Source organism: Flavobacterium sp. KMS, from assembly GCF_000813005.1.
Taxonomy (GTDB): domain Bacteria; phylum Bacteroidota; class Bacteroidia; order Flavobacteriales; family Flavobacteriaceae; genus Flavobacterium.
Map to the genome: position 1 here is coordinate 115,344 of NZ_JSYP01000015.1, position 57,671 is coordinate 173,014.

Genomic DNA, 57,671 nt, shown 5'->3' on the forward strand with positions numbered 1-57,671 from the left:
CTTTTCAGAAGAAGTTTGCTAGAAAACGGACGTATTTCGTTTGGAACAGAGTTTGATTCGGAAAATTTCTATCTGAATCTAAAAACCCCGCAGTTAAACGGAATCTACGAAGTAAACTCTCTTGAATTAAAATCTGGCGTAACCTACGAATATCATATTGACAGAAAAATTATAGGCACATTTAAAGCCGGAATAAACAATGTTTTAAGCACTCGTGTTACCGAAAGAGGCGAACGAACCGACAAATATATTTATGACAACAAACAAGATTCTCAAGGCTATTTTAGATTTGGTATATCTTACAATCCATTTTAAAAAAGAGAAATCATGATTGAAATTTTTAAAACAAACGTTCAAAACGAAACTGAAACAACTGTAATTATAAAAAGTATTCAAGACTATTTTCAGGACCATAAAATTAATTTTGACTTAGAAGATTGCGATAAAATACTACGAATTGAAGCCAATGAAATAGAATCAAATAAAATTATAGAACTACTTAATATCCTTAGCTATGATTGTGTTAAACTAGATTGATTTTTTTTAAGGTTCTGAGAGGCTAAGGTTCTAAGGCACTGAGACTAGATACTTTTTGCCACAGATTAAAAAGATTAAAAGGATTCTATCCCAAAGCTTTGCGAACTTTGCGTATCCCGACGCTTCGGGATTGCGTCCTCTGCGGTTAAATACATATAAAACTTTGCGACCTTTGCGTAGAACTTAGCGTTCTCTGCGGTTAAACACACATAGAACTTTACGGTTAAATACACCCAAAACTTTACGTACTTTGCGGTAAAACATCTTCTAAATACGATAAAAAATGAAGTTACGATTATTACTTTTTTTGTGTGCTGTTACTTTTAATGGCTTTTCTCAGAACAACGTATTGGTTTTTCAATCTGATTTTGGGTTAAAAGACGGTGCTGTATCTGCTATGAAAGGAGTTGCAATGGGCGTTTCTACCGATTTGAAAATATTCGATTTAACACACGAAATCCCAGCTTACAATATATGGGAAGCTGCCTATCGCCTATCCCAAACAGCACAATATTATCCCACAGGAACAGTATTTGTTTCTGTTTGTGATCCCGGAGTAGGAACAGCAAGACATTCGGTTGTATTGCTTACTAAAACAGGACATTATTTTGTAACTCCAGATAACGGAACTTTAACTTTGATAGCGGAACAATTAGGAATTCAGGAAATTCGCGAGATTGACGAAGTCAAAAATCGTCGTCAGGACTCAAATGAATCATATACTTTTCATGGTCGTGATGTGTATGCATATACAGGCGCGCGTTTGGCATCCAAAACAATTACTTTTGACCAAGTCGGACCAAAATTACCTAATGAAGTAGTAAAAATAGAATACCAAAAACCTGTTTTCGAGAAAGGAATTATCAAAGGAGGAATTCCGATTTTAGATATTCAATATGGAAATGTCTGGACAAACATCGACAAAAAAACATTTGCTAATTTAGACTTGAAAGCGGGAGATTTAGTGAAAATTCAAATCTTCGATGGAACTAAAAAAGTATATGACGGCAAACTAAAACTAGTACATACTTTTGGAGAGGTAAAAATCGGAACCGATGTTTGCTACTTTAATAGTCTCTTAAACTTTTCATTGGCAGTAAACCAAGGTAGTTTCTCCGAAAAATATAAAGTTTATAGCGGAGCAAATTGGAATATAGTAATCAGCAAATAGCTTAATTATTAAATAAAAAAAGGTGTTCATCATTACAATGAACACCTTTTTTAGTTTTTAGAATTCTCTAGTTTTTAAGAGAAGCCATGTCTATTACAAAACGGTATTTTATATCACCTTTTAATAATCTTTCGTAAGCATTATTTACATCATTTACGCCAATAATTTCTATATCTGCGGTGATGTTATGTTTCGCGCAAAAATCAAGCATTTCCTGAGTTTCGGCAATTCCACCAATAAGAGAACCAGAGAAACTTCTTCTTCCTAATATAAGACTAAATGAAGTTACAGGAAGTGGATCCATCGGAGCACCAACTAATGTAAGCGTTCCATCTACTCTAAGTAAATTTAAATACGCATCGATATCATGTTGAGCCGATACACAATCTAAAATAAAATGAAGGCTTTTAGCGTGTTTAGCCATTTGTTCGGCATCGCTAGATAATACTACTTCGTCTGCTCCCAAACGTTTAGCATCTTCAGTTTTAGATAATGAAGTAGTAAAAACTACAACATGAGCGCCCATTGCTTTTGCAATTTTAATTCCCATGTGTCCTAAACCACCAATACCTACAATACCTACTTTTTGTCCAGGACCAACTTTCCAGTGTTTTAAAGGAGAATAAGTTGTAATACCAGCACAAAGTAAAGGTGCAACACCAGCAAGATCTAATTTATCGGATATATGAAGAACAAAATTTTCATCTACAACAACACTCTCAGAGTATCCACCAAACGTTTGTCCACCTAAATGTTTATCCGGAGAATCAAATGTAAGTGTACTTCCTGAATCGCAAAACTGCTCTAAATCTTCTTTGCAATGTTCACACTCTCTACAAGAATCGACCATGCATCCTACTCCAGCTAAATCTCCTACTTTAAAGTTTTTTACATGATCTCCTACTTTGGTTACTCTACCTACAATTTCATGTCCCGGAACTATTGGGTATGTCGTACCGTGCCACTCGTTTCTAGCTGAGTGAAGATCAGAATGACAAATTCCGCAATACAAAATATCAATTTCTACATCATGAGCCGTTACCGCTCTACGTTTAATGTCTAATGTTTTTAATGGTGCTTCAGCAGCTTCAGTACCAAATGCTTTTATGTTTTTTGTTTCCATAGTTTTATAGTTATATTTAATTCTTGTTTACAAACAAATTTAAACTCAGTTTTTAAATAGATTCATTGCTAAAATTATTTAGAAAAACTGTTGTATTCTTCATCAGTAACTTGTTCCATCCAAGTTCCTATGCCTTTATCAATCTCGGTAATAATTGCTATATGCGAGAATCGACTATTTGGTGTTGCGCCATACCAATGTACTACCCCTGGCAAAATGGTAAGAACTTCTCCTTTATGAACCAATCGTATTGGTGTACCTCTTTCCTGAAAATATCCAACACCTTCAGTCGCAACAAGCAATTGCAAAGCCGAGTTAGTATGCCAATTATTTCTAGAACCTGCCTCAAAAGCAACTTCTTTTATAGTAGTATTACGTGGCTGAATATCGCTAGTACGTTTTTTATAAGAAACCTCACCAGTAGTATATTTATTAGGGACTATTCCTTCTTCGATAACTGTTGTATAATGTGTTGACATAAATTAGTTATTTGTTGTAGTTTAATTTATTATTTAATGCTAACCCAATAAAAATGCAACCAATTTAAAAACAGTAAATTACAAAAATATTCTCTTATAATAATGTAGAGAACAAAAATTTAAGAATTACTTTTTTTAAGCTTGTTTTTAAATTAATATTGGATGAAACAACACACCTATACCTTAAAATTATTTAAAGCTATTGTATTGTTCGTCAGTTACTCTTTCCAGCCAATCTACAATACCATTTTGAGTATTAGTACTTATTGCTATATGAGTAAATTCACTCTCTGGAGATGCACCATGCCAATGTTTAACATCTGGTAAAATAGAAACAACATCACCTACATTAAGTAACTGGATTGCTTTTCCTTCTTCCTGATAGTACCCTACTCCATGAGTAACTATAAGAACTTGACCTCCGGGATGAGTATGCCAATTGTTTCTTGCGCCAGGCTCAAAAACTACATTTCCCATAACAACATTTAGTGCGCGATTATCAGGAACAAGAGTTTTTATCCAAGCATTACCAGTAAAATAATCTGCTGGTGCAGGATCTCCTTTGGGGAAAATTGTAGTATCGATTTGATCTGCTTGATTTTTCATAATTTTTCTGGTTTTATACATCAGATAGAAACTAAATCTAGAAGTAGTGGTCAATAATAACTTCGACCATATCATTTAGCTAAACAATCTAATATTGGTTAATACTAATTATTTCAATGCAAATTTACTTTGGCAAAGACATACAGATATAACGATTATCAAACAAAAAATTAAGAATTTCAAACAATCTACACTCTTAAAGTTTTAGGTATTGTTCCTGTAAGTCTTTTAAAGTAATTATTAAAGTAGCTAGGATACTCAAATCCTAACGAATATCCGATATCAGCAATACTCCAATCCGTATGTTGCAAAAGTGCTTTTGCTTCACTAATTATTCTTTCAGTAATATGTGCTGTGGTCGATTTTCCAGTAATTTCTCTCACCGAACGATTCAGGTGATTTACATGCACAGCAAGATTTTGAGCATAATCCTGTGGTGTTTTTAACTTAAGCGGTTGGTTCTTGGTTTCTATAGGAAATTGTCTTTCTAAGAGTTCAAGAAAAAGAGTTGTTATTCTCGAAGATGCATTTTTATGCTTAAAGAAATTTTCCGAAGGTTGCATCTTAAGTGCCTCATGTATAATAAGGTTGATATAATTACGAATTAAATCATCTTTAAATATATAGTCAGTATTTTGTTCCGAGAGCATTTTCTTAAACATTGTAGCAATAAAACTCTCCTGTTCAGCAGTTAAAGAAAAAATAGGTGTCCCTCCTATTTTAAATAATGGAGATTCGTTAAGACTCTGAGAACGATCTTGCTTCTTTATAAAATCTTCTGTAAAAACGCAGGCATATCCATTATAAGATGGCGATATAATTTCCCAAGAGTAAGGAATATGAGGATTACCAAAAAACAATATAGTACCATCAGTCTCAATACCTCTGTCGGCATAATGAATAAAACTTTTGCTAGTATTAATGCATATCTTATAAAAATCTCTACGATTATAAGTAGGAATAGCATTAACACCACTTTTTACTTCATACACCTTAAAGCCCTTTAACTTTAAGTCATTAGTAGTAAAATCCGAAGCCTGAGTAACAATTTGATTATCCATGCAGCAAAGTTAAGAAAATCAAATATAACTTGATTTAAAATTATTGCAATCAGTTTGTTATTATTTACCACAAAATTAAAGTATTAAAAACAAAAAATCCGTGTCATCCGTGTTTTCGCTTTAGCGAATCCTTATCATCCGCGTACCATTTTCGCAAAGAATTAGCCACAGATTTATAAAACAAAAAATCCGTATCATCCGTGTTTTCGCTTTAGCGAATCCGTTTAATCCGCGTTCCATTTTCGCAAAGAGTTAGCCACCGATTTATAAAACAAAAAAACAAAAAATCCGTGTCATCCGCGTTTTCGCTTTAGCGAATCCGTTTCATCCGCGTACCATTTTCGCAAAAAGTTAGCCACAGATTTATAAAACAAAAAATAGAAAATCCGTGTCATCCGTGTTTTCGCTTTAGCGAATCCGCATCATCCGCGTACCCTTTTCGCGAAGAGTTAGCCACAGATTCAAAGGATTAAAATAATTCTAATACATACTGGGATTTAAAAACATTGCGAACATTGCGTATCACTTTGCGCCCTTTGCGGTTAAATACCACACAACAAAAAACTAATAAAAATTGGCTATTAATGTAAGTTGTTTAAGATCTAGTAATTGTATTTTCCGACCTTCCATCCAGATAAGATTATCTTCTTTAAATTCATGAAGTACTCTTGCCAGTGTTTCATTTGCAGTACCTGCCATGTTTGCCAAATCGGCTCTGGAAAGCATTATAAAAACCTTTTTTTCGATATCACTTATTTTATATTTATCATGCAATATCAGTAAACTAAGAGCGACTCTTTCCCTTACAGTTCGTTGAGATAATACAGCCATTAAGTTTGCCATAACACTAAATTCATGACTTAAACTTTTTAATAATAATCTGGAAAAAACTACCGAAGTGTTCAGAATATGAATAAAATCGTCTTTAGAAATAAATGAAATGATGGCATTTTCTATAGCAACAGTAGTATCTCCATACGATTCCTCGCTTAAAATGGCCGAATAGCCAAAAAATTCTCCAGGATTGTAGATGTAAATTATCTGTTCCCTGCCGTCGTTATCAACTTTGTATTTCTTTATTTTACCAACCTTAACATAAAAAATACCTGTAGGCAAAGTTCCTTCAGTAAATATAGCTTCATGTTTGCGATATTTTTTATTATGCATAACCTCTTCGAGCATATCCTTATCATCTTCAGGAAGCTCATTTAAAAGATATTGGTTATTAAAAATAAATTTTGATATCATAATAAACTCAAAGTTAAGCTATTTTCTTTCCTACTTTGTAAATATTGATTTAAATCAAATTTAAGCATCATTTTAGTCGTTATATTCTATTTTCAAGCTACTTACCTTTGTTTTATTCAAAAATTAAGTCACATTATACATTTTATAATAAAATGATATAATATAAAAACAAAAATTATGTTTATTCCTAGAAGTCTTTATTACACTAAAGACCATTTGTGGTTACGAAAAATTGGATCATGCGATTTCTATATCGGTATTACAGATTATGCTCAAAAAGAAATTGGAAAAATTGATTCAGTTGAACTAAAACTAGAAAGCAATACTATTAAAAAAGGCGAAACATGGGGAACTATTTATGGTACAAATAAAACTTTTACCCTTATCTCCCCTTTAGATTGTGAAATCACAGTAACTAATTGTATCTTAGAAAAAAATGCATCGCATATTAATACCGATTCTTATTATAATTGGCTCTTAAGAGTAGTTATCACAATAGATAACAGTACTTTTTTGACCAATGAAGAGTACATACAGCTAACAAAATGATTTTTAAAAACCTAAGACAAAATATTGATATCGAAGATAGTACATTTAATCAATTGTACCCAACTCGTATTCAAAGACTTTCTGAACGACATTGGACACCAGTAGAAATAGCCAAAGTTGCAGCCGATTACCTAGTCGACAAACCTTATAAAAAGGTATTAGACATTGGTGCCGGAGCAGGAAAATTTTGCTTAGTGGGAGCTGCATCTACAAGAGGCTTTTTTTATGGAGTAGAACAAAGAGAATCACTCATAAAAGTATCTAAGAAAATAGCCGAAAAACACGATATAAAAAATGTAGAATTTATTCATTCAAATATCGATCAAATCTCATTTTCAGATTACGATGCGTTTTATTTCTATAACTCCTTTTACGAGAATATAGATATTACCTGTCCGATAGATAAAATCATACTTCCAGAAAAAGAATTGTTTCACACCTATTCTAATTATGTGAGAGAACAACTCGGCAAAACTCCCAAAGGCACAAGGCTCGTAACCTATTGGAGTACTTGGGAAGAAATTCCAGAAAGTTTTGACCTCGAAGAATCTGCCTGCGATGGAATATTGAACTTCTGGAAGAAAAAATCCTGATTCTTTATTGCAATTTATACAAAAAAACCTGCCCGAAAATGATTTTCCGGGCAGGTTTTCTGCTTTAATAATAAAAGCAATAACTATACTGCTTTATTTAAAACTGCAACAACTTCTTTCCAATTGTTAACCCTTAAATGATGAGTTTGGTTTATATTATGAAACGCCGTAAACATAATAGGTTTTCCTATACAATAATCCAGATTCTTAGCATGATCATCAATCATATAATCTGTATTAATAATTCTTTTGCTTCCGCATAAAATAATATTTTCCCATTTTATAAAAGGAAAATGCTCCTCAAGCCAGAATACTTTTTCAGAAAGAGACATCGGAAACTCCATGGCTGCAGAAACTATAAAAAGCTCATAGTTTTCTTGTAATTCAAGTAAACTCTCCACAGCATTAGGCATTACAGGTAATGTTCTAAAAAAATTCTCCGAATTTAAAATCCTACGCAAAATAGCTCTCTCCTTAAAAGCTTCCTCTTCAGTTAGCCCCTGAATACTATCTTTTGTAATCGCAGTTCCAAATTCATTATTATAATACGTGATTAAATGCGCCTCAATATCCGCAAGTACGCCATCCATATCGATAGCAATTGTTTTCTTATTCATGATAAATTATTTTGCGACAAATTTATGCAAAAATTGCAATATATTGCAATTTTAACTTATTTTTGCAATATAAATCCGCAACACATGAAAAAGGAAGAACGTCAGAACGTAATTTTAGAATACCTTTCCAAAGAGCACAGAGTAACGCTAATAGAGCTTAGCGAATACTTAAACGTATCCGAAGATACCGTAAGACGCGATGTAAAAGAACTTTCTGATCAGGGATTACTCAAAGCAGTACGAGGCGGTGCAGTAGCTCCATCGCCAATACCGCTACATTATAGAAATAGAGAAAAACATGACCTCGAAAACAAAAAAATTATTGCCGAAAAAGCAATATCATTCCTAAAAGATGGTCAGGTAGTATTTATCGATGGCGGAACAACCTCAGTAGCATTAGTGGCAAGTTTTCCTTACGATTTAAAAATAACAATCATTACAAATAGCTTTCCAGTTGCGGCATTAGTAGAAGATTTGCCTAATATCGAACTAATTTTTGCAGGCGGAAAAATGTGCAAAACATCATTTGCAACCTCCAGTATCGAAACAATAGATTTCTTCAGAAACTTTAGAGCCGATGTCTGTATCTTGGGAGTTTGCAGCATACATCATGAACGCGGAATTACAGGCATTATGTACGATGATTCGCAAATTAAAAAGAACATGATACAAAATTCAAATTTTGTTATCGCATTAAGTTCTATCGAAAAAGTAGGAACTGCCGAAGCTTATTTTGTTTGCCCAATCAAAGACATTAATGTTCTCGTAACAAATAATGATCCCGAAGACAAACTATTAAAACCTTATAAAGACGCAGGCGTAACAATAGTCTAATACTATTTATAAGGAGCTAATCCAGCCATACACTGTATCTTTGCTTGCCTAAAGAAGGCAAACAAAGGATGCCGTTACTGTCTGGGCTAGGACTCCCGTTTTCCTAACAAATATAAGTTTAGACAAATCTTTACTACCTAAAAATCCTTTCAAAATCAAGATTCTGAAAGGATTTTACCCTTGTAAAAGTTTAAAACTTTGACTAAGGTTGTAATGGAGAATTTAATAGTGAATCAAATTGCAGAATCAGTTTCAAAATACAACATAACATACAAAATAAAGTCTCCCAGAACTCAACCTAAAATATCGTTTAATGAAAAGTAAACTTCTCTTGTTGCTTTAAAATTCCAATACTAATTTTTCCATTTTTTTTTAAATATGGACTTAAAATAATATATTTCTCTCCGGGATAAATTATACTATAACTAAATGTGGTGTCTATTAATTTTATTTCTAAGTGATGTATTCCTTCTTCATTTATAAAAACTTTAATCGTTTCATGTGTAGGAACAACATTGGTAGATTTTAAATATATTTCCTTAACTTTCTTCCTGTCTAAATTTATTTCAACTTTCAAGTCATCGAGCTGGCTATTTTTTGGCTGTTCAATCGAGATTATAAACTCTTTATTAGTACAACTTATCAAAAAAAACATCATTATAATTACTATTGTAAACTTTCGCATTATTGATTAATTTTTTAGAAGTTTTTAAAAATAAATTTAACCTTATAAAAGTACTAATTTACTCAACAACAACTTTCATTTTAAAAAACTTCATTTCCATTAAATACACAAAAAAACCTCTTGAAATTTTACTTTCAAGAGGTTTTGTAATCTAAAACAAAATTGCTTTTCTATTTCCAACCACCACCTAAGTCTTTATAAATATAAACTGCAGCATTAAGTTGTTCTTTTTTAGTATCTATTAATTCCAGTTTAGCTTCCAGAGCATCACGCTGCGTCATTAAAACTTCAAAATAATCAATTCTGGCAGATTTAAATAAATCATTAGAAATATCAATCGATTTGTTTAACGCATCTACTTGTTGCGATTTTAAATCATAACCTTTTTGAAGGTTATCTATTTTAGAAAGCTGATTAGAAACTTCTAAATAAGCGTTCAGAACCGTACGATCATAATTATACAAAGCCTGAAGTTGTCTTGCATTTGCACTTGCAAACTCCGCTTTAATCGCATTACGATTAATTAATGGCGCAGCTAAATCTCCTGCTAAAGAATAAAGCAATGACTCTGGCATAGTAAACAAATATGATGGTTTAAATGCTTGTACACCTATTGCAGCCGAAATATCTAGTGACGGATAAAATTCGGCACGAGCTACTTTTACATCCAGTTTTGCAGCCACTAACTCTAACTCTGCTTGTTTAACATCTGGACGATTCGCTAACAACTGCGACGGAATCCCAGAACTAACCGATGAAGGCAACAAAGCCAAGAAGTTACTATTATCTCTTTTAATCTCTTGAGGATAACGTGCTAACAAAAAGTTGATTTTATTCTCTGCTTCTTTTATCTTCTGAAGAATCTCGAATTCCATACTTTTTGAGGTTAAAACTTCAGCCTGAAATTTCTGAACACCCAATTCTGTTGCTCTTGCTGCTTCCTTCTGAACTTTTACAATTTCCAAAGCATTCGTTTGCAATTTTATCGTCTGCTTTACGATTTCTAGTTGGCTATCAAGAGCTAATAATTCATAATAAGAATCAGCAACTTCTGCAATAAGATTTGTAATTACAAAGTTTTTCCCTTCTACAGTCGCTAAATATCTGCTTACTGCTGCTTTTTTAGAATTGCGCAATTTTTTCCAGATATCAACTTCCCAATTTGCATAAGCCGAAATAGTAAAATCACCCAGTGGATCTGGCGTTTCTCTACCAGGAGTTATTTCAGTAGAAGCATCACCAGCACCCTGGCTAGTATATCTTCCTACTTTCTCTACTCCTGCACCAGCACGTACGCCAACAGTTGGCAACAATAATCCTTTTTTAACACGAATATCATTTTTGGCAATTTCTATTTCTTGCAAAGTGATATTTAACTCCTGATTGTTTTTTAGAGCAACATCTATTAAATCTACAAGGTTCTGATCTTTAAAGTAATTATTCCACTTAATAGCCGACATATTTATCGTGTCTTTCTTGTCTCCAAAAGACTCAGGAACTGGAGTCTTTGGAGTTTCTGCTACTGTTTCTGGGGTCTTGCAACTTACTACAGCAAGACAAAGCCCTAAAGCAATAGCATATTGATGTAATTTGAATTTATACATGATTGTTATCAATTTCTTCTGTTAATGGGTTTTCTTCTTCATGTTTTACCAGCTTGTGTTTTTCGGCAATTCTACCAAATATGTAATACAATCCCGGAATAACAAATACACCACAAATTGTACCTATAAGCATACCTCCGGCAGCGGCAGTACCAATGGTTCTGTTACCAATTTTACCTGGTCCCGTAGCAAAAGCAAGCGGCAATAATCCAGCGATAAAAGCAAATGAAGTCATCAAGATAGGACGGAACCTCGCTTTCGCTCCCTCCATTGCGGCTTCAAGAACTGATTTGCCAGCGGCATGCCTTTGTATAGCAAACTCTACAATCAATACGGCATTTTTACCCAATAAACCAATAAGCATTACCATGGCAACCTGAGCATAAATGTTGTTTTCTAATCCTGTTATTTTTAACAGAAGGAAAGCTCCAAAAATACCTGCCGGCAATGAAAGAATTACAGATAATGGCAAAATAAAACTCTCATATTGGGCAGCTAAAACCAAATACACAAATCCCAAACAAATCAAGAATACCCAAATTGCCTGATTACCCTGTGCAACTTCATCGGCAGAAATACCTGCCCAATCAATATCATATCCTCTAGGTAGCTTTTTGGCAGCAACATCCTGAATTACTTTAATAGCTGTACCAGAACTGTATCCCGGAGCTGCACCACCACTAATTTCTGTAGAATTGTACATATTATGTCTTGTAATTTCTGAAAGACCGTATACTTTTTCTAATTTCATAAATGCCGAAAATGGCACCATTTCATCATGGTTGTTTTTCACATAAAGTTTTAAGATATCATCAGGTTGTGCACGATATTCTGGAGCAGCCTGTACGATTACCTTATAGTTAATTCCGTATTTAATGAAACTAATTTCATAGTTACTTCCCACAAGAGTAGATAACGTATTCATCGCATTTTCGATAGAAACTCCTTTTTGTTGTGCCAAATCATTGTCTACCTTCATCATGTACTGAGGAAAACTCGCACTAAAGAAACTAAACACATTAGATAACTCAGGTTGTTTGTTTAATTCTTCAACAAACTCTTTATTAACAGCTTCCATTTTTTTGAAATCTCCCGAACCTGTTTTATCAAGCAAACGAAGTTCAAATCCTCCTGCAGCTCCATATCCTGGTACCGCTGGTGGTTGGAAAAACTCAATATTTGCACCTGGAATATCTTTCGATTTTTCTTCCAGTTCTGCCATAATCTCCACTACAGATTGTTTACGATCGTTCCAATCTTCTAAGTTAATCAAACAAGTTCCTGCATTAGATCCTGTACCTTCTGTCAGGATTTCATAACCTGCAAGGGCAGATACTGATTTTACACCCTCTACATCTTCAGATATTTTTTGCAGTTTTAATGCAATATCATTTGTTCTTTCTAATGATGAACCTGGAGGTGTTTGTATAATAGCATAAAACATACCCTGATCCTCATTTGGTATAAACCCAGAAGGAACTGTGCTACTAATAAGCCATGTTCCTGCACAAAATCCTAGAAGTGCAATAATAGTAACAGCTCTTCTATTTACAATTTTGGCCAATACATTTTGATATTTGCCTTGAGCAAGATTAAACTTGTTATTAAAACCATCTATAAATCTGTTTACAGGCGTTTTCTTTTTAGGTTTACCATGATTATTTTTTAACATCATTGCACAAAGTGCTGGAGTTAAAGTCAAGGCAACAATACCCGAAAGTATAATTGCTGTAGCCATCGTGATAGAGAATTGTCTGTAAAAAACTCCAACAGGACCAGACATAAATGCTACAGGAATAAATACCGCAGCCATCAGGAAAGTAATTGCAACAATAGCACCCGCAATCTCATGCATTGCTTTTTTAGTTGCTTTAAAGGCTGAAAGATGTTCTTCTTCCATCTTGGCATGGACGGCTTCGATTACCACAATCGCATCATCGACGACGACTCCAATCGCCAGAACCAACGCAAATAATGTGATTAAGTTCAATGAAATATCAAAGAATGTCATAAAAATAAAAGTTCCAATTAAGGAAACTGGTACTGCAATCGCAGGAATAACCGTAGAACGCCAATCGCCCAAGAAAAGAAATACAACAAGTCCTACCAGAATAAAAGCTTCGATTAAAGTATGAATTACTTTTTCTATAGAAGCATCTAAGAATTTAGAAACGTCGTAAGAGATTTCATAATTCATTCCTTTTGGAAACTTTTGCTTAATTTTTTCAAGTTTAGCTTTTACATCTTCAATAACCTGATTTGCATTACTTCCAAAAGATTGTTTTAATACAATCGCTGCAGATGGCTTTCCATTTAAATTAGAATAAATATCATACATCGAACTACCAAATTCAACTTTGGCAATATCTTTTAAACGCAAAAGCTCTCCGCTACTATTAGATCTAACTACTATATTCTCATATTGCTCTTTTGTTGTAAAACGACCAGAATATTTTAATACATACTCAAATGCCTGAGAACGTTTACCCGAACTTTCTCCTGTTTTACCAGGCGAAGCTTCTAAACTCTGGCTTGATAATGCCTCCATTACTTCATCGGCAGAAATTTTATAAGCCAACATACGATCAGGTTTTAACCAAATACGCATTGCATATTCACGAGTACCTAAGATATCTCCTGATCCTACTCCATTTACCCTTTTTAATTCTGATAGTACATTGATATCTGCATAGTTGTACAAGAACTTCATGTCGGTATTTTTATCCGTACTATAAAGATTCACATACATCAACATACTAGGAACTTCACGCGTGATCTTTACACCTTCACGAACTACCAATGGAGGTAATTTATTCGTAACCGAAGCTACTCTGTTCTGAACATTAATGGCTGCTTGGTTAGGATCTGTTCCTAAATTAAAAACCACTTGAATACTTGCTTCACCGTCATTTCCTGCATCAGAAGTCATGTATTTCATTCCCGGAACTCCGTTTAAAGCTCTTTCTAAAGGAATAACAACCGATTTAATCATCAATTCGCCATTAGAACCAGGATAATCTGCTGTAACATTTACCATCGGTGGAGAGATGGAAGGGAATTGTGTAATAGGTAAATTCATCACCGACAATATCCCTAAAAAGACAATTATTAGCGATATTACTATCGACAGTACAGGTCTTTGTATAAATTTATTAAACATTTATTTGTATTTTTTTAATGATTAAACCACATTATGAAATGTAGGCTTGTGAAATGTGAGTTGTGAAATGTAAACTGAACACTGTCACCGTAAACTGTTACTGAACACTGAACACTTCCCCCTACTCCGCTTTTAATCGTAAATTATTAATCACTTTTTGAGGAGCGATATAGCTAAATTTAATCTTATCATTATCTTTTACTTTCTGAACTCCTTCAAGTAAAATTTTATCATTTTCAGTAAGTCCGCTGCTTATTACATACAGATCTGGGATTTCGCCAGTAATACTGATTTCTCTAGAACTCACTTTATTATTTTTATCTACAATAAAAACATATTTTTTATCCTGAATTTCGTAAGTCGCTTTTTGTGGAATCACAATAGCATTTTTAAGCGGAACAAGCATTTGTACTTGTCCTGTTTCTCCGTTTCTAAGTAATTTAGCCGAATTAGGGAATCTTGCTCTAAAAGCGATATTTCCTGTTTCATTGTTAAATTCACTTTCGATAACTTCTACGTTTCCTTTATCTTTAAAAAGTTGACCATTTGCTAAAACCAAATTCACTTTAGTTTCTGCACGATCTTTCACATCCGTTTGGTACTGAAGATATTCTGGCTCAGAAACATTGAAATAAGCAAACATCTGACTGTTGTCTGAAAGACTTGTCAATAATTCGCCTTCATCAATAAGACTTCCAAGTTTTAACGGAATACGGTCAATTGTTCCGTCAAACGGAGCTCTGATTTCGGTAAATGACAAATGTAGTTTTGCCAATGCAACCTCAGCTTTTGCAGCCTGAAGTTTTGATAATGCTACCGCTTGTTCGTTTTTAGAAACGATATTTTTGTCTGCCAACATTTTAGTATTCTGCAATTCAATTTCAGCAGCTTTTTGTTCTGCCTGAGCTTTAAGTAACTCAGCTTCATACATTTTTGGCTGAATTTTAAACAACAATTGTCCAGCCTTTACAAACTGTCCTTCATCAACATAAATATTTTGTAAAAACCCTTTTTCCTGGGCGCGGAGTTCGATGTTACGTACAGATTTAATCTGCGAAACATACTCTTTAGTAAACGAAGTGTCTATTTTTACAGGGTTTGTTACTGTAAATTTTTCAGCTTCTTCTTTTTCTTCTTTTTTAGTTGTACAACTAGTTAGGCACACAAGGGCTATTAAGCCTGTGAACAAGATAATTCTCTTCATGGTATAAAATGGAAATTAAGCGATTGAATGCTTGGAATGCAATGATTCCTTTGGATGTTAAAAAGACATCAGTAGCCATAGTTATGCACGAACAGTCATACAAGAAGAAGTACTAAATATACAACAACAAGATATGCATCATAATCACACTTTAGGTAACCGATGTATCTTGTTTATCAGATTCTTAATACTCGTTGAGTAATATAAATAGGATTGGATTGGCCACAAAATGGCGTGAAGATTTTAAAACTATTTTGATGATGGTCTAAAATAGATTGACAAGAGAGTGTCAAATACCAATTATCTAATAAGCTATAATTTCCTGTAAAAAGTTTGTCAGAAATTCCATCTTTGATATCTCCTCCAAGGTGTTCCTCGTCGATATCTAAGTCGGCATCTTCAATTAAAGAACTGCCTGAATCCTGATTAGTAAATTTTACTCGGTGTTTTTTCTCTAAACTATGAGAAGAAGAATTTTGATGTGTACCGGCATTAAGATATTGACCTCCGCCTAGCAGAAGCAAACTTAAATACACAAATATCACAACGATTTTTTTCATTTGGGGTCAAAAGTAAACAAAGTATTGAAACAAAAAAAGAATTTTCACTAGGCTTTAACAAGTAAAAGCCAACGAAAACGTTTTCTTCTGGTTATTAAATTGTTATGAGCAATAAGTCTTGTAACAATTTCTTAAATTAATGGCATAAATCTCATTTTTTTTAGAAATATCTTATCCAATTAGAAATTATATAATTTCAAAAGTCTCCAAAGAAGAAATCTATGCTTAAATTCATTTTGCAATAGAATTTGATAAAACAATTATCACAATTAATTTAACTTAAGTTATTATTAAGAATTAAAATAATTAATAAATTAGCAAGTAACAAAACCACAACCAACTGAATATGAACCTGTAAAGAGAAGAAAATCCGTTTTAGTAATATAAACTAGTTATAGATGAAACTATATAAAGGCAATTCAAAATCGAATATTGGTCAATTACTTATCAAAGTAGAAAAATTCAGAAAAAAATGTAGTTGGAACTACAAATATGCTTTAGGTAAGTGGGATTTTATGAAAGAGGAAAAGACCAGATATGAAAAAATTATTGAATTCATCAAAGCGTCTCCTGTTAAAAAACCAAAAATACTAGACTTAGGCTGCGGATATGGAGCCCTAAATTTTTATTTAAAAGAAACTGATTATTCTACTATAACAGGTGTAGACTTATCTTCTGTAGCAATTAGTAAAGCTAAAAAACAAAATTTCATAAACTCTACTTTTATAACTTCTGATATTAATAAATTTAATACCAATGAGCATTATGAGATTGTCATTTTTAACGAAGTTCTTAGCTATCTGGAAAATCAAGAAAATATAATTTCAAGATTTGTTAAGAATACCGATACCGATTATTTGATAATTTCTCTGTTTAAAAATTCAGATACTATTATAGAAGTAATACCTAGCGAATATACATTATTAAAAAGAGAACTCGTAAAACAATCCAATGAAATCTTCTGGCATATTTATCTTTATAAAATTAAACCTAGAGTATTGAGTCTAATTCTATTCTTTTATGCAGATGTCACTGACTTAGCGCAATTCTTTTAGACTTACTTCGGTTTTACTTTTAAAAGTAGAAATTAATATTCTTCTTGTCTATTTTGCTTAATATGACATGAATCATATTTTGTAAAAAAAACAGACCATAACTTTGTGTTTTCAAGAAATCAATGAAAACCCTTGCCTATATATTTTTAATAACTATGATTTTAAGACCTGTCTTTCCTGTCTTAGACTACATCATTAATTATGATTATATAGCGACTGAACTTTGCGAAAACAAAAATCAACCAGAATTAGATTGTAAAGGGAAATGTCATTTAAAAAAGGAATTAGGAAAAGCAACCGAAGATGATTCTTCATCTTCATCAGAAAAAAAGAGCTTTCCTACTGGATTAGACCTATTATTCCTGGAAAAAATCAACTCATTTAATTTTAAACTCATTTTCAAATCCATTTTGAAGAATGATATTTTGCCTATAAATCTATATTCTCATTTCAATATCGATTTAATATTTCATCCACCTACTCTTCAGTATTAATTTTCGGAATTTATATTAATTGTCTTATCGGTAATACAAACCGACAAGCTGCTTATTATCCATTTTTAAATTTAATACTTATGAAAAATTTTAAATATTTATCTATTCTTTTTGTTGCAGTCACTCTTTTTTCTTGTTCTTCTGATAGTGATTCTACACCCGAAAAACCTATTGATGAAATATCAGGACTTACAAAAATTCAAGAATTATCTAATGATAATCATATCATCGAACTTTATTCTGAAACTGGAAAATTAACCCAAGGTTACAACCAGATTTCATTAAGAATAAAAGACAAAAACACCAATACATACATTACCAACGCTTCCTTAAATTGGATGCCAATAATGAATATGGCAACCATGCAACATTCTTGTCCTAAGTCTCTAATCGAAAAGGTTTCTGATAAACAAACGTTATACGATGGTACTATTATTTTTCAGATGGCTCAGAATGACAAAGATTTTTGGGAATTAAAAATTAACTATACTATTAATGCTGTAAATTATACTGCAACAGCACCTATAAGCGTGTTTGCATCTGAAAAACGTACTGTAAACTCTTTTACAGGAACTGATGGTGTAAGATATATTTTAGCTTACATTGCTCCTAAAAGTCCAAAAATTGGGTTGAATAATATGACCGTAGGGCTATATAAAATGCAAGACATGATGACGTTTTCTGTGGTTGATAATTTTAAAGTAAAAATTGACCCAAGAATGCCAAGTATGGGAAATCATAGTTCTCCAAACAATACCGATTTAACACAATCGATAGCGCAAGGATTTTATAACGGAAATCTTTCCCTGACTATGACTGGTTATTGGAAAATTAACCTCCAACTCTTAAATGCTTCTGGCGAAATATTGAAAGGAGAAGAATTTACTCCTGAAAATACCTCAAGCAGTCTCTTCTTTGAGATTGAATTTTAATCATTTTATTAATAACAAGATTAAGGACTAAGCAGCAACGCTTAGTCCATCCCTATTTGTGATATTATGAAAATTATAGCAACAATTCTGTTAGCAGCATTTTCAACTATTTGCTTTGCACAGAAAAAAGAAAAAGATAGTATTTCGCCCATTAATCTTAATGAAATTATTGTTATTGGAAAAAAAACGCCAGTATCTCAAAAACAACCTAAATCTCTTGCGACTGTCGAAGAATATTTACAGCAATCATCTAAAGTAAATATGGTACGAAGAGGCGGATATGCACTCGAACCAATTATCAATAGTATGGCTACCGAACGAACTGTTATCACTATTGATGGCATGCGAATTTTTGGAGCTTGTACCGATAAAATGGATCCTGTAACTTCTTATGTCGAAATATCAAACTTGTCTGAGGCCAATATTGCTTCTGGTCAGCAAGGAAGTTGTCATGGCCCTACAATTGGCGGTGGAATTGATTTAAAACGAACCAATCTTACTCAAAGAGAATTAGGATGGAATGGGAATTTAAGAACGGGATATGAAACCAATAATCAACATAAAATCATGGGAACATCTATAGGCTACAACAATAGTTCTTTTTATATCAATACTGATTTTATGTATCGTGATGCAGAAAATTACAAAGCGGGAAACGATGAAGAAATAAACTTTTCGCAGTTTACAAAATACAACCTATCGGCAACAGCGGGTTATTATTTAAACAAAAAGAGTTTAATAGAAGGTTCGATAATTTATGATAAAGCTACAGATGTAGGTTATCCTGCGCTACCAATGGACGTTTCTTTGGCGAAAGCCACAATAACTTCGTTGCGTTATAGCTATACTCCTGCTTCTGAATATTTTACCAATTGGGAAACCAAAGTATACTTTAACACCATTACTCACAGAATGGATGATACAAAAAGACCAAGCGTCCCTATTCATATGGATATGCCGGGTTGGTCAGACACCTACGGATACTACTCTAAACTAAAGGGGAAATTTAAAAACCATCATTTCATGGCAAACCTGAATAGTTTTTATAACAAATCGATTGCCGAGATGACAATGTATCCAAACAATCCCAAAGAAAATGCAATGTTTATGTACACTTGGCCCGATGTGCGAACACTTTATAACGGATTATATCTAGAAGATGCAATACAAATTTCCTCAAATACTGATATTAAACTTTCTGCAAACATCGGAATGCATTCTAATAAAGTGGCTGATGAATTTGGTTTACAAAGTCTACAGATTTTTTATCCTGATATGGATGCATCCAAAAATAGAATTCTGAAAAGCCTTTCTGGGAATTACCTCGTGCATCACGATAAATTAGAATATGGTTTTGGTTTAGCCTACGGCGAAAGAGCACCTTCAGTTTCAGAGGGATATGGATACTATTTGTACAACAGTAATGATTTTTATGATTATATAGGAAATCCAAATCTGAGAAACGAAAAATCATTTGAAGCTAATCTCTCATTTGGATTTAAAACCGAAAAATTTACTTCAAGACTAACTTCTTCCTTTTTCCATATTCAGGATTATATCGTCGGAAAAATTGATGCTAACATACAACCTATGACTATTGGAGCCTCGGGAGTAAAAGTATATAATGCATTAAATTATGCATCAATTTTTAATACCGATTTAAATCTGGAATATAAAATAGCCGAAAACTGGAACTTCAAAACCATGTTCGTTTATAGCTACGGAAAAGATGATGATAACAATAATCTGCCATTTATAAGTCCGTTGCGTTATTCGGGAAGCATTCAATACAAAAAAGAGAACTTTAATTTAGGATTTGGCGCATCTGGAAATCTGGCGCAAACAAAATTCGCTTCGGTATATGGAGAAAACAAAACACCTGATTATGTAATTTTTAATTTCAATTCTGGATATACATTTCCATGGAACGATAACAAGTTAAATATTCAGGCTGGAATCGAAAATATTCTTGATAAATATTACACCACATTCTCCGATTGGAATAAAATTCCGAGACAAGGAAGAAACTTTTTTATTAATGTTTCTTATGTTTTGTTTTAAGTAATGAAAATTAGGATTCTGATTATTTCTTAATTCAGAAATGATTAATTTTGATATCAATGGTAAATAAAAATCTTGTTTACTAAAAATTACCTCTGTCATTAATCGTAAGAAAGAACAAAATTATGTGGCATAAAACCAAATTAACCAAAATTCTGAAAATTAAATATCCTATTCTTCAAGGTCCATTGGGTGCAGGTTTTTCTACTGTAGATTTACTTACTTCAGTTTCAGATGCGGGAGGTTTGGGTAGTTTTGGAGCTTATACGCTTACACCACAAGAAATTCTGGAAGCTGGCAATAAAATAAATGCAGCAACAGACAAACCATATAATATTAATTTGTGGGTATCGGATGTCGATGAACGATTGAAAAATTATTCACCCGAAAGTTTAGCAAGAATAACAACCTTATTTAAACTTTATTTCGATCAATTAAACATTCCGATTCCTGATCTAAATATTGACATTCCATCAAAATTTGAACAACAAGTTGAAGTTCTTTTTCAGATAAAACCTGCCGTTTTCAGCTTTGCATTTGGAGTTCCATCAGAAGATATATTAAAGAATTTGTTTAAGATTTTTTGAAATTTTTGTAAAAAAAACTTGTTTTTAACTGGAGTTATTATCTATATTTGCACCACAGTAATGCGAAAGTAGCTCAGTTGGTAGAGCTCCAGCCTTCCAAGCTGGTTGTCGCGAGTTCGAGCCTCGTCTTTCGCTCTAAAGAAACCGAAATTGCAAATGTTTCGGTTTCTTTTAAAAAGAAAAAATTTTTGATTTTTATTTTTTAGAATGATTTAATTTTTTTATATTTGCACCCTGTTAATGCGAAAGTAGCTCAGTTGGTAGAGCTCCAGCCTTCCAAGCTGGTTGTCGCGAGTTCGAGCCTCGTCTTTCGCTCTTTAAAAAGCCGAAACTTAATAGTTTCGGCTTTTTTATTGCACATAACTCAAATCTGTTTGAGGTTCTAATTCTTCAGGCTCTTGATTTTGTCTAAAAAGACGAGCAGATAAATCCCCTTTCAAAATAATTTGATCTCCTTTTACGTCTAACCAGCTTCCTTCACGCAATCCTAAAACAGGAAGTGTATTAAAAGCATGGAATTCTTTTATTCTTGTTTCGCGAGTTTCGCCCATATGTTTAGACTGAGAATCTGGATCTAAATAATGAGGGTTTAAGTTAAACGGAATTAATCCTAAAGTCTGGAAACTTGGCGGGTAGATAATTGGCATATCATTAGTAGTTTGCATTGATAGTCCGCAAATGTTGCTTCCTGCGCTGGTTCCTAAATAAGGAGTTCCGTTTTTAACAGCTTCAGCAAGAACCGTCATAATGTTATTTTTGTATAGTTGTGTTACTAACAAAAAAGTATTCCCGCCACCAGTAAAAATTCCTTCGGCATTGTTAATCGCTGTTGTAGCATCTTCAAATTCGTGAATTCCTTTTACTTTAATGTTTATTTTTTCAAAAGCTTGAGAAACAGTATTAGTGTATTGTTCATGCGAAATTCCTCCGGGTCTTGCAAAAGGGATAAAAAGAAGTGTTTTGCAGTTCTTAAAATGCACTTGCAATTCGGGTAATAAATAATCTAAATAGCTGCCACCGTGAAGAGTAGAGGTGCTGGCAATAATGATATTTTTCATAGATTTTGTAATGTTTTTTGTTAAGTTAAAGATATTAAATAGTGCGTTTTAAAGCCGTAAAATAAAGGTTTAATTAACATATTTTTACCAAGTCGTTAATATTAAATTTAGATGACATTAAGATACTTTTACAGCTTATCCTTATAATGTTTTGATGAACAAGGTAGTATGTGTGTTTTTTGTTTTCCTAGCTAATAATCTTTTGGCTCAAGTTGCTGTTTCTCCTGTTTTAAAAGGAAAAATAGATGCTAATACAATGGATTTGGAGGGGATTTATGTGGTTAATTTAAGGACTGAAGCTTCTGTAGTTACAGATAAGGAAGGTTCTTTTTCGATACCAGTCCAAACAGGCGATACGCTTATTTTTTCGTCGGTACAGCTTAAAGAACGTCGAATTGTTTTGACAGACGAAGATTTGGCGTCGGTAAAGTTTGTGGTAAAATTGGAAACACTAGTGAATCAGTTGCGAGAAGTTATTATAAAAAGATACGATAATATTAATGCAGTTGCCTTAGGGATAATTCCTGCGGGGCAACGTTCTTACACAACTGCAGAGCGTAGGTTAAAAGGAGGAACTGATCTGGATGCTTCAGTAGGATTAGGAGGTTCAGTTGGTCTGGATCCTATAATAAATATGTTTTCAGGCAGGTCAAAAATGCTTAAAAAAGAACTTGCTGTAGAGAAAAAAGAAATCTTCATGAAGCTTTTGGAAAATATGTTTGATACAGATCACTTTGTACGAAAGCTTAGTATTCCTTTGGATTATGTAAAGGGATTTGAATATTTTGCAGTAGAAAATGAAAGTTTTACAAAGATTTTAAGCTCTAAAAACAAAACGACTACCGAATTCTTGCTAGGAGAACTAGCAGAGAAGTACAAAGAAATAATAGCACGTGAAAATAATTAATACCTTACTTTTATTTATTGTATCTTTATTCTTTCAAATTAGTTTTGGGCAAACTGTTGTTACAAAAGAAATTTCAGGAAGAATTACCGCCGACTCAAGTTCGGTCGAAGCTATAACAATAGTCAATAATACCACTCAGGAAACTACTATTTCGGATAATAAAGGACAGTTTTCTATCGTTATCAAAGAAGGAGATGTGTTGGTTTTTTCGGCAGTAAATCTAGAACCACTCCGAAAAAGAATTACAGCTAATGATTTGAAATTAGACTTGTTACTGGTAAAAATGGTTCCTAAAAACATAGAATTAAAAGAGGTTGTTATAAATGAATTTTCAAACATAAATGCCGAAAATTTAGGAATCATACCTTATGGACAAAAGAAATACACACCGGCAGAACGAAAATTATACACGGCCAAGTCTACTATGACAGATGCACTCTTAAATAAGATATCTGGTCGGACCGCTATGCTGAAAAAAGAAGTAGCAGTAGAGAAAAAAGAGATGTTGTATTCAAAAATTGAATATCTTTTCGAAGAGAATTATTATACTGATAGATTAAAGATTCCGCTAGAGCATATAAAAGGGTTCCAGTTGTATTGCATAGATGATCCAGAGTTTGTAACTTCGTTGAATGCCAAAAACAAAACAATGAGTATGTTTTTAATAACAGGTTTGGCGCAAAAATATTTAACAATTATCGAAAATGAGAAATAAAATTGGAATATTGATCTTGAGTTTATTTTGTCAGTTGTGTATCGCGCAAACTGGAACAAGAATGTCTTTACATGGAAGAGTAGTGAATGACTCGGTTGCCCTGGAAAGTGGTTATGTTTTGAATGTTAATACAAAAACAAGGACCTTTATTTCTTCAAACGGATTGTTTGATATATTGGCGAAACCAAAAGATACTTTGTTGTTTTCGAGTTTGGCTTTTCAAACAAGAAAAATGGTGCTGACAGAAAAGGAGTTTGCTGAACGCCTTTTAGTAGTGCGATTGGGGCTTAAAAATAATCAGTTAAAAGAAGTGGTTATTCCAAAAGGATTAAAAGTAAAATCACTGGATAAGAATACCCAGAAATATGTTGATATGCAATTTGAGGATGATAAACAGTCAACCCCAGAAAACAGTGTTTCTTATTCAGATCAAACCATAAAATACGGTACAGATTTCGTGAGGATATTTAAAGATGTTAAAAAGCTCTTGAATAAATCAGGCGAAAAAGAAGTTCCTGTAGACGATGTAGCTTTTACGCAATATGTAAGAGCAAATTTCAGTCCGTCATTCTTTGCTAAAACTTTAGAATTACAAGATGATGAGATTGATTTGTTCCTGATGTATTCTTCTAATGATCCTGTTTCAAAACAATATCTAAAACCAGAAGATAGATTTCAGTTAATGGATTTTTTAATTAATAAAAGTAAAGAATTCAAAAAAGTGAATGATATTAAAAAATGAGAAAAATTGTAGCTTACTCTTTAATAGGGTTATTGTTCCTATCATTATCATCATTTGCTTTTCATAAATTTTATGTTGGGGTATATCAAATAAATTATGCTCCCGAAAAAAAAATGCTTCAAATTACATCTCGAATTTTTATCGATGATCTGAATAATGGAGTAGAAAAAAAATATAAAATCAAGTCCAACATCGGCACAGAGAAAGAAACTGAAGCCGATGTTGCCCTTTTGAAAAAATATCTTGCTGAAAATTTTACTATTAAAGTAAATGGTCAGTCACGACCAATCACGTTTTTATCGAAAGAAGTTGAATCAAATGATGTTTTGGTTTGTTATTCCAGAATAAAAGATGTTGATAAAATTAAAAGCTTAGAAATTTCGAATACAATTTTAGTAGACTGGAATACCGAGCAACAAAATATTACACATGTTTCGGTATTAGGGAGCAAAAAGAGTGTGCTTTTTACAGAATCTTCAAGGAAAGAATTGTTAAAGTATGAATAAATGGAGATGAATATTTTTTTAATTGTTATTTTCACACCCTGACAAAAACTCCAAAAAACCAGTTTATGAGAAGAATATCATTTTTATTGTTTTTTCCTGCAATCATGTTTGCGCAGGAAAAAAATACCACACCAATAAAGCAACAAGGGAAGTACGATACTAACAAATTTAGTCAAATGTATGACTTATTGGCTACTCCCAATATGTTTCGTACAGCATCTGGAGCGCCAGGGCCAGCATATTATCAGCAACAAGCCGATTATAAAATTGATGTTGAGTTAGATGATAAAAACGCAAAATTAAGCGGGTCAGAAACAATTACATATTCTAATAATTCTCCAGATAATCTAGAGTATTTATGGTTGCAACTAGATCAAAATCAAGCTAAAAAAAATACACAAACTACATTAGCCGAGAGCGATAAAATTAATCAAGTTTTAGCAGTTGAAGGTTTTTCGAACAAATACTTAAAAGACGGACTTGAGCGAGGTTTTAATATTGAGTCTGTAAAAGATGCAAAGGGAAATCCGATGTCTTATACAATTAATGAAACCATGATGAGAATTAATTTACCTGCGCCTTTAAAAGCTGGTGAAAAAATTTCATTTTCTATTAAATGGTGGTATAACATTAATAATTATAGAAAAGACGGAGGACGTTCAGGATATGAATTTTTTGAAAAAGACAAAAATAGATTATACGTAATTGCGCAATTCTATCCAAGAATGGCAGTTTATAATGATGTAGAAGGATGGCAGAATATGCAGTTTTGGGGAGGTGGAGAATTTGCTTTACCATTCGGAAATTTTGATGTTAATATTACCGTTCCTGCAGATCACGTAATGGAAGCTACAGGAGAATTAACAAACAGAAGTGAAGTGTTTACTCCAGAACAAGTAAAAAGATACGAGCTTGCTCAAAAATCATATGATAAGCCAGTTGTTATTGTTACACAGGCAGAAGCAGAGGCAACTGAGAAAGGATTTTCTGAAAAGAAAAAAATATGGAAATTTAGTGCTAAAAACGTACGTGATTTCGGGATTGCAACATCAAGAAAATTCATTTATGATGCAATGGCAGTAAAGCTCGGAGGTAAAACAGTTATGGCAGCTTCAGTATATCCAAAAGAAGCAAATCCACTTTGGGGAGAAACGTCAACAATAACAGTTGCACATACATTAAAAAGTTATTCATCACACACATTTGATTATCCTTACCCAAAAGCAGTTTCAGTTTCGGCAGAAGATCAAGGAATGGAATACCCAATGATTTGTTGGAATTTTGGTCGTCCTGATGAAAACGGAGTAACGAGCAAAGAAATAAAAAACGGAATGATTGGTGTCGTAATACACGAAGTAGGGCATAACTTTTTCCCTATGATTGTAAATTCCGACGAGCGCCAATGGAGCTGGATGGATGAAGGGTTGAACTCATTTTTAGAGTACTTGGCAGAGCAGGAGTTAGATCCTAATTTCCCATCAAGACGTGGTCCTGCAAAAAACATTGTTCCTTATATGAGTGGAGATCAAAAGTTTTTAGAGCCAATTATGTCAAACTCAGAGACGATTCACCAATTTGGTAATAATGCTTACGGAAAACCAGCTACAGGTCTTAATATTTTAAGAGAAGTAGTTATGGGAAGAGAATTGTTTGACTATGCTTTTAAAACATATGCAAACAGATGGAAATTTAAACACCCAACACCAGAAGATTTCTTTAGAACGATGGAAGATGCTTCGGCAGTCGATCTAGATTGGTTTTTTAGAGGATGGTTTTACTCAACAGATTTTGTAGATATCGGAATTAAAGATGTAAAACAATATTATGTTAGCGAAACTGCTACAGCAGAGCTAAAAGATACTAAGATTAGAAAAGGACGTTTTGGTTTCGAAAAAGGACCTTTTGTATATTTAATTGCAAGCGATAACAAAGAATTAAAAGGATCTGATAAAAAAGCTTTAAAGGTTGATGATGTAAAATTATTATCAGATTATGTTGCGCAAACATTTAATGCAGAAGAAAAGGCAAATTTAAAATCACCTAAATATTTTTACGAAGTAGAGTTTGAAAAGCCGGGAGGAATGATCATGCCTATTCTTGTAGAGATTACTTATGAGGACGGAAGTAAAGAAGAATTTAAATATCCGGCACAAATCTGGAGAAAAAATAATGATACAGCCAAAAAAGTATATGCAACAGAGAAAGCAATAAAAAGCATTCAAATTGACCCAAAATTACTTACTGCAGATATTGACGTAACTAATAATGCATGGCCAAAAGTAGAGGTAAAATCAAAATTTGATTAAGCATAAAAAGATAAGAGACTCGCAAGGGTCTCTTTTTTTAAGTAAATTTTAAAACAGTAGGCTACAAAATTTAATATCTTTGTGGCACATAAAATAAAAAAGATATGTTTGGTATAGGAGGAGGAGAATTAGTTTTTATACTATTTGTAGTACTTATGCTTTTTGGTTCAGATAAAGTGCCAGAAATTGCTCGTACTATGGGGAAAGCAATGGCGCAACTTAAAAATGCGACCAATGACATTAAAAGCGAAATTCAAAAAGGCGCAGAAGCTAACGGTTTTGATGCGAAATCATTAGACAACATAACAGGCAATATTAATTCTGAAATAGAAAAAGCCAAAACTAATTTGTTAGGAGATGCTACAACGCAATTCGAAAAAACAAAAGAAGACATTGATACAATTACAGGCCCAATAAAACGTCAGATATAATGCTTGAAAAATTACAAGAACTCGATACTAATTTATTTGTTTATCTTAACGGTTTAGGTTCCGAAACTTACGACAAACTTTGGCTCGTAATTACGGATCAGGTAAATTGGATTCCACTTTTTTTGTTATTATTTTATTTCATTTATAAAAAATTAGGAACAAAACAAACCTTGTATCTATTACTTTTTATAGCAATTTTAATAACCTGTACAGACCAATTAACAAATTTGGTTAAAAATAATGTACAGCGTTTAAGACCTTGTAATAACCCCGATATTAATTCGTTTATTCGAATTGTACAAGTTCGCTCATCATTCAGCTTTTTCTCAGGACATGCTGCTAATACAATGGCAGTAGCTACATTTTTATACTTGTTGCTTAATAAACATTTTAAATATTTTGGACTCCTGTTTTTATGGCCATTAGTTTTTGCTTATAGCCGTATTTATTTAGGATTGCACTATCCGTTGGATATTCTTTGCGGATATTTAGCAGGAGCAACAATGGGATTCTTGCTGTTTAAAATATACCAAAAAGTAAGAGCAAGGTACTTTCCAGTTTAAATTTTAGGAGCTTTTTCCAGCTGTACACTCTATCTTTTCCTGGCTAAAGGAGCCAGAAAAAGGATGCCGTTTCCATCTGGGCTAGAATTGTGTTTAAAAATTTAAAAGCTTTGATTAATTAAGCTTTGTTTTTTCGCTCCATTCCAATCCATTTGGTAATTCCAGATTGCTAAATTCGATATGAATAACGCGTCTTCTCTCGTTATTAGTAGTCTTGTTAGAAGCATGAAAAAGCAATGGTTTCATAATCATTATACCGCCTTTTTCGATTTCGCAAATTGTTTCCGTTTCATTCTTCAAGTCCATGTTTTCGACTCTCAAAATTCCTTTAGAATGAGAATTGTTAATCACTTTTAAAGCACCATTGTCTTTAGTAGTTTTGTCGATATGGATTCTTATTGTAAAATTATTTTCGAGAACTTCTTTGGGAGGTTGTACTGCAAACTGATTTTGTTTGGTGGTCCAATTTTCGAAATTTTCTATATCTAATTTCTTATCTACCGAAATAGTTAAATCTTGATGGTAAGCAACAAACCAATTTGATTTTTCGGGTTTGTCAAAATATATTGATTTCGTTATAAAATAATTCTCCCCAAAGTTAGATTTGATAATATCCTTTAAGTTCTGATTAAAGATATAATCTAATGTCTCAGGAATTTCTTTGTGGAATTGTCTAATAGCAAATAAATCTTCAGATTTCCTAAAGGTTGTTTTATCCGTTTTGTTCTCAGTAACGTTTTCAATTATCGAAATCAATTTTTTAATTTCGTTTTCATCATAAACATTATCAATAATTGCAAAACCTTCCGAGTTTATTTCATTGCTGTAATTCATTATTGCTGTTTTTTTTCTGAATTACCTCTAGCTAAAGTAGAAGGTAATTGAGTCTTTGTTTAATAAAAAAACTTAGAATCTTAGTGCCTCAATAACTTAGTAACTTTCTTAAAGTTAAAGTACTCGACTCACAGTTAGACCATCACGAATAGGTAATAAAACAGTTTCTACCCTTGGATCGTTCTTTAAAAGTAAGTTGTATTCTAAGAGAATTTTTGTGCTAATATCGTTTGGTTGTAATGGCTCTAAAACTTTACCACTCCATAAAACATTATCAGATAAAATGATACCTCCTTTATTCATTTTAGGAACAATCATTTCGTAATAATTAAGATAGTTTTCTTTATCAGCATCGATAAAAACCAAATCAAATTTTACATCAATTGTAGGGATAATAGTTGTTGCTTCGCCCAAATGTTGGAAAATTTGTTTTCCCCAAGGTGATTGGTCAAAATATTTTCGTTGAAAATCGATTAATTCTTCTTTAATATCGATGGTGTGTAATTGCCCGTTTTCTTGCATGCCTTCGCATAAACATAAAGCTGCATAGCCAGTATAAGTACCAATTTCGAGGATATTTACAGGACGTATTAACTTAGATAGCATACTTAAAACACGCCCCTGAAAATGCCCGCTTAACATACGTGGTAATAATATTTTTTGGTAAGTTTCTTTGTTTAAACGTGCTAGTAATTCAGGTTCTCTTTCTGAGTGTTGTTCGATATAATCCTCTAAGTCTTGTGATATAAAATGCATGATGAGTAAAGTCTAAATTTTTGAAACACAAAAATACAAAAATATCTACTACACTTTTTAGCATAAAAAAACCATTCGTCGTGACGAATGGTTTTAATTTTCATGACAATGAAAATTATTTTTTTAAAGCATCATTAACTTCTTTAGCTGTTTTTACAGTTCCGTCTTTTGCAGCTTTTGCAGCATTTTCTACTTTTTTAGCTCCTTTTTCTGTAGCGTCTTTTACATCTTCAGCAGCTTTTTTAGTAGCATCTTTTACATCTTTGGCAGCATCCTCAACTTTAGTTACGGCTGTATCTTTTACTTCTTTAATGTCAGTAGTTAATGAGTCTACTTTGTTTCCAAGCGTTAATTCATCTTCTGTAGGTTTTGGCTCTTCTTTTTTACATGACTGAACAGCTAAACTTAATAAGGCAACTAATGCTAAACTTAAAATTTGTTTTTTCATAATGAATTAATTTTTTTAGGTTGATGAAATTTAACTTTTATAGAGCTGAAAAATAAAGATACACATTTTAAAATGATTGCGCGCTTTGTAATATTATTTTCCCTTTGAGAGAAAAACAATTCTCGTGCCAAGTTTTATATTTGGAAAGATTTAGGAGAAAGTTTTTTAAAATCAAAAAGGTACCCATTTAGAGTACCTTCAAAAAAACATGATAATATTTTGAAAAGAAATGATGAGTTTTTCCACTCACTAGTTTTTGTACAGACTAAAATTAATAACAATATCATCTTTTACTTTAATTAAACCAGCCATCTTTACGGGAGGCGCTAATTCAATATCTGAGAACTTTAAATTAAGAGATCCTTCGATTTTTTTATCAGTGGTATATAATATGAAATCTTTGTATTTCAGGGTTTTATTAGTGATGTAAAAAGCCAGTGTACATTTGTAATTTTTGCCACTAGGTTTTATGTCTGTAATATACACAATACTGTTAGGGAAGGTTTTTATCTTTACAGTTCCTTGTAAATCTTTAGTCATTATTTTGTTTCCGCAATCAAAATTTGACATCTTGATTTCAGTATTAAATGCATTTTTTTTTGTTGAATTTAAATAAATGGTATCTTTTTTAGGGAAGATATTGGAGCAATTGTAATTGCCGACAGTTGATACTCCTGTAATTTCTATTTTTATTTTATTTATTATTAAAACAGTATCATCTGTTAAAAAAGTGGGTTTAGCACTTCCTAAGGAAAGAAAAATGACTAAACCCAAAATTAAAATTAGAAATCTATTTTTCATTTTATTTAGAATGAAATTGTTGCTTCAAACATTAGTCCTTCAAATTTTCCTCCGTAAAAGTCATTTGGCATTGAAACTCCGCCTACATTTCCAAATTGTTGGTAGTTTTTGTAGTTCTGTTGCACGTATGAAAGTTTTGCTAAAATGTTTTTAGTCATAAACCAACCTGCAGCAGCTTCAAATCTATTTACTTGTACAGCATCAGCATCAGAGTTACGTAGTTTTCCGTCGACTAAATTGTATTTAGCACCAACATATAGATTTTCATGATTTCCAAAACGATAAACTAAATCTCCAACATATTGATTGACATTACGAGTATCATCTGTTCCTTTATAGTCACCTCCTGAAGCAAATTCTAAAGTACCGAAGAATTCAAATCCTTTATATTTTATAAACGGGTTAATCATGTAAGAAGTAGCCCAGTTTCCAAATCCAGGATTAAATCTACCAGTGTCTTTATTACTCTCTGAATCTAAAATATTTGAACTTGGGTAACCTATCGTTCCGGCGTGCGTCATTACGCTATAAAAACGACTTCCTGCTCTATCAGAACTATATAAGTTTCCGCTAGAATTTGCTGTATGATAGTAAGATCCGGTAAGTCTGATTCTTAAATCACTGTCAATTTGTTTGTCCCAACCTAATTTGGCTAAGATTGTAGGGCTAATAGTTGTATTTTGATCCGGAGCAAGTTCTGTAGCTGTTCCTGGAATAACTTCTTGTACGTTTTGATTTAATTTAGAGTTTGTTACTCCAATCATACTTACAAAACCGCTTCTGTTATAATATATTTCAGCTCCCATTTCGGTAGTAAAAGCATCCATGATATTGTTTCCAATAAAAGGGTTTGTAATCGTATAAGCATTGTTACTTCTTCTAAAATGCGCATCACCATAGTTGTTTTCCATTTGACCTATTTTGATGGTGGTATATTTCATAACATCTTCAAGAAGCCCTTTTTTAATGAAATCTAATTTGTCAATTTGCAAGTATCCACCTTGTACCCAGGTTTCATGGTGGTGTCTGGAAGCAAGATATATGTCTAAGTTTACACGTACCCCATCTGCTAATTGTGCACCTATTGTCATATTAGCATTTGGTAAATTAAAGTCGTTAGTTAGATTGTTTAATCTGTATTCGGCATTCGCTCCGGTTAAGTTTCTTTGGTCATTGAACGAATTCAAGGCTTGAAATTGTAAGGCAAATGCACCGCCCAGATCAACACTAATGCCTTTGTAAGCGGCGGTATCTTTTTTGACATCAAATACATTGATGGCTCTCTGGTCACGAGGAATTTGATTTTGCATATGTCCAAAACTTAGCTGTGCATTTGCAGCAATTGTGCTTGCTAATGCTATAAATAGTAGATAGATTTTTTTCATGATTATTATAAATTAAAGTTTAAATTGAATTTTATGGTTAAGTTTTCTCCAGTTTTAATCGTTCCTAATAATGCAGTTGGAGATTTCATTCCAAATTCAGTAAAAGTGATTTTGTTGCTGCCTTGTAAGGATACCGCATCTTTGGTAACTGTAGTTTTTACTTGTGTTTTTATTACTTTGCTTACTCCGGCTATGGTATAAGTTCCAGTAAGTTCCCATGTAGTTTCATTAATCTTTTCGGCAGATTTTAAAACATATTTAATATTTTTGAATTTGTCTGTTTTTAAAGTTTTGTACGCTACCTTATCCATACTAGTTTTCTCGCTTTTAATGCTCTCTGCAGGCAGGGTAATATCAATACTGTTGATACTAACTAATTTTGAATCTGCGATAGTGAAATTAGCTGTTCCTGTTTTTGAGTCAGATTTCATTTCCCAATCATGCATTGTAGATGTTCCAGAAACAGAGTAACTAGTTTTTGCGTCTAGTGTGTAGTTTTTTTGAGCATTTGATGACAATACGATTCCGAAGAAAAGTACTGTTGAAAGGAATAATTTGTTTTTTGGTAATTTCATTTTTCTGTGTATTAAATTGTTATCGAAAAATTTGATTTGTAGCTTTTAAATTATATTTATGAGCAACTAATCGTGGTATTTGTTTGAGTCAAATTTAACACACATAAAGAGCTCTTGAGATGATATAAATCATTGTTAAAATTTTATTAAAGCCCTATCTATAGCTACAACGATGTAGTATAATTGATGTTTTTTAGGGTAAGAAATTACATGGTTTTTTACGGATATAATTGCCTTTATTTTAGATTCTATTATCGGTTTTAGATTATATCTTATAGTCGATTAAAAATGAGCAAATACTTTAGTAACTTTGCAGCATGCAAATGGAGAAAAAAGACATACGAGCCTTATCAAAAGAGGAATTGCGCGATTTTTTTGTCGCTAATAATGACAAAGCTTTTCGCGGAAATCAAGTTTACGAGTGGTTATGGAGTAAAGGAGCACATAGTTTTGATGATATGACCAATGTTGCTAAGGCAACACGTTCTATGCTCGAAGATAATTTTGTTATCAATCATATTAAGGTTGATACAATGCAACGCAGTAGCGATGGTACAGTAAAGAATGCTGTTCGATTACATGATGGGTTGGTAGTAGAGTCAGTTTTAATTCCTACCCAAACAAGAACTACGGCTTGTGTATCTAGTCAGGTAGGTTGTAGCTTAGATTGTAATTTTTGCGCAACAGCGAGATTAAAAAGAATGCGAAATCTAGAACCTGCAGAGATTTATGATCAGGTAATAGCTATAGATAAAGAAAGTCGTTTGTATTATAATCATCCGCTATCGAATATTGTTTTTATGGGAATGGGAGAACCGCTCATGAATTATAACAATGTTATGAAAGCAATTGATATGATTACCTCTACAGAAGGATTAGGGATGTCACCAAAACGTATTATGGTATCGACATCGGGAATTCCTAAGATGATTAAAAAAATGGCCGATGATGATGTTAAATTCAAATTGGCGGTTTCATTACACTCGGCAATCGATGAAATCCGTTCTCGAATCATGCCTTTTAGTAAAAACTTTCCTTTGGCAGATTTACGAGAATCATTAGAATACTGGTACAGAAAGACCAAATGCAAAGTTTCATACGAATATGTAGTTTGGAAAGGAATTAACGACGATAAAGCATCGATTGATGCCTTGGTAAAGTTTTGTAAATACATACCATGTAAAGTCAACCTTATCGAATATAATCCAATCGATGATGGAGAGTTTCAGCAAGCTTCAGAAGAATCGATTAATGCGTACATAAAAGCATTAGAAAACATAGGGATTGTGGTAAAAGTACGCCGAAGCAGAGGAAAAGATATTGATGCTGCTTGTGGGCAATTGGCCAATAAAGAAGCAGAAGTTTAGAATTACTTTAGTATAAAAATAAAAAAGCATTAAAAACGAGATTACCACTTGTTTTTAATGCTTTTCTCTTTATAAATCAGCTTATTTTTTTAAATGAATTTCTTCCGAAACGCCATCTCTTGTAACAACAGCAAGGTCATCACAATCACCATTTCCAAAATCAATTAAAGCCTTAGCTTCATTTTTAGTAATAGAAATAGAACCTTTTACAGGGAAAGTTTTTTTGCATGCCATAGAGAATTCTAGAGGAAGTATAATTTCGGTCGAAATTTTATCACCATTAGGGAACGTAGTTTCTCCAGTACCAGTGATAATAAAAATGTTATCGTCCCAATTAAACCAAGTGTCGAAACCAGCAATCATTTCCTTTGTTAAAGTACCAGTTCGTTTGTAAATTTTCCCATCTTCAAATGTAATTGTCATGTCGATTGCCGAAGTAGATACAGGGTGAACAGTTGCTAATAAAGCAGTTGCTTTTTGTGTTAGGCTTATGCTTTTGCTACCTTGTATTTTATTACCATTGTGGTAAAAGTTCTCAAAACTGTATGTGATTGTATGTTCAGAGCTTGAGAAATCATTTGTAAACGAAATGGTAATTTTTCCTTTCAATGTATTTCCATTAGATAAGGTACAACCTTCAGTGCCAAAATCGATAGTTCTTGTCCATGTATTGTCTGTTAATACAGTTGTAATGACGGCGCATTCTGGTAAAAAGCTTTTAATAACTCCAGTTGCTTTTCGGGAACTGTTTTGTTGTGCGCCAAATTGGTCTTCTGCAATATTTGAAACATCATCAATCGATACATCAATTTTTGAGTTTGTAGCTATTTCATCGTTTGAAATAGTTTTAGATGAAACATCTTGTCTTGTTTCATCTGAATTACAACTAATGAAAAACGAAAAAGTTGCAATGGCTCCCAATAATAAAATCTTTGTTTTCATAATAAGTAATTTAGATTTCTTGTAATTAGTGAATTAAATTAAAGTGGAGATTATATTGTAGATTTTAAGTTACTGCTATTTTATAAAGGGGAAATAAAATAGTAACGACACAATTAGACTATGCTAATAATGAGCTTTCGAGTAAATAAGGTTTACTTGAATATGAATAGTGTATAAAAAGTTACAAATGTTGATATACTTCTATAAAATAGACAACGTTTTTTTATTTAAAATAGTATATTTGGAATCGAAATGAATATTACCTCACAAATAAAGCAGCCCATTTTTAACGAAATGGAACTTTTTGAAAAAAAGTTCCATGAATCGATGACTTCAAAGGTGGCTTTGCTTAACAGAATTACCTATTATATCGTAAATCGAAAAGGAAAACAAATGCGACCTATGTTTGTTTTCTTGACAGCAAAAATGGTTTCAGAAGGAATCGTGAACGAGCGTACTTATCGAGGAGCATCGGTTATAGAGTTAATTCATACCGCCACTTTGGTTCATGATGATGTTGTAGATGATAGTAACCGTCGTCGTGGTTTTTTCTCTATCAACGCACTTTGGAAAAATAAAATAGCTGTTCTGGTTGGAGATTATTTACTATCAAAAGGATTGTTACTTTCTATAGATAATGGTGATTTTGATTTACTTAAAATAATATCTGTTGCTGTACGCGAAATGAGCGAAGGCGAATTACTTCAGATAGAAAAAGCAAGAAGACTAGATATTACCGAGGATGTTTATTATGAAATTATCCGAAAAAAGACAGCGACACTTATTGCTGCTTGTTGTGCACTTGGCGCAAAATCGGTTATAGAAGATGAAGTTCAGGTAGAGAACATGCGTAAATTTGGAGAGCTTATAGGAATGGCTTTTCAAATAAAAGATGATTTATTCGATTATAGCGAAGAAGCTATTGGTAAACCTACCGGAATAGATATTAAAGAGCAAAAAATGACTTTGCCTTTAATTCATGTTCTAAATAATTGTACCTCTAAAGAAAAAAGCTGGCTTATTAATTCTATCAAAAACCATAATAAAGACAAAAAGCGCGTAAAAGAAGTTATTGCTTTTGTAAAAGATAATAATGGTTTGGCTTACGCCGAAAATAAAATGGTAGAATTTCAGCAAGAAGCACTCTCACTACTCAACAATTATTCAGATTCAGAATTCAAAGCAGCCTTGACTTTGATGGTGAACTACGTTATCGAAAGAAAAAAGTAATAAGATAATATTGCAATTAGATAATTATTTCTAATTGTGATTTTTTTTTAAAATAATTTAACTTGTAATTATTTGTTGTTTAGTTGTTTACTGGTTTGATTCTATTTTTAAATCATTTAATTTTTAAATCCCATACAACCTTTTTTAATCTTAAAGCGTCTATGCTAATAGAAGTCTGTTTGATTTTGAACGGACGATTAATAATAACAGTATTTGAGTTAATTTTTACCGAATCATTTTTTGAAATTTTCTATACGTTTTTATGAAAGTAATCCATTTACATCAAGAAGAAACTGAAATCATTCAGTTGGCTATCGATAATAATCGACAGGCTCAGCAGCAGATATACAGTAAGTTTTCTTCGAAAATGTTAAGTGTTTGCCGACAGTATATTAAAGACATTCAACTAGCAGAAGATGTAATGATAACATCATTTATGAAAGTCTTTGTAAACCTTAATAGATTTGAAAAAAAAGGAAGTTTTGAAGGATGGATTCGAAGGATAATGGTAAACGAATGCATCTCATATCTACGGGTTCAAAAGAAGGTAAAATTTATAGAAGATGAAAATTATACCGAAGAGAGTTTTAATGGCATCGAAAGTCAATTATCTACAGATCAAATTCAGTTTTTAATAGATAGCTTACCAGATGGTTATAAGATGGTTTTTAACCTTTATGCTATCGAAGGGTATAAGCACAATGAAATTGCAACGATGCTGGGGATTAATGAAGGAACGTCAAAGTCGCAATTATCACATGCTCGTAAAATGCTGCAAAAGCAAATTATTATATTAAAAAAACAAGAAAATGGAACCGAATAAAATAGAAAAAGAGTTTCGTGAAAAACTAAATGAAAGAGAAATCAATCCTAGTAATAATGCTTGGGATAGATTAGATGCGATGCTGAATGTTGCCGAAGAAACTAAGCCAAAACGAAAATATACCTGGATGTATGTTGCGGCAGGGTTTATCGGTTTCTTATTGATAAGCACGATTTATTTTAGTCAAAGAGAGGCTCCGGTTAATAAGCTGAATGATACAGTAGTTGTTAAAGAAGAAGTAAAAGATTCAGTCGCTAAACCAAATAAGCCAGAAGATAAAATAATCTTGAGCCCTTTAAATAAAGATGCAGTTGTAATAAAGGAGACAAAGAAAAATAGTGAAGAAAAAAATGAAAAAGTAAATCAAAATAAAATAAATCAAAATCAAGTAGCGGAGCGTTCAATCATCAAAGAAACCAATAACGAGAATTGGAAAAACAATCAAAAAACAGAATCAAAAATTAATCAAACAACAATCGCAGACAATTCAAAAAATGCAACTGTAGATCAGTTACTGACTTCGGCAGAAAAAACTTTAGTAATGGGGAAAACAGATCAGCAAAAAGCTAAAATTAAGGTAAATGCTAATGAGTTACTTTCTCAAGTCGATGGAGAGTTAGAGCTTTCATTTAGAGAAAAAGTAATTAATAAAGTCAATAAAAATTACCAAACTGTAAAAGTAGCTTTGGGAAACAGAAATGCTGAAGAATAACTATTGCAATAATCAAAATTAAAATCATCATCAATCAAAAAATCAATCAATTTTAAAAAAATCACCATGAGAAATTTTACCATTTATTTAGTCCTCTTCCTATTTTTATTTGTTAGTAAAATGATAGGTCAGGAAACATTTGAATCCAGAGCAAAATCTATTGCAGATAAAATCGAAAAAATAACCAAAGATGAAAAAGCTGCTTTGAAAGAAGAAGTAGAAGTTGTAAATGTTCAGCTTTCTGAAGGGAAAATAACGAGAGAAGATGCCGATAATAAGAAAAAACAATTGGCGGAAGTAAGAGCAATTATAATAGAAGAGAAAATTACGGTTGTACAAAATGAATTAAATGATTTAGTACAACAAAAAGTAGATGGAAAAATAAAAGAAAGAGATTCTGTAAAAAAGTATATGATTAGGCTTTGCAAAGGATGTGGAAAAGGAAAAGATTCGATTTACAGAGAAAAGAGAACTACTTCGCAATTTGTGTTTGCAGCTGGAATAAATAATTTAGTAACCGATGGAAGTTTAAAAAATTCCGATTACAAATTTATGGGTTCGCATTTTTACGAATGGGGATTTACATTTAATTCCAGGATTTTAAAAGATCATAATTTGCTTCATGCTAAATACGGATTGTCATTAATGTATAATAATATTAGACCTACAGAGAACCGTAATTTTGTGGTGGATGGAGATAAGACCGTTCTGGAAGTTAATCCTGTAAATCTAGATGAATCCCGTTTTAGAAATGTTTATTTAGTTATACCAGCGCACTTAGAGTTTGATTTTTCGGGAAGTAAACGAGATAGTAATGGAGGTACTTATTTTAGAACCCATAGAAGTTTTCGTTTTGGGCTTGGAGGATATGCAGGGATTAATGTTAAGTCCAAACAAATTCTAAAATATGATCAAGATGATATAAAAGAAAAAGTAATATCAAAAGGCGATTATAATGTAAATAATTTCATTTACGGAGTAAGTGGTTATATGGGATATAGAGATATAAGTTTGTATTTAAAATATGACCTTAACCCTTTGTTTGCTGACAATGATATAAAACAAAACAATGTTTCATTAGGATTACGTTTAGATTTGAATTAAAAAAGTTAGGTTAGTTTTATAGTAATGAAGCACTTCGAGAGAAGTGCTTTTTTTGTTTCATATAATTCAAAATATCAAGTTTGATTTGTGTAATTTTGCAAGCTTCAATCTTTAAAAAAGTAATACGTTTTGATTTCACAAAATACCATAAATACCGTTTTTGAAACTGCTCGAGTAGAGGAGGTAATTGGCGATTTTGTACATTTAAAACGAGCAGGAAGTAACTTTAAGGGATTGAGCCCATTCTCGGATGAGCGCTCGCCATCATTTATGGTATCGCCTGCAAAAGGTATCTGGAAAGATTTTAGTTCTGGAAAAGGAGGGAACTCAGTTGCTTTCTTGATAGAGCATGAACATTTTACTTATCCAGAAGCCATTCGATATCTAGCAAGAAAATATAATATCGAAATTGAAGAAACCGAACAAACAGATGCTGAAAAAGCGATTACAGATGTTCGCGAAAGTATGTATCTTGTTTCGGAGTTTGCCAAAAAGTATTTTCATAATGTACTTTTAAATACAGATGAAGGTCAGGCAATAGGGCTTTCATATTTTAAAGAAAGAGGGTTTACAAACGAAACAATTAAAAAATTCGAACTAGGATATTCTCCTGAAACTTGGGATGCTTTAACTAAAGAAGCACTCGGTCAGGGATATAAACTTGAATTTCTTGAAAGTACAGGGTTAACAATTCCTAGAGATGACCGTCCGTTTGATCGATTTAAAGGACGTGTTATGTTCCCAATACAAAGTATGTCGGGACGTGTACTTGGTTTTGGAGGACGTATTTTAACCAATGATAAAAAAGCTGCAAAATATTTAAATTCACCAGAGAGTGATATTTACCATAAGAGTAAAGTGTTGTATGGTATTTTTCAGGCCAAACAAGCTATTGCGAAACAAAACAATTGTTTTTTAGTTGAGGGTTATACTGATGTAATTCAGTTTAATCAAGCAGGGATAGAAAATGTAGTTGCATCTTCTGGAACGGCATTAACACCAGATCAGATTAGACTGGTAAATAGATTGACAAAAAACATCACCGTACTTTTTGATGGTGATGCTGCGGGATTACGAGCTTCTATTCGAGGAATCGATTTGATTCTGGAAGAAGGTATGAACGTAAGAGTATGTACTTTCCCTGATGGTGATGACCCGGATAGTTTCGCCAGAAAAACTTCGTATGATGACTTAGTAGCATACTTAGAAAATAATGCTAAAGACTTTATTCAGTTTAAGGCTTCGTTATTAATGAATGAAGCAAAAAATGATCCTATAAAGAAAGCCGATTTGATTCGGGATATGGTTACGAGTATTTCTAAAATTCCAGATAGAATTCAGCGTGAAGTTTACGTTCAGGAATGTGCCAGAATTATGGATATTTCTGAGCAGGTACTTGTGAGTACTTTAGCTCAGTTGATTCAAAAAGATATTACAGAAGTAGGTAAAAAGCAAAAGCAGGAGCAAAAACCTTTTGAAGTTTATAGAAACCAAAAACCAAAACAAACAGGGTATTCAGGAGGAGATCCAGAAGATCCAAGAAACGGACCACCCGATGATTATCCAGGTGAGCCAGGATATCCAGTAGAACAGCAAGCAGAAAAAATTGATATTTTATATCATTTAGAACGTAAAGTAATTGAAATTTTATTGCTTTATGGAGATAAAACAGAACTGTTTGAAGATGTTTTCCTGAGAAGTAATGGAGAAGGAGAAATTGAAACTGTTACCGAAAAGAAAGAATACAAAGTTTTTCAGCGAATTTATTTGAGTTTGCAGGAAGATGAGGTAGAGCTTTCTAATAATCTGTTTCGAGATATTTTTACAGACTTAATTGCATTCTATCATCAGAATGAAAAATTTAGTTTAGAACAATATTTAATGCGTTTGCAGCCTGAATTTGCTCAGGAGGTAACAGATATTCTAATGGAAGATGAAAAAGTTACACTTCATGATTGGGAGGGACAAAATATTTTCGCAAAAGAAAAATCAGAATCTATAAGTCAATACGTAACCGAGACAATTTTGTCTATGCGTTGGTTTTTGGTCGATAAGATAATTGAAGAATTAAAAAGCTCCATAATATCAGACCCTAAGGAAGATAATATGGAGCTCTTGTTAATGGTGGTAGATTACTCTAAATTAATTAATTCGTTTTCGAGAAAACTTGGGAGGGTAATGTCCCGTTATCATAATTAAATAATCTCTAGTGTTTTGGCTTTATTAACCAAATCTACTAAATTGGTAACGTTTAATTTTGTTAGTAATCTTAGTTTGTAAGTACTAATTGTTTTTTCGTTAAGATTTAGAATTTTAGAAATTTCGTTGTTTTTCTTACCATCGCTTAAGTAACGTAATACCTCAATTTCTCTGTTAGAAAGTTTTCGATACAAACGTTCGCTTTTGCTTTGTTTTGCGATCAATGCCATGTTTTTACGTACAGTTTCATTGATGATAATTTTTCCTTCGTGTACTTTGATAATCGAAATCCCCAGAGTTTCTAATTTTTCTGTTTTGTGAATGTATCCCGACACACCAGCTTTTATGGCATTTGGAGCATACATTTGTTCAGAAAGATTACTGAAGATGATGATTTTTGTTTTTGGAAAGTTTTTCAGAATAGACTTAACTTCAAAAATACTGGCAAGACCTTCTAATTCTAAATCTAAAATTAGAATGTCGATGTCCTTAGTTTGAAGGATGTCTTTTACCATCGTAAAGTTGCCTACATTTGCAACAATTGAAATGTCATCATGGTCTTTAAAATACGACTTAACGCCAAAGTGCGTCACAGGGTGGTTGTCTGCTAAACATACTTTAATCATAGTTTTACCTTTTTAAGAATTGTTCATTTTTTTTGGAACTGTAAAATTAATAAATAAATTCTGTAATTTATTGCAAATCAGTATAAAAATGATTATTTTAACTTTTTAGGTATCGAGCACACAGGTATAGGATTCATTTTGTGCTGATTGGCTGTGTTTAATTTCTTGTATATTTCGAAAACAATTTTTTCTCTTCCTACAAAGTCAGCAGCCGATTTTCCTAGCTCATCGGCTAACATTGCTGCTTCTAATTCGTCATAACTTGCACCCAATTGGTCTTCATCTGTTCTATTATCTCCAAATAAACCATCGGTTGGGGCAGCTGTTAAAATTGTGTTAGGAATTTCAAGAAATTCCCCTAAAGCATACACGTCAGATTTCATTAAATCGGCAATTGGACTCAAATCTACGCCGCCATCACCGTATTTTGTATAAAAACCTACTCCAAAATCTTCGACTTTGTTTCCAGTTCCAGCAACCAATAATCCGTAAATTCCAGCTAAATAATACAAACTTGTCATGCGTAAACGAGCACGAGTGTTGGCAAGCGATAAATTTACTTTTGCAATATCGGCATCATGAGGAGTTGAGGCTTTAAAAGCTTCAAAAGTACTTGTTAAGTCGGTTTCGATATTAGAGACATTTGGGAATCGTTTTTTTAGTTGCTCGATGTGTTCTCGTCCTCTGGAAACTTGATTTGGAGCTTGATGAATTGGCATTTCTACGCATAAAACCTTTAATCCTGTTTGAGCGCATAATGTTGAGGTTACAGCTGAGTCGACACCACCAGAAATTCCTATAATAAAACCATTCACTTTAGCATTGTTAGCATAATCTTTTAACCACTCTACAATGTAGGTATTTACTTTTTCTGTTTGAATAGTGCTTTTTTTAGCCATAATAGTTTAAGTTTTAAAATGCAGGAATGTATATTTGCACAATTATATTTAAGTAGTCTTTACTTAGATAATTTTGCAACACAAACTTAATTAAAATAAAATGAAAATATATCGGTTTGCTATCGCTCTATCTGTCTTTTTTTTGTCCTGCGACCAAAAAAGTAAAATTGAAAAAGCGGTAGAAGAAATTCCTGTTGATATTAAAGTAGAACGCTTTGATAAAGTGTTTTTTGAGACCCAACCAAAAGATTTGGGTAAAGTAAAAAAAGAATACCCTTATTTTTTTCCTGCAGGAAATGATGATGCGGTTTGGATAGAGAAAATGCAGAATCCGCTTTGGAGAGAATTGTATACCGAAGTTCAGAAAAAGTATGGAGATTTTGAGCCAGTTCGAAAAGAGTTTAATACTTTATTCCAACATATAGAGTACTATTTTCCTAAAACTAAAACGCCAAAGGTTATTACTATAATATCTGAGATGGATTATAATAATAAAGCAATTTATGCCGATAGTCTGGTTGTTGTAGCGCTAGAGTTGTATTTAGGAAAAGAACATAAGTTTTATCAATTCCCAAATTATATAAAAGAGAATTTTGAAGAGAAACAAATTATGCCAGATGTGGTTTCTAGTTTTTCGATGAAGAAAATCTCACCAGTTACCGATAAGAATTTAATTAGCAAAATGGTATATTATGGAAAGCAATTGTATTTAAAAGATTTGCTTTTACCAGATTATACCGATGCAGATAAAATAGGATACACACCAGAACAAATAAAATGGTGTGAAGAGAATGAAGGATATATGTGGCGTTATTTTATAGAGAAAGAAATGTTGTATAGTGATGATGCAAAACTCACAACACGATTTATAAATACAGCTCCATTTTCTAAATTTTACTTAGAAATAGATAACGAATCTCCAGGACGCGTTGGAACCTGGATTGGTTGGCAGATTGTACGTTCATACATGAAAAACAATGATGTGTCGATAGAGCAATTATTAAAAACGAACGCAAAAGAAATTTTTGAAAAGTCAAAATATAAACCTAAGAAGTAATGTCAGATAATAAACAACAAACCTCAGAAATTAAATTCCTTATAGAATTAGACGAAAACCGTGTGCCAGAAAAATTAAAATGGTCGGCAAAAGATGGTGGAGTTGAAGCTCAGGATGCTAAAGCAATTATGCTTTCTATCTGGGATAGTAAGGTACAGGAAACAATGCGTATTGATTTATGGACAAAAGATATGCCTGTGGATGAAATGAAAATTTTCTTTCACCAGACTTTAGTAGCTATGGCAGATACTTTTAAACGTGCTACAGACGATGAAAAAATGTCGGATACAATGAAAGATTTCTGTGATTATTTCGCTGAAAAGCTAGAATTGAAAAAATCATAATTGAATACAAAATAGAAAATCCCATTCGCCGCGGCGAATGGGATTTTTTTTATTTAACAGAGGCTTTGTTTAGATTCTTAAATATTCGTTTTAAAGACCCAACCATTAATTTGTCTGAGCTTCTGTAGAATGTTATGTTGTCTATAAGTTTATCTGACTTTTCTGTTTCCCACATAGATTTAGTTTCCTTTTTGTGAGCTGTACCTACCACTTTTTGAGAGAAAATAATTTCCTGTAAGTTTAAGTCATATACTTCTAGAGTAACAGCACTTTCGTTTTTGCCTAAATCATTTTCGTCTTGATAAAGTTCGACGGAAGAGAAGTCGTTTTTGTTTTTTGTGGAAACAATATTAATAAAGAAATCAAAACCAGTTCCATCTTTAAGTTCTTTTAATTTTGTTTTGTTGGGATCTAAATGAATTTTTCTGGTAATTAGTAATCCATTTACGTCATTGATATAAGATATTCGTTCCCCTAAATTTTTCTTGAAATAGTCTAGAGTTTCAGCGGTTAATTTGTCTCTAGAGTTTTTTGGACAATCTAATTCGTTTAACAGCCATTTTCCAGATGTAAAATCAACGCCAGTTTTTGGTCCAGGCATAGTAACATACGATGATGATTCGCATGATGAAAGTATAAACAGAAAAATGAGTGGTATAAACTTTAAGCTTTTCATAACTATATATTGATTGGTTTCAAATGTAGTTTAAAAAAATATTTTTTTTAAAGATTTTAACTACAAAATAAAAAATCCCAAAACCGATTAAGTTTTGGGATTTTTTTATTTTATCTGAAAAGGGTATTTTAAAACTGACTGTTGTTTTTGAATACCTCTTGGTTTACTTCGTCAATGTATTTTAAAACATCATCTTTACCAGTAGCTTCTGTTGCCGATGTTACAAAATAATGAGGCATTTCGGCCCAGTTATTAGCAAACATTTTCTTTTTGTAAGCTGCGATATGAGAATCGATTTTTACTTTACTGATTTTATCTGCTTTGGTGAAAATGATACAAAACGGAATTTCACTTTCTCCCATGTACGACATAAATTCAATGTCGATGGTTTGAGCTTCGTGACGAATATCGATTAATACGAAAGCGCAAACTAATTGTTCGCGAGTTTCAAAATAATCAGTAATGAACTGTTGGAAAACAGATTTTGTTTTTTTAGAAACTTTAGCGTAACCATATCCTGGTAAATCGACAAGGAACCAATTGTTATTAATCAGGAAATGATTTATCAATTGTGTTTTTCCAGGGCGACCAGAAGTTTTTGCTAAGTTTTTATGATTGGTCAACATGTTGATCAAAGAAGACTTTCCTACGTTTGATCTTCCTATAAAAGCATATTCTGGCAAGAAGTCCTTAGGACATTTGCTTACATCAGAATTACTAATTATAAATTCGGCGGTATTTATTTTCATATCTATACTATTTCTAAAACCTCCTCAAATTCGAAAGCGTTTATTATAAATTGGTTTTTTGCAACCACTCTTCAAGAATTTTGTTAAACTCTTCTGGATGTTCCATCATGGCAGCATGTCCACATTTGTCTATCCAATATAAAGAAGAGTTAGGAAGTAATTTGTTAAACTCTTCGGCTACGTCCGGTGGAGTTACTTTGTCGTTTTTACCCCAAATGATACAAGTTTCAACTTGCATTTTAGGTAAATCTTTTGCCATGTTATGGCGAATAGCGCTTTTTGCTATAGTAAGCGTTTTTATTAATTTTATTCGATCGTTTACCGAAGCGTAAACTTCATCGATAAGTTCGGGAGTTGCAATTTTTGGGTCATAAAATACATCTTCAGCTTTTCTTCTTATGTATTCGTAATCTCCTCTTTTTGGGTAACTGTCGCCCATTGCACTTTCGTAAAGACCAGAACTTCCTGTTATAACAAGCCCAATTACTTTTTCAGGGTATAATTTGGTATGGTATAAAGCAATATGTCCACCTAATGAATTCCCTAGTAAAATAACTTTATCGAATCCTTTGAAGGTGATAAAGTCCTTAACATATTTGGCAAAACTTTTTACGTTGGTTTTTAGTATGCTTTGTGTGTATATCGGTAAGTCAGGTATTACTATTTTATATCCTCTATTTGAAAAATATTCGGCTACGGCATCGAAGTTACTAAGTCCTCCCATGAGTCCATGTAAAATAACAATAGGTGTCCCTTCTCCAGCTTCATAATAGCTGTATCTGCCTTCTTTTTTGTAATGTTTATCCATCTAACTAAATACCGATTTCAATTTGGACAAATATAGGGTTTAATACATAAATATGGATTTTTGAAAACATTTTTTAACTAGATAATTTTAGTAGAAGAAATAAAAGGCTAAAAATCAGTTGCTAGTTGTTTTAATTTTTTTCTTTTTTCTAAAGAAAATTAGCAAAAACAGATTGGAATTTTATGACAATATCATTTCATTTTTTGTTATGTAGAACCATTCTTACAAACTATTTTAAAATGGCTAATGATCTGACTCTGCATAATTTAAGGCTTTTGGGATAAAAGTGGTTAAACTTATCAACAAAGTGGTATATAGTGGTAAATTGTGGTAATATTTTTTATATTTTTGCTGTGTAACATAACCATACATTTTTTTGAACACAATTGTCGGGACATATGAGTGTAAAGTCGATGCAAAAGGGAGGCTGCTAATGCCAGCTCCTTTAAAAAAGCAGTTGGCGACCTCTCTTCAAAACGGATTTGTTTTGAAGCGTTCCGTTTTTCAGACCTGTCTGGAGTTGTATCCAATGGAAGAATGGGATTTGATGATGCAGAAAATTAATAAACTGAATCGTTTTGTAAAGAAAAACAATGATTTTATCAGAAGGTTTACCGCTGGAGTTAAGATTGTTGAGATTGATGCATTAGGACGTTTATTGGTTCCGAAAGATTTAATGACATTTTCTGGTATTTCAAAAGACGTGGTGTTTTCATCTGCGGTAAATATTGTTGAAATATGGGATAAAGAGTTATACGAAAAATCAATTAGCGGCGAAGATATGGATTTTGCAGATTTAGCCGAAGAAGTAATGGGAAATATAAATGACGACGACAATGGAATATCATAATCCGGTTTTGCTTCATCCGACAGTAGATGGCTTAAATATTAAGCCCGACGGCATTTATGTAGATGTGACGTTTGGTGGTGGGGGACATTCAAAAGAGATTTTAAACAGGCTAGGGCCAAACGGAAGATTGTTTGCTTTTGATCAAGACGAAGATGCTTTGGCAAATGCTTTGCCTGACGAAAGGTTTACTTTGATAAATGAGAATTTTAGGTTTATAAAAAGGTTCTTGCGTTTTCATGGTGTAAGAGGAGTAGATGGAATTTTGGCAGACTTAGGTGTTTCATCACACCAGTTTGATGTTGCTGAAAGAGGCTTTTCTACTCGTTTTGATGCTGATCTGGATATGAGAATGAGTCAGAAGAATGATTTGAACGCATATCGTGTGGTAAATGAATACGACGAGCAGGATTTACGCCGAGTTTTTCTGGATTATGGGGAATTGAAAAATGCACCAGTTTTGTCAAGAACAATTGTAGAGGCGAGAGAGCACAGACCAATCAAAACTACAGACGAATTAAAAGAAGTTTTGGCGAAATATTTACCAGAAAGAGTTAAAAATAAAATATTAGCTCAGATTTATCAGGCTATTCGTATTGAGGTAAATCAGGAAATGGATGTATTGAAAGAGTTCATCGAGCAATCGTTGGAGATTTTAAACCCAGGCGGAAGATTAAGTGTTATTTCTTATCACTCATTAGAAGACAGATTGGTAAAGCGTTTTATTAAAAACGGAATGTTTGAGGGAGAGCCAGAACGTGATTTTTATGGAAACTTCACAGTTCCATTTAAGACTATCGGAAAGCTAATAGTTCCAGATGATGCAGAGATTAAAATTAACAATAGGGCTAGAAGTGCAAAGCTAAGAATAGCTGAAAAAATATAGTACTATAATAAGGTATAATGAAACACGGAGTATTTGACATATTAAAAGCAAGATTTCTTATAAATGATGACGCTATTAAAAATTGGCGTTTTATCGTTTTTATCATTCTGCTAGCAATAATAATGATTGCAAATACACAACGATACGAACAAAAGGTTTTTGAAATTGCAAAATTGAATAATGAAGTAAAGGAATTGCGATCGGAGTTTGTAGACAGACGTTCGGAATTGATGAAATTAAAGATGGAATCGACAGTATCGGAAAAAATGCTTGCTAAAGAAATTTATCCATCAACAGTTCCGCCAATTAAGATTGAAGTGAAGAAAGAAAAAGAAAAAAGCTTTTTTAAACGCATATGGCAGTAGACGATAAAAATATATCCTACAGAATTTATCTGGTAGCAGTTTTCATCTTTTTGATGGCAATTGGTATTGTCGTAAAGTTGACCAACATTCAGTGGGTTGAGGGGGATTATTACAGGAAATTAGCCAAGCAACGTACTGTAAAAAACTTCGTTATTCCTGCAAATAAAGGGAATATTTATTCTGCCGATGGAAGTCTTTTGGCAACCTCTATTCCTAATTACGAAATTAGATTTGATGCTGTTACACCAAAAACTGAAGTATTCGAGAAAAATGTAAAATTGCTTTCGGATTCTTTGTCTTTTGTTTTAGGAAGACCAAGTGGTTATTATCAAAATGAATTAAGAAAGGCAAGAGCCAATAAAAACAGATATTTTTTGATAGCTCGAAAATTGAGTTATACAGATTATATGAAAATAAAAGGGTTCCCATTATTTAATTTGGGAGCTTATAAAGGTGGGATTATCGTTGAGCAAGAAACGGTAAGAGAGCATCCTATCGGGAAAATTGCCGAACGTACTATTGGTTATGACAAAGGTGGTGTGAACGGAGAATCGATGGGTAAAGGAATCGAATGGGCTTTTAGAAAATACCTGAATGGAAAGGATGGTAAAATTCTAAAACAAAAAATTGCAAAAGGGCAGTGGAAACCTATTCGTGATGTAAACGAGGTAGACCCTCAAGATGGTTATGATGTAATATCGACAATAGATGTTTTTATTCAGGATATCGCGCATCATGCATTGTTAAAACAAGTAGAAGATTACCAAGCAGATCATGGTTGTGTGGTAGTAATGGAAACAGAAACCGGACATGTTAAAGCAATTTCTAATTTAGGAAGAGCAGATGATGGTTCTTATTATGAAACAACAAATTATGCTATAGCCGAATCTCATGAGCCGGGATCAACTTTTAAACTAGTTGATTTAATGGCAATTTTAGAAGATAAAGTAGCGGATACCAGTACTGTTTATGACACTAATGGCGGAACAATAAAGTATTATGGTCGTTCTGTTAATGATTCGCATAGAGGGGGGTATGGTAAAGTTTCATTAGCTAGAGGGTTTGAACTTTCGTCAAATACAGTAATGGCTCAGGCAGTTTATGATAATTATAAGAGTAACCCATCCAAATTTGTAAATCATATTAACGGATACGGATTAAATAAAAGATTGGGATTGCCTTTTGAAGGAGAAGGAAGACCATATATTCCACAACCAGGAGACAAGCATTGGTCGGGAGTTTCATTGCCATGGATGGCTTTTGGATATGGAGTTTCGGTAACGCCATTGCAAACGTTGACTTATTATAATTCGGTTGCAAATAATGGAGTAATGGTTAAGCCACAGTTTGTTTCGGAGATAAAAGAATGGAATAGAACGATTAAGAAATTTGATGTCGAAGTTTTAAATCCTAAAGTGTGTTCGCAAGAAACAGTTAAGAAGCTAAAAGCTGTTTTGGCAAACGTGGTTAAAAAAGGAACTGGGTCTAAGTTGTATTCGAAAGATTTTTCGATGGCAGGAAAAACAGGAACGGTTAAGGTGAATTACGGAAAAGGTGACAAAGGAAATTTTTATTACGCTTCTTCGTTTGTAGGGTATTTTCCAGCAGATCATCCTAAATATTCTTGTATTGTAGTCGTTCATAAACCAAATACATCTAAGAATAATTATTACGGAGCCGATGTTGCAGGGCCTGTTTTTAAAAGAATTGCACAAAAGATATTTACAGATGCACCATCTGCAAATACGATTAAAAAAATAGACGGTAAGATACCAAAACAAGAGAGCAATTATAACGCATATTATACCCAGGTACAAAAAAAACAGTCTATTCCAGATGTAAAAGGAATGGCAGGAATGGATGCAATTGCTTTGCTTGAAAATTTGGGACTTAAGGTAAAAGTTAACGGAATAGGAAAAGTGAAAAATCAATCACTTCAGGCAGGGCAGAATATCGCCAAAAACACAATTATAGTATTAGAATTATCGTGAATATATTAAAAGACATATTATACAAAGTAGCTATTGAATCGGTAACGGGTTCAACAGATATTGCTATTCATAAAATAGATTTCGATTCTAGAAAAATAGAAGCGAATGATGTTTTTGTTGCCATTAGAGGATCACTTTCTGATGGACATGATTATATCCAAAAAGCAATTGAACTTGGTGCAACGGCTATTATTTGCGATACATTACCAGAGGTTTTAGCAAAAAAAGTTACTTATATCAAGGTTAAAGATACCAATTCGGCTTTGGCTTTTATGGCAGCTAATTATTTTGATAACCCATCAGAAAAAATAAAATTAGTTGGTATTACAGGAACAAACGGAAAAACTACGATTGCTTCATTGTTATATCAATTATTTAAAAAAGCTGGATTTAAAGTAGGTTTGTTATCTACAGTAAAAATATTGGTTGATGAGACGGAGTATAAAGCAACTCATACAACACCAGATTCTATTACAATCAATCATTATTTAAATGAAATGATTGAAGCTGGAGTAACGTATTGTTTTATGGAAGTGAGTTCACACGGGATTCATCAAAAACGTACTGAAGCATTGCATTTTGTAGGTGGGATTTTTACAAATTTATCACATGATCATTTAGATTATCATCCAACTTTTGCAGAATATAGAGATGTAAAAAAGTCGTTTTTTGATTCATTACCAAAAACAGCATTTGCATTATCAAATATTGATGATAAAAATGGGCCTGTAATGTTGCAAAATACAGTTGCTAAAAAACGCACCTATGCTTTAAAATCGTATGCGGATTATAAAGCGCAAATTTTAGAAAACCAATTATCAGGATTGTTATTAAAAATTAATGATAATGAGGTTTGGGTAAAATTAATAGGAACATTTAATGCTTATAATTTATTAGCTATTTACGGAACGGCTATTGAATTAGGGATTGATAGCCTTGAGGCTTTACGATTATTATCGGATTTAGAAAGTGTTTCTGGTCGTTTTCAGTTTATTGTATCAGATTCTAATATCACAGCGATTGTAGATTATGCACACACACCAGATGCGTTAGAAAACGTATTGAAAACCATAAATGATATTCGTACTAAAAATGAGCAATTAATTACGGTTGTAGGTTGTGGAGGAAATAGAGATAAAACCAAGCGTCCGATTATGGCACAAATTGGTTCAGAACTAAGTGATAAGGCAATATTTACATCGGACAACCCTAGAAATGAAGATCCAGAAACTATAATTAGTGAAATGGAAAAAGGTGTTGAACCTCAAAATTATAAAAAAACATTGGCAATTACAGATCGAAAACAAGCCATAAAAACAGCTTGTCAACTAGCTCAGCCTAACGATATTATTTTAATAGCAGGTAAAGGACACGAAACGTACCAAGAAGTAAATGGAGTACGTCATGATTTTGATGACATGAAGATAGTTAAGGAAATTTTAGCACAACTAAACAAATAAAACCAGATATATGCTATACTATTTATTTGAATATTTAGACAAAACATTAGATGTGCCAGGAACAGGAGTTTTTCAGTACATCACATTTAGATCGGCTTTAGCTTTCTTGCTTTCGTTGCTTTTATCAACAATCTACGGAAAGAGAATTATCAATTTCCTTAGGAATCAACAAGTAGGAGAAACTGTTCGTGAGCTTGGACTTGCTGGTCAAAATGAAAAAGCTGGTACGCCAACAATGGGAGGTTTAATCATCATATTTGCTACCCTTGTGCCTGTTTTGTTGTTTGCTAAACTGCATAATATTTATATCGTATTACTAATTGTAACCACGCTTTGGATGGGAGTAATTGGTTTTGTGGATGATTATATCAAGATTTTCAAAAAAGATAAACAAGGACTTAAAGGAATTTTTAAGGTTATTGGTCAGGTAGGTTTAGGTTTAATTGTAGGGTCTGTACTTTATTTTAGCCCAAATGTTACCGTAAGAACCGATACTGGTAATAGTGATATTTATAGAGTACAATCAACAACTAGTGTTATAGTTCCTGCATTAATCGAAGAGAAATCGACCGTTACAACTATTCCTTTCTTTAAAAATAATGAATTTGATTACGCCGAATTATTGGCTTGGACAGGCGAAGGATATGAAAAATGGGCTTGGTTAATTTTTATCCCAGTTGTAATTTTTATTATCACAGCAGTTTCTAATGGAGCTAATTTAACCGATGGAATAGATGGTCTTGCAGCGGGAACCTCGGCAGTGTCCGTCCTTGCGCTCGGGATATTTACGTTTCTTTCCGGGAATATTATTTTCTCGAATTACCTCAATATTATGTATATCCCCAATTCGGGAGAAATGACCGTTTTTATATCCGCCTTCGTAGGTGCATTAATTGGATTTCTATGGTATAATTCATATCCCGCATCTGTTTTTATGGGAGATACAGGAAGTTTAACAATAGGAGGTATTATAGCTGTTTTGGCAATTGCGGTTCGTAAAGAAATGCTGATTGTTTTGTTCTGTGGTATTTTCTTGGCCGAAAGTGCCTCGGTAATTATCCAGGTGGCTTATTTTAAATATACAAAAAAGCGTTTTGGCGAAGGACGAAGGATTTTCCTGATGTCGCCATTGCATCATCATTACCAGAAAAAAGGGTATCATGAAAGTAAAATTGTAACCCGTTTTTGGATTGTTGCAATCATGTTAGCCATATTGTCTATCGTAACATTAAAACTAAGATAATATGAGGTTAGTTGTTTTAGGTGGTGGAGAAAGCGGTGTTGGTACTGCTATTCTTGGAAAAAAGAAAGGATATGATGTTTTTGTTTCCGATTACGGAAAGATAAACGAGAGTTATAAAGAAGTTCTTATCATTAACGGAATTGCCTGGGAAGAAGGAAAGCATACCGAAGAATTGATTTTGAATGCCGATGTCGTCATGAAAAGTCCTGGTATTCCTGAAAAATCACCTATAGTTAAGAAGCTTATAGAAAAAGGAATTAAAGTAATCTCCGAAATTGAGTTTGCAAAACCTTTTACTGAAGCCTTAACAGTTGGAATTACCGGAAGTAATGGTAAGACAACAACAACAATGTTAACCTATCATTTGCTAAAGTCGGCAGGATTAAACGTAGGATTGGGAGGTAATATCGGAAAGAGTTTTGCATGGCAGGTAGCCGAAAACAAATTTGATTTTTACGTGCTTGAGCTAAGCAGTTTTCAATTGGACGGGATTATAGATTACAGGCCAGATATTGCGATTATAACCAATATTAGTCCAGATCATTTAGACAGATATGATTATAAGTATGAAAATTATATTAACTCGAAGTTTCGGGTAACGATGAATCAGACAGAAAGTGATTATCTTATTTATGATGGCGATGATGAAGCATCAGCCGAATGGCTTAAAAATAACACGACAAAAGCAAAACTAATTCCTTTTTCATTGACAGAAGAATTCAATGAAGGAGCATTTATAAAAAACAACAAAATGGAAATCAAGATTAACCAAGAAGAGTTTACAATGGATACTGAGTACATTGCTTTAGAAGGAAAACATAATTTGAAAAACGCAATGGCAGCAAGTTCAGTAGCTAAGTTGATGCAAATCAGAAACGCAACAATTCGTGAGAGTTTATCTAATTTTCAAGGCGTTGAACACCGCTTAGAAAAAGTTCTGAAAATTCAGAATGTACAATATATTAATGATTCAAAAGCAACAAATGTAAACGCTACATTCTTTGCTTTGGATAGTATGAATGCTCCAACAGTTTGGATTGTTGGTGGTGTTGATAAAGGAAATGATTATAACGAATTAATGTCATTGGTTCGTGAGAAAGTAAAAGCTATTATTTGTCTTGGAGTTGATAACCGAAAAATTATCGATGCTTTTGGAAATGTAGTTGATATTATGGTTGAAGTTAATAATATGAACGATGCTGTAAAAACAGCACAACGCTTAACCGAAAAAGGTGATGCAGTATTATTGTCTCCAGCTTGTGCAAGTTTCGATTTATTCGAAAACTACGAAGACAGAGGGAAGCAATTTAAGCAGGCGGTTCACAACCTATAAAAAAGTTTAAGGTTTAATGTTTAAGGTTGAGCAACTTTGAACATTAAACAAAAATAACTTTAAACAATATTGAAGATGAAAGAACTAGTAAACAAATTAAAAGGAGATAGAGTAATATGGTCATTCGTGGCTTTATTGGCTTTGTTTTCGTTTATGCCTGTTTTTAGTGCGAGTAGTAATTTGGCCTATTTAGGTCATGGAACAGGAAATACATTGGGTTATTTGGTAAAACATTTGGCTCATATTTGTATTGGTTTTTTAATTATTTACTGGGTACACAAAGTACCGTACCATTATTTTAGAGCAATTTCTAAAGTTGCCTTGCCAGTAGTTTGGCTTTTGTTAGCCTATACACTTTTAAAAGGAACTGTTATTGCTGGTGCAAATGCGAGTCGATGGATTCAGGTTCCGTTTATCGGGATTACGTTTCAGACCTCTACATTAGCATCGATGGTGTTGTTTATTTTTGTGGCACGTTATTTATCGAAAACAAGAGATGAAGATGAACCTTTTCAGACCTCGTTGATACAGCTTTGGATGCCGGTTTTTGTTACGCTGATGCTTATTTTGCCAGCAAATTTCTCGACAACAGCGCTTATCTTTTCGATGGTATTAATGCTTACGTTTATTGGTAAGTATCCTTTAAAATATATAGGATTAATTATAGGTTCGGGAGTTGTAATGTTTTTGTTCTTTCTTCTTTTAGCTAAAGCGTTTCCTGAATCCCGCTTTTTTAGCAGGGTAGGAACATGGGGAAGCCGAATCGAGAATTTTACGACTGATAAACCAGATGAAGATGATTATCAGATAGAGAAAGCAAAAATTGCAATTGCATCTGGAAAATTAGGAGGTTTAGGACCAGGGAAAAGTGTTCAGAAGAACTTTTTACCACAATCATCTTCCGATTTTATTTATGCAATTATTGTAGAAGAATATGGTTTAATAGGGGGATTAACAATCTTGTGTTTGTATTTATTACTGATGTTCCGATTTGTAATCGCATCGCATAAAGCCAATACATTATTCGGGAAATTAGTCGTCGTCGGGCTCGGATTTCCTATGATATTTCAGGCGATGATTAATATGGCTGTTGCGGTCGAATTATTGCCGGTAACAGGACAAACGTTGCCACTTATTAGTAGTGGAGGTAGTTCGATTTGGATGACATGTTTTGCACTTGGAATCATTATTAGCGTTACTAAAAAAGACGAAGAAATTGAAGAAGAGCTGAAAGAAAAGGAAAAAAGAGAAGAAGCGCTTAAGAAATTAATCGATAAACAATTAGAAGAAGAGAATGAAGTAGGGAGTGATCAAGAAGTAGCAGCAGCATATTCTATAGAAGACAATGCAAAGAATCCAATGGAAGCTGTTATGAGGTAGTTAGAGTAAAAAGAGAATATAATAATTTTTAAAATGTAGTAACATTTAAAAATATGACAAAATATAAATTCATATTAAGCGGTGGTGGAACAGGAGGACATATTTATCCTGCAATCGCAATTGCGAATGAATTAAAATTACAATATCCTGATGCTGAATTTCTTTTTGTTGGTGCAAAAGACAAAATGGAAATGCAGAAAGTACCACAAGCAGGATATGAAATAAAAGGTCTTTGGATTGCTGGGTTACAACGAAAATTAACTTTACAGAATGCCATGTTTCCTTTTAAGTTAATGAGTAGTTTATTGCAATCAAGAAAAATAATAAAAGCATTTAAACCAAATGTAGTTATCGGTACAGGAGGTTTTGCGAGCGGGCCATTATTAAAAATGGCAGGTTCGGCAGGAATTCCAACAGTTATCCAAGAACAAAACTCATTTCCGGGAATTACAAATAAGTTGCTTAGCAAAAAAGCGAATGCAATTTGTGTAGCTTATAAAAACTTAGAGCGTTTTTTTCCTGCAGATAAAATTGTTTTAACTGGTAATCCTGTTCGTCAGGATTTAATTGATATTGATAGCAAAAGAGACGAAGCAATTGCATTTTACAATTTAGATGCAAATAAAAAAACATTGTTGGTTCTTGGCGGAAGTCTTGGTGCTCGAAGAGTGAATCAATTAATAGAAAAAGAATTGCCAAATATGCTTTCGCAAAATGTTCAGGTAATCTGGCAATGTGGGAAATTATATTTTGAAGATTATAAAAAATACAATCAGCCAAATGTAAAAGTGGTTGATTTTATAGAGCGAATGGATTTTGTTTATGCAGCTGCCGATGTAATTATTTCAAGAGCAGGAGCATCATCAGTTTCGGAATTATGTATAGTTGGAAAGCCAGTTATTTTTATTCCGTCACCGAATGTTGCCGAAGATCATCAAACAAAAAACGCACAAGCTATTGTAGATCAGAAGGGTGCGATTTTGTTAAAAGAATCTGAGTTAAATAGCGAGTTTAGCATTGTTTTTGAAGCGTTGTTGAAGGATGAAGAGAAGCAAAAACAGCTTAGAGAGAATATAAAAAGATTGGCAATGCCAGGTGCAACAAAAGCGATCGTTGCAGAAATTATAAAGTTGATTAAGTAAGAATAATTTATGAGTTACATTTTAATCATATCTTTTTTATTTATTGTATTGATTGGTGTAGCATATTATTTAGATTATAAAAAAAATAAAAAATATTTCAATAAATCAATAAAAAATTTAGGCTCATTAATAGTTATAATTTTGGCTATTTATGTTTTTTCAGAATTGATTAATATGATTTTAGAATAATTTACAAATAATAAGAAATGAATTTAAACCAAATACAGAACGTCTATTTTATAGGAATTGGAGGCATCGGAATGAGTGCTCTGGCTCGTTATTTCAAGAACATTGGAAAACA

60 protein-coding genes and 2 tRNA genes (2 of these 62 cut by a window edge) are annotated in these 57,671 nt (G+C 32.8%); 38 read left to right on the forward strand and 24 right to left on the reverse strand.

Annotation, left to right across the window (positions count from 1 at the left end; translation table 11 throughout):
• From OA93_RS15990 to OA93_RS16000, 3 genes are all read left to right on the forward strand, one after another.
• Positions 1–315, forward strand: partial view of a hypothetical protein gene (locus OA93_RS15990; protein ID WP_039114413.1) — the final stretch only. Its footprint begins 666 nt before the window's first position; 315 of the gene's 981 nt are visible here — the last part of the coding sequence; its start codon lies beyond the left edge, outside the window; its stop codon occupies positions 313–315.
• Between the two features lie 12 nt (positions 316–327).
• The gene (locus tag OA93_RS15995) at positions 328–537 is read left to right on the forward strand and encodes a hypothetical protein (protein WP_039114415.1); all 210 of its coding nucleotides are present in this window, start codon (positions 328–330) and stop codon (positions 535–537) included.
• Between the two features lie 283 nt (positions 538–820).
• A complete protein-coding gene (locus tag OA93_RS16000; protein WP_052259476.1) occupies positions 821–1,708 on the forward strand; it encodes an S-adenosyl-l-methionine hydroxide adenosyltransferase family protein in 888 nt (295 codons plus the stop codon).
• Positions 1,709–1,775: 67 nt separating this feature from the next.
• Here the strand turns inward: OA93_RS16000 and OA93_RS16005 are convergent, their stop codons facing one another.
• The 5 genes from OA93_RS16005 to OA93_RS16025 all read right to left on the reverse strand — a co-directional run bounded on the left by OA93_RS16005 (position 1,776) and on the right by OA93_RS16025 (position 6,225).
• Positions 1,776–2,831 carry an NAD(P)-dependent alcohol dehydrogenase gene (locus tag OA93_RS16005; protein WP_039114417.1) on the reverse strand — a complete coding sequence of 352 codons (1,056 nt, stop codon included), beginning with the start codon at positions 2,829–2,831 and terminating at the stop codon, positions 1,776–1,778.
• 74 nt (positions 2,832–2,905) lie between these two features.
• Positions 2,906–3,310 (reverse strand): cupin domain-containing protein, encoded by a 405-nt coding sequence (locus tag OA93_RS16010; RefSeq protein ID WP_039114418.1) that lies wholly within the window; start codon positions 3,308–3,310, stop codon positions 2,906–2,908.
• Between the two features lie 189 nt (positions 3,311–3,499).
• Complete coding sequence (locus tag OA93_RS16015) at positions 3,500–3,916, reverse strand: cupin domain-containing protein (RefSeq protein WP_039114518.1); 417 nt, start codon at positions 3,914–3,916, stop codon at positions 3,500–3,502.
• A gap of 188 nt (positions 3,917–4,104) precedes the next feature.
• The gene (locus tag OA93_RS16020; RefSeq protein WP_039114419.1) at positions 4,105–4,977 is read right to left on the reverse strand and encodes an AraC family transcriptional regulator; all 873 of its coding nucleotides are present in this window, start codon (positions 4,975–4,977) and stop codon (positions 4,105–4,107) included.
• 564 nt (positions 4,978–5,541) lie between these two features.
• Positions 5,542–6,225 (reverse strand): Crp/Fnr family transcriptional regulator, encoded by a 684-nt coding sequence (locus OA93_RS16025; RefSeq protein ID WP_039114420.1) that lies wholly within the window; start codon positions 6,223–6,225, stop codon positions 5,542–5,544.
• Between the two features lie 177 nt (positions 6,226–6,402).
• Here OA93_RS16025 and OA93_RS16030 point away from each other — a divergent pair, with 177 nt between their 5' ends.
• On the forward strand, positions 6,403–6,774 hold the full coding sequence (locus OA93_RS16030) for a glycine cleavage system protein H (protein ID WP_039114421.1): 372 nt from the start codon (positions 6,403–6,405) through the stop codon (positions 6,772–6,774).
• Positions 6,771–7,367, forward strand: coding sequence for a methyltransferase domain-containing protein (locus tag OA93_RS16035; RefSeq protein ID WP_039114423.1), 597 nt, complete (start codon positions 6,771–6,773; stop codon positions 7,365–7,367). The genes OA93_RS16030 and OA93_RS16035 overlap by 4 nt, the downstream gene beginning before the upstream one ends.
• A gap of 83 nt (positions 7,368–7,450) precedes the next feature.
• On the opposite strand, the gene OA93_RS16040 is transcribed toward OA93_RS16035, so the two are convergent.
• Positions 7,451–7,984 carry a 5'-nucleotidase gene (locus OA93_RS16040; protein ID WP_039114424.1) on the reverse strand — a complete coding sequence of 178 codons (534 nt, stop codon included), beginning with the start codon at positions 7,982–7,984 and terminating at the stop codon, positions 7,451–7,453.
• 84 nt (positions 7,985–8,068) lie between these two features.
• Between OA93_RS16040 and OA93_RS16045 the strand changes: the two genes are divergently transcribed.
• Positions 8,069–8,818 carry a DeoR/GlpR family DNA-binding transcription regulator gene (locus tag OA93_RS16045; protein ID WP_039114520.1) on the forward strand — a complete coding sequence of 250 codons (750 nt, stop codon included), beginning with the start codon at positions 8,069–8,071 and terminating at the stop codon, positions 8,816–8,818.
• Positions 8,819–9,128: 310 nt separating this feature from the next.
• On the opposite strand, the gene OA93_RS16050 is transcribed toward OA93_RS16045, so the two are convergent.
• The 5 genes from OA93_RS16050 to OA93_RS16070 form a co-directional block, all read right to left on the reverse strand.
• Positions 9,129–9,503 carry a hypothetical protein gene (locus OA93_RS16050; RefSeq protein WP_131450984.1) on the reverse strand — a complete coding sequence of 125 codons (375 nt, stop codon included), beginning with the start codon at positions 9,501–9,503 and terminating at the stop codon, positions 9,129–9,131.
• 170 nt (positions 9,504–9,673) lie between these two features.
• On the reverse strand, positions 9,674–11,107 hold the full coding sequence (locus tag OA93_RS16055) for a TolC family protein (RefSeq protein WP_039114428.1): 1,434 nt from the start codon (positions 11,105–11,107) through the stop codon (positions 9,674–9,676).
• Positions 11,100–14,267 (reverse strand): efflux RND transporter permease subunit, encoded by a 3,168-nt coding sequence (locus OA93_RS16060; RefSeq protein WP_039114430.1) that lies wholly within the window; start codon positions 14,265–14,267, stop codon positions 11,100–11,102. The genes OA93_RS16055 and OA93_RS16060 overlap by 8 nt, the downstream gene beginning before the upstream one ends.
• Positions 14,268–14,388: 121 nt before the next feature.
• Positions 14,389–15,471: an efflux RND transporter periplasmic adaptor subunit gene (locus OA93_RS16065; protein ID WP_039114432.1), complete on the reverse strand. Its 1,083-nt coding sequence runs from the start codon at positions 15,469–15,471 to the stop codon at positions 14,389–14,391.
• 176 nt (positions 15,472–15,647) lie between these two features.
• Complete coding sequence (locus OA93_RS16070) at positions 15,648–16,031, reverse strand: hypothetical protein (RefSeq protein WP_039114434.1); 384 nt, start codon at positions 16,029–16,031, stop codon at positions 15,648–15,650.
• A gap of 398 nt (positions 16,032–16,429) precedes the next feature.
• Here OA93_RS16070 and OA93_RS16075 point away from each other — a divergent pair, with 398 nt between their 5' ends.
• The 7 genes from OA93_RS16075 (at position 16,430) to OA93_RS16105 (ending at position 21,475) form a co-directional block, all read left to right on the forward strand.
• Complete coding sequence (locus OA93_RS16075; protein WP_039114436.1) at positions 16,430–17,086, forward strand: class I SAM-dependent methyltransferase; 657 nt, start codon at positions 16,430–16,432, stop codon at positions 17,084–17,086.
• A 122-nt stretch (positions 17,087–17,208) separates the two neighbouring features.
• Positions 17,209–17,580: a hypothetical protein gene (locus tag OA93_RS16080; RefSeq protein ID WP_039114438.1), complete on the forward strand. Its 372-nt coding sequence runs from the start codon at positions 17,209–17,211 to the stop codon at positions 17,578–17,580.
• A gap of 80 nt (positions 17,581–17,660) precedes the next feature.
• Positions 17,661–18,512 (forward strand): hypothetical protein, encoded by an 852-nt coding sequence (locus OA93_RS16085; RefSeq protein ID WP_039114441.1) that lies wholly within the window; start codon positions 17,661–17,663, stop codon positions 18,510–18,512.
• 66 nt (positions 18,513–18,578) lie between these two features.
• The gene (locus OA93_RS16090) at positions 18,579–20,573 is read left to right on the forward strand and encodes a TonB-dependent receptor (RefSeq protein ID WP_039114443.1); all 1,995 of its coding nucleotides are present in this window, start codon (positions 18,579–18,581) and stop codon (positions 20,571–20,573) included.
• Between the two features lie 125 nt (positions 20,574–20,698).
• Entirely contained in the window at positions 20,699–21,160 is a 462-nt protein-coding gene (locus OA93_RS16095; RefSeq protein ID WP_052259477.1) for a nitronate monooxygenase, read from the forward strand.
• A gap of 62 nt (positions 21,161–21,222) precedes the next feature.
• Positions 21,223–21,295: transfer RNA gene (locus tag OA93_RS16100), tRNA-Gly, on the forward strand.
• A 107-nt stretch (positions 21,296–21,402) separates the two neighbouring features.
• A tRNA-Gly gene (locus OA93_RS16105) sits at positions 21,403–21,475 on the forward strand.
• Between the two features lie 35 nt (positions 21,476–21,510).
• Here the strand turns inward: OA93_RS16105 and pepE are convergent.
• Positions 21,511–22,218 (reverse strand): dipeptidase PepE, encoded by a 708-nt coding sequence (pepE, locus tag OA93_RS16110; RefSeq protein WP_052259478.1) that lies wholly within the window; start codon positions 22,216–22,218, stop codon positions 21,511–21,513.
• 154 nt (positions 22,219–22,372) lie between these two features.
• On the opposite strand from pepE, the gene OA93_RS16115 reads away from it, so the two are divergent.
• The 7 genes from OA93_RS16115 (at position 22,373) to OA93_RS16145 (ending at position 28,388) form a co-directional block, all read left to right on the forward strand.
• On the forward strand, positions 22,373–23,125 hold the full coding sequence (locus OA93_RS16115; RefSeq protein WP_039114445.1) for a hypothetical protein: 753 nt from the start codon (positions 22,373–22,375) through the stop codon (positions 23,123–23,125).
• Positions 23,112–23,840 carry a carboxypeptidase-like regulatory domain-containing protein gene (locus OA93_RS16120; RefSeq protein WP_039114446.1) on the forward strand — a complete coding sequence of 243 codons (729 nt, stop codon included), beginning with the start codon at positions 23,112–23,114 and terminating at the stop codon, positions 23,838–23,840. Before OA93_RS16115 ends, OA93_RS16120 begins: the two co-directional genes overlap by 14 nt.
• Positions 23,830–24,582, forward strand: coding sequence for a hypothetical protein (locus OA93_RS16125; RefSeq protein ID WP_039114447.1), 753 nt, complete (start codon positions 23,830–23,832; stop codon positions 24,580–24,582). Before OA93_RS16120 ends, OA93_RS16125 begins: the two co-directional genes overlap by 11 nt.
• Positions 24,579–25,088 carry a DUF6702 family protein gene (locus tag OA93_RS16130; protein ID WP_039114448.1) on the forward strand — a complete coding sequence of 170 codons (510 nt, stop codon included), beginning with the start codon at positions 24,579–24,581 and terminating at the stop codon, positions 25,086–25,088. Before OA93_RS16125 ends, OA93_RS16130 begins: the two co-directional genes overlap by 4 nt.
• A 65-nt stretch (positions 25,089–25,153) precedes the next feature.
• On the forward strand, positions 25,154–27,394 hold the full coding sequence (locus OA93_RS16135) for a M1 family metallopeptidase (RefSeq protein ID WP_039114449.1): 2,241 nt from the start codon (positions 25,154–25,156) through the stop codon (positions 27,392–27,394).
• Positions 27,395–27,498: 104 nt separating this feature from the next.
• Positions 27,499–27,825: a twin-arginine translocase TatA/TatE family subunit gene (locus tag OA93_RS16140; protein ID WP_039114450.1), complete on the forward strand. Its 327-nt coding sequence runs from the start codon at positions 27,499–27,501 to the stop codon at positions 27,823–27,825.
• The gene (locus OA93_RS16145; RefSeq protein WP_039114451.1) at positions 27,825–28,388 is read left to right on the forward strand and encodes a phosphatase PAP2 family protein; all 564 of its coding nucleotides are present in this window, start codon (positions 27,825–27,827) and stop codon (positions 28,386–28,388) included. The genes OA93_RS16140 and OA93_RS16145 overlap by 1 nt, the downstream gene beginning before the upstream one ends.
• A gap of 114 nt (positions 28,389–28,502) precedes the next feature.
• Here OA93_RS16145 and OA93_RS16150 read toward each other — a convergent pair whose 3' ends face one another.
• The 6 genes from OA93_RS16150 to OA93_RS16175 all read right to left on the reverse strand — a co-directional run bounded on the left by OA93_RS16150 (position 28,503) and on the right by OA93_RS16175 (position 33,187).
• On the reverse strand, positions 28,503–29,222 hold the full coding sequence (locus OA93_RS16150) for a phytanoyl-CoA dioxygenase family protein (RefSeq protein ID WP_039114452.1): 720 nt from the start codon (positions 29,220–29,222) through the stop codon (positions 28,503–28,505).
• Positions 29,223–29,336: 114 nt separating this feature from the next.
• Positions 29,337–29,978, reverse strand: a complete 642-nt coding sequence (locus tag OA93_RS16155) for an O-methyltransferase (RefSeq protein ID WP_039114454.1) — start codon at positions 29,976–29,978, stop codon at positions 29,337–29,339.
• Between the two features lie 115 nt (positions 29,979–30,093).
• Positions 30,094–30,426: a hypothetical protein gene (locus OA93_RS16160; RefSeq protein ID WP_039114456.1), complete on the reverse strand. Its 333-nt coding sequence runs from the start codon at positions 30,424–30,426 to the stop codon at positions 30,094–30,096.
• A 249-nt stretch (positions 30,427–30,675) separates the two neighbouring features.
• A complete protein-coding gene (locus tag OA93_RS16165; RefSeq protein ID WP_039114458.1) occupies positions 30,676–31,227 on the reverse strand; it encodes a hypothetical protein in 552 nt (183 codons plus the stop codon).
• Between the two features lie 5 nt (positions 31,228–31,232).
• Positions 31,233–32,612 (reverse strand): hypothetical protein, encoded by a 1,380-nt coding sequence (locus tag OA93_RS16170; protein ID WP_039114459.1) that lies wholly within the window; start codon positions 32,610–32,612, stop codon positions 31,233–31,235.
• A gap of 5 nt (positions 32,613–32,617) precedes the next feature.
• Positions 32,618–33,187 (reverse strand): YceI family protein, encoded by a 570-nt coding sequence (locus OA93_RS16175; RefSeq protein WP_039114460.1) that lies wholly within the window; start codon positions 33,185–33,187, stop codon positions 32,618–32,620.
• 317 nt (positions 33,188–33,504) lie between these two features.
• Between OA93_RS16175 and rlmN the strand changes: the two genes are divergently transcribed.
• The gene (rlmN, locus tag OA93_RS16180) at positions 33,505–34,554 is read left to right on the forward strand and encodes a 23S rRNA (adenine(2503)-C(2))-methyltransferase RlmN (RefSeq protein ID WP_039114462.1); all 1,050 of its coding nucleotides are present in this window, start codon (positions 33,505–33,507) and stop codon (positions 34,552–34,554) included.
• Between the two features lie 81 nt (positions 34,555–34,635).
• Here the strand turns inward: rlmN and OA93_RS16185 are convergent, their stop codons facing one another.
• The gene (locus tag OA93_RS16185; RefSeq protein ID WP_039114463.1) at positions 34,636–35,496 is read right to left on the reverse strand and encodes a hypothetical protein; all 861 of its coding nucleotides are present in this window, start codon (positions 35,494–35,496) and stop codon (positions 34,636–34,638) included.
• A gap of 252 nt (positions 35,497–35,748) precedes the next feature.
• Here OA93_RS16185 and OA93_RS16190 point away from each other — a divergent pair, with 252 nt between their 5' ends.
• From OA93_RS16190 to dnaG, 5 genes are all read left to right on the forward strand, one after another.
• Positions 35,749–36,726 carry a polyprenyl synthetase family protein gene (locus tag OA93_RS16190; protein WP_039114464.1) on the forward strand — a complete coding sequence of 326 codons (978 nt, stop codon included), beginning with the start codon at positions 35,749–35,751 and terminating at the stop codon, positions 36,724–36,726.
• Positions 36,727–36,988: 262 nt separating this feature from the next.
• Positions 36,989–37,549 (forward strand): RNA polymerase sigma factor, encoded by a 561-nt coding sequence (locus OA93_RS16195; RefSeq protein WP_039114465.1) that lies wholly within the window; start codon positions 36,989–36,991, stop codon positions 37,547–37,549.
• On the forward strand, positions 37,536–38,261 hold the full coding sequence (locus tag OA93_RS16200; protein WP_039114466.1) for a hypothetical protein: 726 nt from the start codon (positions 37,536–37,538) through the stop codon (positions 38,259–38,261). Before OA93_RS16195 ends, OA93_RS16200 begins: the two co-directional genes overlap by 14 nt.
• Before the next feature lie 66 nt (positions 38,262–38,327).
• Complete coding sequence (locus OA93_RS16205) at positions 38,328–39,365, forward strand: hypothetical protein (protein ID WP_039114468.1); 1,038 nt, start codon at positions 38,328–38,330, stop codon at positions 39,363–39,365.
• Positions 39,366–39,494: 129 nt separating this feature from the next.
• Positions 39,495–41,564, forward strand: a complete 2,070-nt coding sequence (dnaG, locus tag OA93_RS16210; protein ID WP_039114469.1) for a DNA primase — start codon at positions 39,495–39,497, stop codon at positions 41,562–41,564.
• Here dnaG and OA93_RS16215 read toward each other — a convergent pair.
• Together OA93_RS16215 and nadE are read right to left on the reverse strand one after the other, a co-directional pair.
• Positions 41,561–42,190: a response regulator transcription factor gene (locus OA93_RS16215; protein ID WP_035618090.1), complete on the reverse strand. Its 630-nt coding sequence runs from the start codon at positions 42,188–42,190 to the stop codon at positions 41,561–41,563. The two genes, dnaG and OA93_RS16215, sit on opposite strands and share 4 nt — an antisense overlap.
• A gap of 92 nt (positions 42,191–42,282) precedes the next feature.
• Entirely contained in the window at positions 42,283–43,089 is an 807-nt protein-coding gene (gene nadE, locus OA93_RS16220) for an NAD(+) synthase (protein WP_039114471.1), read from the reverse strand.
• A gap of 100 nt (positions 43,090–43,189) precedes the next feature.
• On the opposite strand from nadE, the gene gldB reads away from it, so the two are divergent.
• Both gldB and gldC read left to right on the forward strand, forming a co-directional pair.
• Positions 43,190–44,146, forward strand: coding sequence for a gliding motility lipoprotein GldB (gene gldB / locus OA93_RS16225; RefSeq protein ID WP_039114472.1), 957 nt, complete (start codon positions 43,190–43,192; stop codon positions 44,144–44,146).
• The gene (gldC, locus tag OA93_RS16230) at positions 44,146–44,490 is read left to right on the forward strand and encodes a gliding motility protein GldC (protein WP_039114473.1); all 345 of its coding nucleotides are present in this window, start codon (positions 44,146–44,148) and stop codon (positions 44,488–44,490) included. Before gldB ends, gldC begins: the two co-directional genes overlap by 1 nt.
• 49 nt (positions 44,491–44,539) lie before the next feature.
• On the opposite strand, the gene OA93_RS16235 is transcribed toward gldC, so the two are convergent.
• The 3 genes from OA93_RS16235 to OA93_RS16245 form a co-directional block, all read right to left on the reverse strand.
• Positions 44,540–45,166 (reverse strand): hypothetical protein, encoded by a 627-nt coding sequence (locus OA93_RS16235; RefSeq protein WP_131474493.1) that lies wholly within the window; start codon positions 45,164–45,166, stop codon positions 44,540–44,542.
• Between the two features lie 128 nt (positions 45,167–45,294).
• Positions 45,295–45,915, reverse strand: a complete 621-nt coding sequence (yihA, locus tag OA93_RS16240; RefSeq protein WP_039114475.1) for a ribosome biogenesis GTP-binding protein YihA/YsxC — start codon at positions 45,913–45,915, stop codon at positions 45,295–45,297.
• 43 nt (positions 45,916–45,958) lie between these two features.
• Positions 45,959–46,723 (reverse strand): alpha/beta hydrolase, encoded by a 765-nt coding sequence (locus tag OA93_RS16245; RefSeq protein WP_035627608.1) that lies wholly within the window; start codon positions 46,721–46,723, stop codon positions 45,959–45,961.
• A 376-nt stretch (positions 46,724–47,099) separates the two neighbouring features.
• Here OA93_RS16245 and OA93_RS16250 point away from each other — a divergent pair, with 376 nt between their 5' ends.
• The 10 genes from OA93_RS16250 to murC all read left to right on the forward strand — a co-directional run.
• A complete protein-coding gene (locus OA93_RS16250; protein ID WP_035627611.1) occupies positions 47,100–47,573 on the forward strand; it encodes a division/cell wall cluster transcriptional repressor MraZ in 474 nt (157 codons plus the stop codon).
• Positions 47,548–48,456, forward strand: a complete 909-nt coding sequence (rsmH, locus tag OA93_RS16255; RefSeq protein WP_205625786.1) for a 16S rRNA (cytosine(1402)-N(4))-methyltransferase RsmH — start codon at positions 47,548–47,550, stop codon at positions 48,454–48,456. Before OA93_RS16250 ends, rsmH begins: the two co-directional genes overlap by 26 nt.
• Positions 48,457–48,473: 17 nt before the next feature.
• A complete protein-coding gene (locus OA93_RS16260; RefSeq protein WP_039114480.1) occupies positions 48,474–48,821 on the forward strand; it encodes an FtsL-like putative cell division protein in 348 nt (115 codons plus the stop codon).
• Positions 48,812–50,812, forward strand: coding sequence for a penicillin-binding protein (locus OA93_RS16265; RefSeq protein WP_039114481.1), 2,001 nt, complete (start codon positions 48,812–48,814; stop codon positions 50,810–50,812). Before OA93_RS16260 ends, OA93_RS16265 begins: the two co-directional genes overlap by 10 nt.
• The gene (locus OA93_RS16270; RefSeq protein WP_039114482.1) at positions 50,809–52,272 is read left to right on the forward strand and encodes a UDP-N-acetylmuramoyl-L-alanyl-D-glutamate--2,6-diaminopimelate ligase; all 1,464 of its coding nucleotides are present in this window, start codon (positions 50,809–50,811) and stop codon (positions 52,270–52,272) included. Before OA93_RS16265 ends, OA93_RS16270 begins: the two co-directional genes overlap by 4 nt.
• A gap of 10 nt (positions 52,273–52,282) precedes the next feature.
• Positions 52,283–53,515 carry a phospho-N-acetylmuramoyl-pentapeptide-transferase gene (gene mraY / locus OA93_RS16275; RefSeq protein ID WP_039114483.1) on the forward strand — a complete coding sequence of 411 codons (1,233 nt, stop codon included), beginning with the start codon at positions 52,283–52,285 and terminating at the stop codon, positions 53,513–53,515.
• Between the two features lies 1 nt (position 53,516).
• On the forward strand, positions 53,517–54,848 hold the full coding sequence (gene murD, locus OA93_RS16280) for a UDP-N-acetylmuramoyl-L-alanine--D-glutamate ligase (RefSeq protein WP_039114485.1): 1,332 nt from the start codon (positions 53,517–53,519) through the stop codon (positions 54,846–54,848).
• A gap of 75 nt (positions 54,849–54,923) precedes the next feature.
• Positions 54,924–56,228 carry an FtsW/RodA/SpoVE family cell cycle protein gene (locus tag OA93_RS16285; RefSeq protein WP_039114486.1) on the forward strand — a complete coding sequence of 435 codons (1,305 nt, stop codon included), beginning with the start codon at positions 54,924–54,926 and terminating at the stop codon, positions 56,226–56,228.
• A gap of 53 nt (positions 56,229–56,281) precedes the next feature.
• Positions 56,282–57,370: an undecaprenyldiphospho-muramoylpentapeptide beta-N-acetylglucosaminyltransferase gene (gene murG, locus OA93_RS16290; RefSeq protein WP_039114487.1), complete on the forward strand. Its 1,089-nt coding sequence runs from the start codon at positions 56,282–56,284 to the stop codon at positions 57,368–57,370.
• Positions 57,371–57,576: 206 nt separating this feature from the next.
• A protein-coding gene (gene murC, locus OA93_RS16300) for a UDP-N-acetylmuramate--L-alanine ligase (protein WP_039114489.1) crosses the window boundary here: on the forward strand, positions 57,577–57,671 show its start. The gene runs 1,255 nt beyond the window's last position; only the first 95 of its 1,350 coding nucleotides appear in the window; it begins with the start codon at positions 57,577–57,579; the stop codon falls past the right edge of the window.

Coding starts and splice junctions, on each gene's coding strand:
- OA93_RS16245 (WP_035627608.1), bottom strand. CDS start 46,723: ATGGATAAACATTACAAAAAAGAAGGCAGATACAGCTATTATGAAGCT.
- gldC (WP_039114473.1), top strand. CDS start 44,146: ATGTCAGATAATAAACAACAAACCTCAGAAATTAAATTCCTTATAGAA.
- pepE (WP_052259478.1), bottom strand. CDS start 22,218: ATGAAAAATATCATTATTGCCAGCACCTCTACTCTTCACGGTGGCAGC.
- rlmN (WP_039114462.1), top strand. CDS start 33,505: ATGCAAATGGAGAAAAAAGACATACGAGCCTTATCAAAAGAGGAATTG.
- OA93_RS16165 (WP_039114458.1), bottom strand. CDS start 31,227: ATGAAAAATAGATTTCTAATTTTAATTTTGGGTTTAGTCATTTTTCTT.
- OA93_RS16130 (WP_039114448.1), top strand. CDS start 24,579: ATGAGAAAAATTGTAGCTTACTCTTTAATAGGGTTATTGTTCCTATCA.
- OA93_RS16125 (WP_039114447.1), top strand. CDS start 23,830: ATGAGAAATAAAATTGGAATATTGATCTTGAGTTTATTTTGTCAGTTG.
- OA93_RS16020 (WP_039114419.1), bottom strand. CDS start 4,977: ATGGATAATCAAATTGTTACTCAGGCTTCGGATTTTACTACTAATGAC.
- OA93_RS16195 (WP_039114465.1), top strand. CDS start 36,989: ATGAAAGTAATCCATTTACATCAAGAAGAAACTGAAATCATTCAGTTG.
- OA93_RS16010 (WP_039114418.1), bottom strand. CDS start 3,310: ATGTCAACACATTATACAACAGTTATCGAAGAAGGAATAGTCCCTAAT.
- OA93_RS16265 (WP_039114481.1), top strand. CDS start 48,812: ATGGCAGTAGACGATAAAAATATATCCTACAGAATTTATCTGGTAGCA.
- OA93_RS16115 (WP_039114445.1), top strand. CDS start 22,373: ATGAACAAGGTAGTATGTGTGTTTTTTGTTTTCCTAGCTAATAATCTT.
- mraY (WP_039114483.1), top strand. CDS start 52,283: ATGCTATACTATTTATTTGAATATTTAGACAAAACATTAGATGTGCCA.
- OA93_RS16285 (WP_039114486.1), top strand. CDS start 54,924: ATGAAAGAACTAGTAAACAAATTAAAAGGAGATAGAGTAATATGGTCA.
- OA93_RS16050 (WP_131450984.1), bottom strand. CDS start 9,503: ATGCGAAAGTTTACAATAGTAATTATAATGATGTTTTTTTTGATAAGT.
- OA93_RS16015 (WP_039114518.1), bottom strand. CDS start 3,916: ATGAAAAATCAAGCAGATCAAATCGATACTACAATTTTCCCCAAAGGA.
- OA93_RS16080 (WP_039114438.1), top strand. CDS start 17,209: ATGAAAACCCTTGCCTATATATTTTTAATAACTATGATTTTAAGACCT.
- OA93_RS16215 (WP_035618090.1), bottom strand. CDS start 42,190: ATGATTAAAGTATGTTTAGCAGACAACCACCCTGTGACGCACTTTGGC.
- OA93_RS16135 (WP_039114449.1), top strand. CDS start 25,154: ATGAGAAGAATATCATTTTTATTGTTTTTTCCTGCAATCATGTTTGCG.
- rsmH (WP_205625786.1), top strand. CDS start 47,548: ATGACGACGACAATGGAATATCATAATCCGGTTTTGCTTCATCCGACA.
- gldB (WP_039114472.1), top strand. CDS start 43,190: ATGAAAATATATCGGTTTGCTATCGCTCTATCTGTCTTTTTTTTGTCC.
- murG (WP_039114487.1), top strand. CDS start 56,282: ATGACAAAATATAAATTCATATTAAGCGGTGGTGGAACAGGAGGACAT.
- OA93_RS16145 (WP_039114451.1), top strand. CDS start 27,825: ATGCTTGAAAAATTACAAGAACTCGATACTAATTTATTTGTTTATCTT.
- OA93_RS16170 (WP_039114459.1), bottom strand. CDS start 32,612: ATGAAAAAAATCTATCTACTATTTATAGCATTAGCAAGCACAATTGCT.
- OA93_RS16175 (WP_039114460.1), bottom strand. CDS start 33,187: ATGAAATTACCAAAAAACAAATTATTCCTTTCAACAGTACTTTTCTTC.
- OA93_RS16235 (WP_131474493.1), bottom strand. CDS start 45,166: ATGAAAAGCTTAAAGTTTATACCACTCATTTTTCTGTTTATACTTTCA.
- OA93_RS16065 (WP_039114432.1), bottom strand. CDS start 15,471: ATGAAGAGAATTATCTTGTTCACAGGCTTAATAGCCCTTGTGTGCCTA.
- OA93_RS16005 (WP_039114417.1), bottom strand. CDS start 2,831: ATGGAAACAAAAAACATAAAAGCATTTGGTACTGAAGCTGCTGAAGCA.
- OA93_RS16140 (WP_039114450.1), top strand. CDS start 27,499: ATGTTTGGTATAGGAGGAGGAGAATTAGTTTTTATACTATTTGTAGTA.
- OA93_RS16000 (WP_052259476.1), top strand. CDS start 821: ATGAAGTTACGATTATTACTTTTTTTGTGTGCTGTTACTTTTAATGGC.
- OA93_RS16260 (WP_039114480.1), top strand. CDS start 48,474: ATGAAACACGGAGTATTTGACATATTAAAAGCAAGATTTCTTATAAAT.
- OA93_RS16150 (WP_039114452.1), bottom strand. CDS start 29,222: ATGAATTACAGCAATGAAATAAACTCGGAAGGTTTTGCAATTATTGAT.
- yihA (WP_039114475.1), bottom strand. CDS start 45,915: ATGAAAATAAATACCGCCGAATTTATAATTAGTAATTCTGATGTAAGC.
- murD (WP_039114485.1), top strand. CDS start 53,517: ATGAGGTTAGTTGTTTTAGGTGGTGGAGAAAGCGGTGTTGGTACTGCT.
- OA93_RS16205 (WP_039114468.1), top strand. CDS start 38,328: ATGAGAAATTTTACCATTTATTTAGTCCTCTTCCTATTTTTATTTGTT.
- OA93_RS16190 (WP_039114464.1), top strand. CDS start 35,749: ATGAATATTACCTCACAAATAAAGCAGCCCATTTTTAACGAAATGGAA.
- OA93_RS16060 (WP_039114430.1), bottom strand. CDS start 14,267: ATGTTTAATAAATTTATACAAAGACCTGTACTGTCGATAGTAATATCG.
- OA93_RS16055 (WP_039114428.1), bottom strand. CDS start 11,107: ATGTATAAATTCAAATTACATCAATATGCTATTGCTTTAGGGCTTTGT.
- OA93_RS16160 (WP_039114456.1), bottom strand. CDS start 30,426: ATGAAAAAACAAATTTTAAGTTTAGCATTAGTTGCCTTATTAAGTTTA.
- OA93_RS16075 (WP_039114436.1), top strand. CDS start 16,430: ATGAAACTATATAAAGGCAATTCAAAATCGAATATTGGTCAATTACTT.
- OA93_RS16085 (WP_039114441.1), top strand. CDS start 17,661: ATGAAAAATTTTAAATATTTATCTATTCTTTTTGTTGCAGTCACTCTT.
- OA93_RS16035 (WP_039114423.1), top strand. CDS start 6,771: ATGATTTTTAAAAACCTAAGACAAAATATTGATATCGAAGATAGTACA.
- nadE (WP_039114471.1), bottom strand. CDS start 43,089: ATGGCTAAAAAAAGCACTATTCAAACAGAAAAAGTAAATACCTACATT.
- OA93_RS16200 (WP_039114466.1), top strand. CDS start 37,536: ATGGAACCGAATAAAATAGAAAAAGAGTTTCGTGAAAAACTAAATGAA.
- OA93_RS16030 (WP_039114421.1), top strand. CDS start 6,403: ATGTTTATTCCTAGAAGTCTTTATTACACTAAAGACCATTTGTGGTTA.
- OA93_RS16090 (WP_039114443.1), top strand. CDS start 18,579: ATGAAAATTATAGCAACAATTCTGTTAGCAGCATTTTCAACTATTTGC.
- OA93_RS15995 (WP_039114415.1), top strand. CDS start 328: ATGATTGAAATTTTTAAAACAAACGTTCAAAACGAAACTGAAACAACT.
- OA93_RS16045 (WP_039114520.1), top strand. CDS start 8,069: ATGAAAAAGGAAGAACGTCAGAACGTAATTTTAGAATACCTTTCCAAA.
- OA93_RS16095 (WP_052259477.1), top strand. CDS start 20,699: ATGTGGCATAAAACCAAATTAACCAAAATTCTGAAAATTAAATATCCT.
- OA93_RS16155 (WP_039114454.1), bottom strand. CDS start 29,978: ATGCATTTTATATCACAAGACTTAGAGGATTATATCGAACAACACTCA.
- OA93_RS16070 (WP_039114434.1), bottom strand. CDS start 16,031: ATGAAAAAAATCGTTGTGATATTTGTGTATTTAAGTTTGCTTCTGCTA.
- OA93_RS16040 (WP_039114424.1), bottom strand. CDS start 7,984: ATGAATAAGAAAACAATTGCTATCGATATGGATGGCGTACTTGCGGAT.
- OA93_RS16185 (WP_039114463.1), bottom strand. CDS start 35,496: ATGAAAACAAAGATTTTATTATTGGGAGCCATTGCAACTTTTTCGTTT.
- OA93_RS16025 (WP_039114420.1), bottom strand. CDS start 6,225: ATGATATCAAAATTTATTTTTAATAACCAATATCTTTTAAATGAGCTT.